53 protein-coding genes and 2 pseudogenes are annotated in these 57,116 nt (G+C 69.7%); 45 read left to right on the top strand and 10 right to left on the bottom strand.

Annotated elements, in window-relative coordinates:
• Positions 1-143 precede the first annotated feature (143 nt).
• The 14 genes from AC5JOC_RS12505 (at position 144) to dapF (ending at position 14,326) form a co-directional block, all read left to right on the top strand.
• Positions 144-1,136 carry an efflux RND transporter periplasmic adaptor subunit gene (locus tag AC5JOC_RS12505; RefSeq protein WP_124769515.1) on the top strand — a complete coding sequence of 331 codons (993 nt, stop codon included), beginning with the start codon at positions 144-146 and terminating at the stop codon, positions 1,134-1,136.
• Complete coding sequence (locus tag AC5JOC_RS12500; RefSeq protein WP_079707092.1) at positions 1,133-1,837, top strand: ABC transporter ATP-binding protein; 705 nt, start codon at positions 1,133-1,135, stop codon at positions 1,835-1,837. Before AC5JOC_RS12505 ends, AC5JOC_RS12500 begins: the two co-directional genes overlap by 4 nt.
• Entirely contained in the window at positions 1,830-3,068 is a 1,239-nt protein-coding gene (locus AC5JOC_RS12495; RefSeq protein WP_192006555.1) for an ABC transporter permease, read from the top strand. The genes AC5JOC_RS12500 and AC5JOC_RS12495 overlap by 8 nt, the downstream gene beginning before the upstream one ends.
• A 58-nt stretch (positions 3,069-3,126) precedes the next feature.
• Entirely contained in the window at positions 3,127-3,618 is a 492-nt protein-coding gene (locus AC5JOC_RS12490; protein WP_079707090.1) for a GNAT family N-acetyltransferase, read from the top strand.
• A 77-nt stretch (positions 3,619-3,695) separates the two neighbouring features.
• The gene (locus AC5JOC_RS12485) at positions 3,696-6,590 is read left to right on the top strand and encodes an FtsK/SpoIIIE family DNA translocase (protein WP_494246511.1); all 2,895 of its coding nucleotides are present in this window, start codon (positions 3,696-3,698) and stop codon (positions 6,588-6,590) included.
• Between the two features lie 2 nt (positions 6,591-6,592).
• Positions 6,593-7,201 carry a CDP-diacylglycerol--glycerol-3-phosphate 3-phosphatidyltransferase gene (gene pgsA, locus AC5JOC_RS12480; RefSeq protein WP_079707088.1) on the top strand — a complete coding sequence of 203 codons (609 nt, stop codon included), beginning with the start codon at positions 6,593-6,595 and terminating at the stop codon, positions 7,199-7,201.
• Positions 7,198-7,713 carry a CinA family protein gene (locus AC5JOC_RS12475; RefSeq protein WP_079707087.1) on the top strand — a complete coding sequence of 172 codons (516 nt, stop codon included), beginning with the start codon at positions 7,198-7,200 and terminating at the stop codon, positions 7,711-7,713. The genes pgsA and AC5JOC_RS12475 overlap by 4 nt, the downstream gene beginning before the upstream one ends.
• A gap of 219 nt (positions 7,714-7,932) precedes the next feature.
• Complete coding sequence (locus AC5JOC_RS12470; protein ID WP_056012120.1) at positions 7,933-8,241, top strand: helix-turn-helix domain-containing protein; 309 nt, start codon at positions 7,933-7,935, stop codon at positions 8,239-8,241.
• Between the two features lie 92 nt (positions 8,242-8,333).
• A complete protein-coding gene (locus AC5JOC_RS12465) occupies positions 8,334-8,558 on the top strand; it encodes a DUF3046 domain-containing protein (RefSeq protein WP_079707086.1) in 225 nt (74 codons plus the stop codon).
• 281 nt (positions 8,559-8,839) lie between these two features.
• Entirely contained in the window at positions 8,840-9,982 is a 1,143-nt protein-coding gene (gene recA / locus AC5JOC_RS12460) for a recombinase RecA (RefSeq protein ID WP_079707085.1), read from the top strand.
• 26 nt (positions 9,983-10,008) lie between these two features.
• Positions 10,009-10,887, top strand: coding sequence for a regulatory protein RecX (locus AC5JOC_RS12455; protein WP_411558496.1), 879 nt, complete (start codon positions 10,009-10,011; stop codon positions 10,885-10,887).
• Positions 10,888-10,922: 35 nt separating this feature from the next.
• Positions 10,923-12,524, top strand: a complete 1,602-nt coding sequence (miaB, locus tag AC5JOC_RS12450; RefSeq protein ID WP_159879055.1) for a tRNA (N6-isopentenyl adenosine(37)-C2)-methylthiotransferase MiaB — start codon at positions 10,923-10,925, stop codon at positions 12,522-12,524.
• Positions 12,521-13,435: a tRNA (adenosine(37)-N6)-dimethylallyltransferase MiaA gene (gene miaA, locus AC5JOC_RS12445; RefSeq protein WP_494246508.1), complete on the top strand. Its 915-nt coding sequence runs from the start codon at positions 12,521-12,523 to the stop codon at positions 13,433-13,435. The genes miaB and miaA overlap by 4 nt, the downstream gene beginning before the upstream one ends.
• 9 nt (positions 13,436-13,444) lie before the next feature.
• Positions 13,445-14,326 carry a diaminopimelate epimerase gene (dapF, locus tag AC5JOC_RS12440; RefSeq protein WP_159879051.1) on the top strand — a complete coding sequence of 294 codons (882 nt, stop codon included), beginning with the start codon at positions 13,445-13,447 and terminating at the stop codon, positions 14,324-14,326.
• Positions 14,327-14,331: 5 nt separating this feature from the next.
• On the opposite strand, the gene AC5JOC_RS12435 is transcribed toward dapF, so the two are convergent.
• Positions 14,332-14,955, bottom strand: a complete 624-nt coding sequence (locus AC5JOC_RS12435) for a class I SAM-dependent methyltransferase (protein WP_085513008.1) — start codon at positions 14,953-14,955, stop codon at positions 14,332-14,334.
• Between the two features lie 41 nt (positions 14,956-14,996).
• Between AC5JOC_RS12435 and hflX the strand changes: the two genes are divergently transcribed.
• A complete protein-coding gene (gene hflX, locus AC5JOC_RS12430; protein WP_228498742.1) occupies positions 14,997-16,601 on the top strand; it encodes a GTPase HflX in 1,605 nt (534 codons plus the stop codon).
• A gap of 9 nt (positions 16,602-16,610) precedes the next feature.
• Here the strand turns inward: hflX and AC5JOC_RS12425 are convergent, their stop codons facing one another.
• Positions 16,611-17,525 (bottom strand): hypothetical protein, encoded by a 915-nt coding sequence (locus AC5JOC_RS12425; protein ID WP_494246506.1) that lies wholly within the window; start codon positions 17,523-17,525, stop codon positions 16,611-16,613.
• Between the two features lie 236 nt (positions 17,526-17,761).
• Here AC5JOC_RS12425 and AC5JOC_RS12420 point away from each other — a divergent pair, with 236 nt between their 5' ends.
• On the top strand, positions 17,762-18,760 hold the full coding sequence (locus tag AC5JOC_RS12420) for a methylenetetrahydrofolate reductase (protein WP_494246504.1): 999 nt from the start codon (positions 17,762-17,764) through the stop codon (positions 18,758-18,760).
• Positions 18,757-21,084, top strand: coding sequence for a 5-methyltetrahydropteroyltriglutamate--homocysteine S-methyltransferase (gene metE, locus AC5JOC_RS12415; RefSeq protein ID WP_494246503.1), 2,328 nt, complete (start codon positions 18,757-18,759; stop codon positions 21,082-21,084). Before AC5JOC_RS12420 ends, metE begins: the two co-directional genes overlap by 4 nt.
• An 84-nt stretch (positions 21,085-21,168) precedes the next feature.
• Here metE and lexA read toward each other — a convergent pair whose 3' ends face one another.
• Positions 21,169-21,867, bottom strand: coding sequence for a transcriptional repressor LexA (gene lexA, locus AC5JOC_RS12410; RefSeq protein WP_071262299.1), 699 nt, complete (start codon positions 21,865-21,867; stop codon positions 21,169-21,171).
• A 755-nt stretch (positions 21,868-22,622) separates the two neighbouring features.
• Here lexA and AC5JOC_RS12405 point away from each other — a divergent pair.
• Positions 22,623-24,083, top strand: coding sequence for an amino acid permease (locus AC5JOC_RS12405; protein ID WP_079707074.1), 1,461 nt, complete (start codon positions 22,623-22,625; stop codon positions 24,081-24,083).
• 31 nt (positions 24,084-24,114) lie between these two features.
• Entirely contained in the window at positions 24,115-25,194 is a 1,080-nt protein-coding gene (locus AC5JOC_RS12400; protein ID WP_494246502.1) for a histidinol-phosphate transaminase, read from the top strand.
• Between the two features lie 34 nt (positions 25,195-25,228).
• On the opposite strand, the gene sufU is transcribed toward AC5JOC_RS12400, so the two are convergent.
• Both sufU and AC5JOC_RS12390 read right to left on the bottom strand, forming a co-directional pair.
• Entirely contained in the window at positions 25,229-25,666 is a 438-nt protein-coding gene (gene sufU, locus AC5JOC_RS12395) for a Fe-S cluster assembly sulfur transfer protein SufU (RefSeq protein WP_191941341.1), read from the bottom strand.
• Positions 25,663-26,972, bottom strand: a pseudogene (locus tag AC5JOC_RS12390) (SufS family cysteine desulfurase). Before AC5JOC_RS12390 ends, sufU begins: the two are co-directional and overlap by 4 nt.
• 110 nt (positions 26,973-27,082) lie before the next feature.
• Between AC5JOC_RS12390 and hisB the strand changes: the two are divergent.
• The 4 genes from hisB to AC5JOC_RS12370 all read left to right on the top strand — a co-directional run bounded on the left by hisB (position 27,083) and on the right by AC5JOC_RS12370 (position 29,966).
• The gene (hisB, locus tag AC5JOC_RS12385; protein WP_079707070.1) at positions 27,083-27,691 is read left to right on the top strand and encodes an imidazoleglycerol-phosphate dehydratase HisB; all 609 of its coding nucleotides are present in this window, start codon (positions 27,083-27,085) and stop codon (positions 27,689-27,691) included.
• Entirely contained in the window at positions 27,688-28,323 is a 636-nt protein-coding gene (gene hisH, locus AC5JOC_RS12380) for an imidazole glycerol phosphate synthase subunit HisH (RefSeq protein ID WP_159879037.1), read from the top strand. Before hisB ends, hisH begins: the two co-directional genes overlap by 4 nt.
• 85 nt (positions 28,324-28,408) lie before the next feature.
• A complete protein-coding gene (priA, locus tag AC5JOC_RS12375; RefSeq protein ID WP_079707068.1) occupies positions 28,409-29,155 on the top strand; it encodes a bifunctional 1-(5-phosphoribosyl)-5-((5-phosphoribosylamino)methylideneamino)imidazole-4-carboxamide isomerase/phosphoribosylanthranilate isomerase PriA in 747 nt (248 codons plus the stop codon).
• A 55-nt stretch (positions 29,156-29,210) separates the two neighbouring features.
• On the top strand, positions 29,211-29,966 hold the full coding sequence (locus AC5JOC_RS12370) for an SseB family protein (protein ID WP_079707381.1): 756 nt from the start codon (positions 29,211-29,213) through the stop codon (positions 29,964-29,966).
• Positions 29,967-29,993: 27 nt separating this feature from the next.
• Here AC5JOC_RS12370 and AC5JOC_RS12365 read toward each other — a convergent pair whose 3' ends face one another.
• Positions 29,994-30,365, bottom strand: coding sequence for a DUF1844 domain-containing protein (locus AC5JOC_RS12365; RefSeq protein WP_056012072.1), 372 nt, complete (start codon positions 30,363-30,365; stop codon positions 29,994-29,996).
• A gap of 230 nt (positions 30,366-30,595) precedes the next feature.
• On the opposite strand from AC5JOC_RS12365, the gene infC reads away from it, so the two are divergent.
• From infC to pheT, 10 genes and pseudogenes are all read left to right on the top strand, one after another.
• The gene (gene infC, locus AC5JOC_RS12360; protein WP_194719021.1) at positions 30,596-31,261 is read left to right on the top strand and encodes a translation initiation factor IF-3; all 666 of its coding nucleotides are present in this window, start codon (positions 30,596-30,598) and stop codon (positions 31,259-31,261) included.
• 15 nt (positions 31,262-31,276) lie between these two features.
• Entirely contained in the window at positions 31,277-31,471 is a 195-nt protein-coding gene (gene rpmI / locus AC5JOC_RS12355) for a 50S ribosomal protein L35 (RefSeq protein ID WP_056012069.1), read from the top strand.
• Positions 31,472-31,498: 27 nt separating this feature from the next.
• Positions 31,499-31,885, top strand: a complete 387-nt coding sequence (gene rplT / locus AC5JOC_RS12350) for a 50S ribosomal protein L20 (protein ID WP_064294422.1) — start codon at positions 31,499-31,501, stop codon at positions 31,883-31,885.
• Positions 31,886-31,987: 102 nt separating this feature from the next.
• Entirely contained in the window at positions 31,988-32,788 is an 801-nt protein-coding gene (locus tag AC5JOC_RS12345) for a TrmH family RNA methyltransferase (protein WP_071262293.1), read from the top strand.
• Positions 32,789-33,009: 221 nt separating this feature from the next.
• On the top strand, positions 33,010-33,729 hold the full coding sequence (locus AC5JOC_RS12340; protein WP_079707380.1) for an amino acid ABC transporter ATP-binding protein: 720 nt from the start codon (positions 33,010-33,012) through the stop codon (positions 33,727-33,729).
• A 91-nt stretch (positions 33,730-33,820) separates the two neighbouring features.
• Positions 33,821-34,717 carry a glutamate ABC transporter substrate-binding protein gene (locus tag AC5JOC_RS12335; protein WP_079707066.1) on the top strand — a complete coding sequence of 299 codons (897 nt, stop codon included), beginning with the start codon at positions 33,821-33,823 and terminating at the stop codon, positions 34,715-34,717.
• Positions 34,718-34,824: 107 nt separating this feature from the next.
• A complete protein-coding gene (locus tag AC5JOC_RS12330) occupies positions 34,825-35,472 on the top strand; it encodes an amino acid ABC transporter permease (RefSeq protein WP_124769498.1) in 648 nt (215 codons plus the stop codon).
• On the top strand, positions 35,469-36,368 hold the full coding sequence (locus AC5JOC_RS12325) for an amino acid ABC transporter permease (RefSeq protein WP_138944586.1): 900 nt from the start codon (positions 35,469-35,471) through the stop codon (positions 36,366-36,368). Before AC5JOC_RS12330 ends, AC5JOC_RS12325 begins: the two co-directional genes overlap by 4 nt.
• A 91-nt stretch (positions 36,369-36,459) precedes the next feature.
• Positions 36,460-37,500 (top strand): phenylalanine--tRNA ligase subunit alpha, encoded by a 1,041-nt coding sequence (pheS, locus tag AC5JOC_RS12320; RefSeq protein WP_064294511.1) that lies wholly within the window; start codon positions 36,460-36,462, stop codon positions 37,498-37,500.
• A gap of 2 nt (positions 37,501-37,502) precedes the next feature.
• A pseudogene (gene pheT / locus AC5JOC_RS12315) lies at positions 37,503-40,017 on the top strand (phenylalanine--tRNA ligase subunit beta).
• Positions 40,018-40,089: 72 nt separating this feature from the next.
• Here the strand turns inward: pheT and AC5JOC_RS12310 are convergent.
• Entirely contained in the window at positions 40,090-41,649 is a 1,560-nt protein-coding gene (locus AC5JOC_RS12310) for a helix-turn-helix domain-containing protein (RefSeq protein WP_124769494.1), read from the bottom strand.
• Positions 41,650-41,685: 36 nt separating this feature from the next.
• A complete protein-coding gene (locus tag AC5JOC_RS12305; protein WP_494246500.1) occupies positions 41,686-42,333 on the bottom strand; it encodes a hypothetical protein in 648 nt (215 codons plus the stop codon).
• 140 nt (positions 42,334-42,473) lie between these two features.
• Here AC5JOC_RS12305 and AC5JOC_RS12300 point away from each other — a divergent pair, with 140 nt between their 5' ends.
• From AC5JOC_RS12300 to AC5JOC_RS12260, 9 genes are all read left to right on the top strand, one after another.
• A complete protein-coding gene (locus tag AC5JOC_RS12300; protein WP_494246499.1) occupies positions 42,474-43,757 on the top strand; it encodes a sensor histidine kinase in 1,284 nt (427 codons plus the stop codon).
• Positions 43,754-44,443, top strand: a complete 690-nt coding sequence (locus AC5JOC_RS12295) for a response regulator (RefSeq protein ID WP_192006523.1) — start codon at positions 43,754-43,756, stop codon at positions 44,441-44,443. Before AC5JOC_RS12300 ends, AC5JOC_RS12295 begins: the two co-directional genes overlap by 4 nt.
• Before the next feature lie 201 nt (positions 44,444-44,644).
• Positions 44,645-45,688 (top strand): N-acetyl-gamma-glutamyl-phosphate reductase, encoded by a 1,044-nt coding sequence (gene argC / locus AC5JOC_RS12290; RefSeq protein ID WP_064294415.1) that lies wholly within the window; start codon positions 44,645-44,647, stop codon positions 45,686-45,688.
• Entirely contained in the window at positions 45,685-46,854 is a 1,170-nt protein-coding gene (argJ, locus tag AC5JOC_RS12285) for a bifunctional glutamate N-acetyltransferase/amino-acid acetyltransferase ArgJ (protein WP_086473853.1), read from the top strand. The genes argC and argJ overlap by 4 nt, the downstream gene beginning before the upstream one ends.
• Before the next feature lie 2 nt (positions 46,855-46,856).
• A complete protein-coding gene (gene argB / locus AC5JOC_RS12280) occupies positions 46,857-47,762 on the top strand; it encodes an acetylglutamate kinase (RefSeq protein WP_079707058.1) in 906 nt (301 codons plus the stop codon).
• Entirely contained in the window at positions 47,759-48,943 is a 1,185-nt protein-coding gene (locus AC5JOC_RS12275; RefSeq protein WP_079707057.1) for an acetylornithine transaminase, read from the top strand. Before argB ends, AC5JOC_RS12275 begins: the two co-directional genes overlap by 4 nt.
• Before the next feature lie 35 nt (positions 48,944-48,978).
• Positions 48,979-49,920, top strand: a complete 942-nt coding sequence (gene argF, locus AC5JOC_RS12270; protein ID WP_064294412.1) for an ornithine carbamoyltransferase — start codon at positions 48,979-48,981, stop codon at positions 49,918-49,920.
• A 69-nt stretch (positions 49,921-49,989) separates the two neighbouring features.
• A complete protein-coding gene (gene argH, locus AC5JOC_RS12265) occupies positions 49,990-51,420 on the top strand; it encodes an argininosuccinate lyase (RefSeq protein ID WP_137243205.1) in 1,431 nt (476 codons plus the stop codon).
• Between the two features lie 15 nt (positions 51,421-51,435).
• Positions 51,436-52,053, top strand: coding sequence for a DNA-3-methyladenine glycosylase (locus tag AC5JOC_RS12260; protein ID WP_494246498.1), 618 nt, complete (start codon positions 51,436-51,438; stop codon positions 52,051-52,053).
• A gap of 9 nt (positions 52,054-52,062) precedes the next feature.
• Here AC5JOC_RS12260 and AC5JOC_RS12255 read toward each other — a convergent pair whose 3' ends face one another.
• Entirely contained in the window at positions 52,063-52,662 is a 600-nt protein-coding gene (locus tag AC5JOC_RS12255) for a hypothetical protein (protein WP_159879019.1), read from the bottom strand.
• On the bottom strand, positions 52,659-53,291 hold the full coding sequence (locus AC5JOC_RS12250; RefSeq protein ID WP_494246497.1) for a DNA-binding protein: 633 nt from the start codon (positions 53,289-53,291) through the stop codon (positions 52,659-52,661). Before AC5JOC_RS12250 ends, AC5JOC_RS12255 begins: the two co-directional genes overlap by 4 nt.
• Positions 53,292-53,459: 168 nt before the next feature.
• On the opposite strand from AC5JOC_RS12250, the gene tyrS reads away from it, so the two are divergent.
• The 3 genes from tyrS to AC5JOC_RS12235 all read left to right on the top strand — a co-directional run bounded on the left by tyrS (position 53,460) and on the right by AC5JOC_RS12235 (position 56,725).
• Entirely contained in the window at positions 53,460-54,770 is a 1,311-nt protein-coding gene (gene tyrS / locus AC5JOC_RS12245; protein ID WP_121291724.1) for a tyrosine--tRNA ligase, read from the top strand.
• Positions 54,771-54,813: 43 nt separating this feature from the next.
• Entirely contained in the window at positions 54,814-55,200 is a 387-nt protein-coding gene (locus tag AC5JOC_RS12240; RefSeq protein WP_494246495.1) for a hypothetical protein, read from the top strand.
• A gap of 145 nt (positions 55,201-55,345) precedes the next feature.
• Positions 55,346-56,725 carry an outer membrane protein assembly factor BamB family protein gene (locus AC5JOC_RS12235; protein WP_494246493.1) on the top strand — a complete coding sequence of 460 codons (1,380 nt, stop codon included), beginning with the start codon at positions 55,346-55,348 and terminating at the stop codon, positions 56,723-56,725.
• Positions 56,726-57,116 lie beyond the last annotated feature (391 nt).

Genomic DNA, 57,116 nt, shown 5'->3' with positions numbered 1-57,116 from the left:
GGGTCGGGTCCGCTCGGTCCCACCCGCCAGGAGGCGGTCGAACATCATTCGCGAGGGTGATGTCCGGCCGCCTTCCGCGTTGCTACCTTGGAATCCCCTATGGCCGCTCGTCACTCCGACTGCGGTGGATTCCGGAGGTCGGCGTGGGCATTGTCCGCACCTGGGTGTTCCCCATTCTGAAACTGCTCGTCTTCGCCGCGATCGCGGTGGCGCTCGTGAAGGTCGCGTTCTTCCCGGACGCACCGCAGGAGGAGGGGCCGACGCAGCCGACCGGGAGCCTCGTGGAACCACAGGTCCAGGCGGCCCTCGGCACCGTGGTCAACACCGTCTCGGTGGAGGGCCAGGTCGTCGCCGACCCGGCCAGCACGGCGAAGTCGACCGTCGCCGGCACCGTCGACGAGGTGTTCGCGGCCAAGGGGGCCGTCCTCGCGGAGGGCGATCCCATCCTCGACGTCAAGACGATCGACGAGGAAGGCAAGGAGCGGTACGTGCAGGTGACCGCGCCGGTCGCGGGCACCCTCGGCAACGTCAAGCTCATCCACGGGCAGTCGGTGCAGATCGGCGACGCGGTGGCGCAGGTGTCACCGGCCACGTTCTCGATCACCGGGGCGTTGAGCGCCGACAAACAGTACCGTCTGCTCACCATCCCCGGCGAGGCGACGGTCACCATCAACGGCGGCCCGGCCCCGTTCGTCTGTCCGGCGGTGCGCGTCACGACGCCGTCGAGCGGTGGCGACGAGGAGGAGCCGACGACGGGTGGTGGATCCGGGCAGACACCCGGTGCCGGCGGAACCGCCGTCACCTGCGCGGTGCCCGGTGACGTCCGGGTCTTCGCCGGACTCGCCGCGACGATCGAACTCGCGGGCGGCGTCGCCGAGAACGTCCTCGTGCTCCCGACGACCGCGGTCAAGGGTTCGGCCGGGACCGGGACCGTCTGGGTCGTCGGCGCCGACGGTGCGCAGGAGGAACGGCCGGTCACGCTGGGACTGAACGACGGACAGCAGGTGCAGATCGTCGACGGTGTCGCCGAAGGCGACTCGGTGCTCCAGTTCGTCCCTGGAGCCGTCGCACCCGCGCCCGAAGGGTGCACCACGCTTCCGGACGGCAGCATGGCCTGCGACGGGTCGGTCGGGTGACGCTCCTCGAACTCCGCGGGGTCACCAGGGTCGTCCAGATCCCCGATGCGCCGCCGCTGACGATCCTCGACGGCGTCGACCTCGAGGTGCACGAGGGCGATCGCGTCTCCATCGTCGGTCGGTCGGGTTCGGGCAAGTCGACGCTCCTGAACCTGCTCGGCCTGCTCGACAAGCCGACCTCCGGATCGCTCGTCTTCGACGGCCGGCCGGCGGAGCGTCTCGGGTCCGGTGCGCGCGACCGCCTGCGCGGAGCCCAGATCGGTTTCGTCTTCCAACAGTTCAACCTCCTGCCGGGCCGGACCGCGCTCGAGAACGTCACGACGCCGCTCCTCTACGCGAGTGGACGCTCGTTCTGGCGTCGCCGCGAGATCGCCGCCGCGATGCTCGAACGCGTCGGACTCGGTGACCGCCTCGATGCGATGCCGACGAAACTGTCCGGCGGCGAGCAGCAGCGCGTCGCGATCGCGCGCTCACTCGTCCGCGGGCCACGGCTCATCCTCGCGGACGAGCCGACCGGCGCTCTCGACGTCGAGACCGGCACCTCCGTCATGTCCCTGCTCGACGAGGTGGCGACCTCCACGGGCGCCGCCCTCGTGACGATCACCCACGACCGGGCGATCGCCCGACTCGCGACGACCCACCACCGTCTCGACCACGGCGTGCTCACCCCCGATCACGAACTGGAGGCAGCGGATGTCTAGGATCCTGACCTCGATCGTCGGAGCGGTCGTCGAGGCCGCCCAGGAGCTGCGGATCCATCGTGGCCGGGTCATCCTCTCGCTCATCGGCGTCGGCGTCGCGGTGTGCGCCCTCACGAGCATGGTCGGCATGTCGTCGCTCGCGGCGCAGGCCCAGACCGAGTCGCAGGAACGCTACGGCGGCCGGCCCGCCACGCTCATGGCGTCGGCCTACGGCACCGGAACGGAGCAACCCGACCCGGAGACCTACATCACGGCGGTGCACGACCTCGCCGAGCGGTACGGCATCGGGTACGTCTCGCAATCCGGCAGCACCCAGTTGAACGTGCAGTTCGCCGACGGGACCGTGCCGGTGCAGTCCACCGTCGTCGACGTCCCATACGGCGAGATGCACCGCATCAGACTCGACGAGGGCGCCTGGTTCCAGGAGGACGACGGCGACCGCCTCGCACCCGCGATCGTCGTGAACCCGGCGTTCTGGCAGCGCCTGGGCTCACCACCCATCGAGACGCACCCCACGGTCACGGTCCACGGTGAGCACCCGGTCACGGCCGTGATCGTCGGGGTGTACGCGAGCAACGAGTGGGACACCGAACCGCAGCTGTCGATCCTGCCCGCGGGGACGGCGCTCATCGGTCCGGTGTCCGGCGCCGAGGAGGGCATGGGGCAGCCCGGTCAGCTGCCGCAGTTCGAGTTCTGGGTCCCGAACGCGGACGCCGAGGCCTTCACCCAGCGGATCCAGTCCGACCTGCGTGCCGAACTCGGTGACGCGTACAGCGTCGACGTGTTCCGCAACGACTTCGGCCAGACGGGGGAGGACCCGCTCCTGTCGTTGAAGCTCGTGGTCGGCGCGGTCGCCGGGCTCATCCTCCTGCTCGGAGCCCTCGGGCTGATCAACCTCTCGCTCGTCACCGTCCGCCAGCGGATCCGCGAGATCGGGATCCGACGCAGTTTCGGGGCGACCGCGCCGCGGGTGTTCTTCGCCGTGATGATGGAGAGTGTCGTCGCCACCTTCGTCGCCGGGGTCATCGGCGTCATGCTCGCCGTCGCCGTCGTGAAGAGTCCGATCGTCGAGCAGTTCATCGGTCAAGGGCTCGTGACGGACTTCCCGCCGTTCCCCATCGAGGCGGCGGTCCTCGGGCTGGTGAGTGCCACGGCCGTCGGGGCGATCGCCGGGCTCCTCCCGGCGCTCGTCGCCGTCCGCGTGAAGGTGATCGACGCCATCCGGTACTGACCGACGGCGACCCCTCGCGCGTCATCTGCTCGAAACACCGGTGGCGTACCATCCGTCCATGGCGGTCTACTCGATCCGCGACGCCGCGGTGGCTGATGTGCGCGTCCTCACCGACATGATGGTCGAGGCGGCGAACTGGAACGCCGTCGCGCCCCGTCCCCGGTCCGCCGTCCTCGCCGATGCGCAGCACACCCGGTATGTGCACGGCTGGCGTCGCCCCGGCGACGCCGGGGTCGTCGCCGTCGGGCAGGACGGTGCGCCCGTCGGGGCGTGCTGGTATCGACTCTTCCCGTCCGATGCACCCGGGTTCGGGTACGTGGCGGGCGGCGTCCCCGAACTCATCCTGGGGGTCAGTCCGATCCACCGCGCCCAGGGTGTCGGCCGGCAGTTGCTCCGCGCGACCGTGCAGCTCGCCAGAGCGGCCGGGTACCAGCGCATCAGCCTGAGCGTGGAGCGGGCGAACCACGCCGTCTCGCTGTACCGCACCGAGGGGTTCGCGACCGTGGACCGGCGGGGGACCCGTGACACGATGGTCCTGAATCTGCGCTGACCGCCCGGCGGATCGCGGATCGTGGACACCCCGCCAGCTTGCCGGGCTGCGTCGGTGGCGACGAGTACCGTGAACGCATGGCCGCACGTTCCAACTCGACCAGCCGTTCGCGCAGCGCTTCCTCGCCGAGCGGCGCTTCGTCGCGCACCACGAGCACGAAGACGAACACCAAGCCCGGCACCAAGGCGGGCGCGTCGACGACGAAGCAGCAGAAGACCGTCGCCTATCCGGCCGCCGAGGAGCAGCGCAGTGTGCTGACCTCGATGTGGCTCGGTCTCGCGCACGGCGTCGGTGGAGCGGTCAGAGCCCTCGGCCCCGAGCGAATCGCCAAGGAGGACCGTCGCGACGGCTTCCCCTTCCTGCTCTTCCTGCTGGCCGTCGTCGGTGCCGTCGTCGAGTGGTTCGGCGCGGCCGACCCGGTCGCCCAGACCTTCGACGCCTGGTCGTTCGGCGGCCTCTTCGGCCGACTCGCCTTCGTGCTCCCGGTCATCATGATCGTGTTCGCGGTCTGGCTGTTCCGGCACCCGGCCTCGGTCGACGACAACGGCCGCATCAGCATCGGCCTCGGTCTGCTTCTCATCAGCATCTCGGCGCTCTGCCACATCCACGGCGGCCAGCCGAACCCGAGTCAGGGCCTGCCTGCGCTGGCGCAGGCCGGCGGTCTCCTCGGTTGGATCCTCGGCGCTCCGCTCGCAGCGATCATCACCCCGATCGGCGCGACCGTCCTCATCTCGCTCCTGATCCTCCTCAGCCTCTTCATCGTGACCAAGACGCCCCCGAACCGCGTCGGTGCCCGCGTGCGGCAGTTCTCCACCTGGATGTTCGGCGAGCAGCCGGAGGCACCAGAAGGAGAGCCCGCGGAGCCGAAGAGCGCGCGGACGAAGCGACTCGACGACCTCGACGAGGAACCCGACGAGCCGGCGGCACTGCCGTGGTGGCGTCGCAACACGAGCCGTCGCGAGGACGACCCGACGTTCGAGGACCCGCTCATGGGCGACAACATGACCGAGCTCCTCGGCCTCGAGAAGCCGTCCGGCGGGTTCGACTCGCCGCTCGAACCGGTGGCCGTGCCTGCCGCGTCGCCAAAGGCCGCTCCGGTGCACGACGCCTTCGGCTCCGAGCTCCTCGGCGACCTCGAAGCGGCGGAGAGCGCCGTCAAGCGGTTCAACACGGGCGAGATCAAACCGCAGACGGGTCTGCACGACGACAGCATCCCCGGCGCGACCGAGGTCATCGAAGACCTCGACCCGGCGCTCCTCGGTGCACCCGACCAGATCGACTTCTCCGCGCGCCCGATGGCGCAGCAGGGCCAGGACGACACGCCGTATCGTCTCCCGTCCGCAGGGACCCTGGCGGCGGGTGAGCCAGCGAAGACGCACAGCGCGGCCAACGACGAAGCGGTCGCTGCGATCACGAGCGTCCTCGACCAGTTCGGCGTCGACGCGAAGGTCACGGGCTTCTCGCGCGGCCCGACCGTGACGCAGTACGAGATCGAGCTCGGCCCGGGCGTCAAGGTCGAGCGGGTGACGGCACTCAGCAAGAACCTCTCCTACGCCGTGGCGTCCAACGAGGTCCGCATCCTCTCGCCCATCCCGGGGAAGAGCGCCATCGGCATCGAGATCCCGAACACCGACCGCGAGATCGTCACCCTCGGCGACATCCTGCGCTCGACGGCGGCCACGAACAGCAACCACCCGATGACGATCGGCGTCGGCAAGGACGTCGGCGGCGGCTACGTCGTCGCGAACCTCGCGAAGATGCCGCACCTCCTGGTCGCCGGGTCGACCGGCTCCGGCAAGTCGGTCTTCGTGAACTCGATGATCACCTCGCTGCTCATGCGCGCCAAGCCGAGCGAGGTGCGCATGGTCCTCATCGACCCCAAGCGCGTCGAGCTCGCGCCGTACGCGGGCGTCCCGCACCTCATCACGCCCATCATCACGAACCCGAAGAAGGCGGCGGAAGCGCTGCAGTGGGTCGTGAAGGAGATGGACATGCGGTACGACGACCTCGCGAGCTTCGGCTACCGGCACATCGACGACTTCAACAAGGCCGTCGTGGCCAACGAGATCGTCCTCCCCTCGGGCAGCGAACGCGTCCTGAAGCCCTACCCCTACCTGTTGGTCGTCGTCGACGAGCTCGCCGACCTGATGATGGTCGCCCCCCGCGACGTCGAGGACTCCATCGTCCGCATCACGCAGTTGGCCCGCGCGTCCGGTATCCACCTCGTCCTCGCGACGCAGCGTCCGTCGGTCGACGTCGTCACCGGCCTCATCAAGGCGAACGTCCCCTCGCGCCTCGCCTTCGCCGTCACGAGCGTCACCGATTCCCGGGTCATCCTCGACCAGCCGGGCGCCGACAAGCTCATCGGTCAGGGCGACGCCCTGTTCCTGCCGATGGGTGCGAACAAGTCCATCCGTGTGCAGGGCGCATGGGTCGGCGAGAACGAGATCCAGCGGGTCGTCGAACACGTCACGAACCAGGCGCGGCCGGAGTACCGGAAGGACGTCCAGGCCGTCGCCGAGCGCAAGGAGATCGACGCGGACATCGGCGACGATCTCGAACTCCTGCTCGCCGCAGCGGAGCTCGTGGTGTCGACGCAGTTCGGATCGACCTCGATGCTGCAGCGGAAGCTGCGGGTCGGTTTCGCGAAGGCCGGCCGGCTCATGGACCTCATGGAGTCGCGCGAGATCGTCGGCCCGTCCGAGGGCTCGAAGGCCCGCGACGTCCTCGTCACCGCGGAGCAGCTGCCGGGTGTCCTGGCCCGTCTGCGCGGCGAGGACGACGGTTCGGCCGCTCCGGCCCCAGCGGCGGCGGCCTCGACAGCCGCCGCGGCAGCCCCGGTCGTCGGCGCTGCCGGCGGCGTCGAGCCCGACCCCTACGGTGCGGACCCGGTCGAGGCCCAGTTCCAGGACTATCCTGAGGTCGAGGGCGGTTCTGACGAAGACGCCTGGAGTCTCACCGGTCGGGAGTAGACATGACGGCATCGAACGCGTCGGCTGCTGAGCCACGCATCTCGAACTGGAACCTCCCGAACGCGATCACCGTCGCGAGGATCGTGCTCGCACCGGTGTTCATGTGGATGCTGTTGGCGGACGACGGTTCCGACGGCGCACTGCGGTGGTGGGCCGCCCTGCTCTTCGTCGTGGCGATCGCGAGCGACGGCATCGACGGACACATCGCCCGCAGTCGCAACCTCGTGACGGACCTCGGCAAGATCCTCGACCCGATCGCCGACAAGGTGCTGACGGGCGGAGCGCTCGTCGCGTTGTCGATCCTCGGCGAACTGCCGTGGTGGGTCACGATCGTCGTGCTCGTGCGCGAGATCGGCATCACCGTCCACCGCTTCATCGTGATCTCCGACCATGTCGTCGCCGCCGCGTGGATGGGGAAGCTCAAGACCCTGGCACAGGCCGTCGCGATCTCACTCGCCCTCGCGCCGTTCTGGGTGCTCCTCGGTGACTGGGTGCTCTGGGTGAACGGGGTCTTCATGACCATCGCCGTGCTCCTGACCATCGCCAGCGGCATCGACTACGTCGTCACCGCCGTCCGGGGGTCTCGCGCCGACCGGCAGGTCAAGCGATGACGTCCGACGCCGTCGAGTCGGCCGACGCCGGTGCCGCCTCGGCGGTCCACGCGCTCATCGACGCCCGGTTGACGATCGGTGTCGCGGAGTCCCTGACCGGCGGGCTGCTGGCCGCGGCGCTCATCAGCGTGCCCGGCGCGTCCGCGACGGTCCGAGGCGGTGTGGTCGCGTACGACACCCGCCTGAAGCACTCGTTGCTCGGAGTCGACGCCGGCCTCCTCGCGCTCCATGGCGCCGTGCACCCGGAGGTGGCCCTCCAGATGGCGGACGGCGTGCGCCGTGCCCTGGCGATCGACGGGCTTCCGGCAGACGTCGGTATCGCCACGACCGGCGTCGCAGGACCGGACCCGCAGGACGGCCAGGCCGTCGGGACGGTCTTCGTGGGCATCGTGACGCGAGCGGGTGGACGGGTGGTGCCGCTCACCCTGGACGGAGGCCGCCAGGAGATCCGACACCGGACCGTGGAGCTGGCGTTGGAAGCCCTCGTGCGCGAACTCGGCGCACTCCAGTGAACGCCGGCTCCGTTCGGCGGAATACCGTCCGTTTCCATCGCGTTACAGATGACGTATTCACAAGAAAAGCCCAGTGATCCTGGTTACTGTTCGGCATACGGTGGTTGTAATGTTGGCCATCCACGAACGAGACGGCGATCAGCTGGGACGACGTGAATCCGCGTTGGAGAAGCAGAGCGCTGTACGACACGAGGTCGTAGAGCACAGAGGGAGGGTCACGTGGTTCTAGTCCGTCAAGAGATCGGCGACGTGCTGAGGGACTTCCGGTTGCAGAAGGGTCGCACGTTGCGCCAGGTGGCGAGCAAGGCGAGCGTCGCACTCGGATACCTGAGCGAGGTCGAACGAGGCCAGAAGGAGGCGTCGAGCGAGATCCTCGCTTCGGTGGCCGACGCCCTCGACACCCCCATCTCCGTCATCATGCGAGAGGTCGGAGACCGCCTCGCGGTCATCGAGGGTCTCTCCCCGAACATCCCGGACACCGTTCCGGACGAACTGGTCAACGAGCTGGACGAACTCGTCTCCCGCTGATCGAGCGAGCACGGCAGCAGAACGCCCCGGGATCCCTCTCCCGGGGCGTTTCCGCGTCCGGACGGACGACGGAGGAAGGGACAGGAGCAGGAATGAAGCTGAGTGAGTTCAGGACGGCCGTCGCCGACGAGTTCGGCGCGGCGTACGGAGCGGTACTCACCGGTGACCTCGGACTCACCGAGTTCGGCTCGAAGACCGCCGAGGAGGCGTTGCGCGCCGGTGTCCCGCCCCGCGACGTCTGGATCGCGCTCTGTACCGCGACCGACGTGCCGGACGAGCGACGCCACGGCGTCGGACGGCTGCAGCCGGGCGCGTAGCGCGTCCAGCGCCACGGGCGAAGCGGTCTTCGACACGCCGCCCGATCGGTATCGAACATCCGTTCTAGTGGTGCTAGTGTCCTCCACAGGATCATTCGTGAGTGCGTTCTGCACGGATCGAGCCGTCCACCGGTGCATGTCGGTGGTGGCGCGTACCGTCGGAGACATCAGGAACGACCGACGCCTTGTCGCCCTCGGGCCCCGACCTTCAGCAGAAGCGGGTCCCGGAACACGCGGCGACAGCCTATAGGCACCCGACACCGAGCAGAGAGAAGCACACCATGCCAAGTCCAGCTGAACGCGAGAAGTCCCTCGAAACCGCACTCGCCCAGATCGACCGTCAGTTCGGCAAGGGCTCGGTGATGCGCCTCGGCAGCGACGAGCGCGCACCGGTCGAGGTCGTCTCCACCGGCTCGATCGCCCTCGACGTCGCGCTCGGCATCGGAGGGCTCCCGCGAGGCCGCATCGTCGAGATCTACGGGCCTGAGTCGTCAGGTAAGACGACGCTCACGCTGCACGCCATCGCGAACGCCCAGCGTGCCGGCGGCATCGCCGCCTTCATCGACGCGGAGCACGCACTCGACCCCGAGTACGCAAAGAAGCTCGGCGTCGACATCGACTCGCTGCTCGTCTCCCAGCCCGACACGGGTGAGCAGGCGCTCGAGATCGCCGACATGCTCGTGCGCTCGGGTTCCATCGACCTCATCGTGATCGACTCCGTCGCCGCGCTCGTGCCCCGTGCCGAGATCGAGGGCGACATGGGTGACTCGCACGTCGGTCTGCAGGCCCGCCTCATGTCGCAGGCCCTGCGCAAGCTGACCGGTGGCCTGAACCAGACGAACACGACGATGATCTTCATCAACCAGCTGCGCGAGAAGATCGGTGTGATGTTCGGCAGCCCCGAGACGACCGCCGGTGGTAAGGCCCTGAAGTTCTACGCCTCGGTCCGCCTCGACATCCGTCGCATCGAGACGCTGAAGGACGGCACGGAGGCCGTGGGCAACCGTACGCGCGTGAAGGTCGTCAAGAACAAGATGGCTCCGCCCTTCCGGCAGGCCGAGTTCGACATCCTGTACGGCGTGGGCATCTCCCGCGAAGGGTCGTTGATCGACTTCGGTGTCGAGCACGCCATCGTCAAGAAGGCCGGCGCCTGGTACACCTACGAGGGCGATCAGCTCGGTCAGGGCAAGGAGAACGCCCGGAACTTCCTGCTGAAGAACCCGGACATCGCCGCTGAGATCGAGCGCCGGATCCTCGGCAAGCTCGGTGTCGGTGCCGAGGGTGCCGCCACCAAGAAGGCCGCGGATGCCGCCGCAGCCGAGGTCGCTGCTGCCGAGGCCGCCGCGCTCGAGGCGGCGACCGGTGGAGCCCCGCAGCTCGCAGCCGCCGGCGCACCGAAGTCCGCCGCGAAGCGCAGCGCGTAACGCGCGCCCCGAACAGCGAGGTCACCATGGTCGTCTCCTTCCCTCCCGCCGGTCCGGCCGACGAGTCGTCGGAGCACGTGGCCCCCGTGACCTCGCTGTTCGGGCGCCGTCCGGCGCCCGATCCAGCTGCCGAGCCCGACGGCTGGTTCGTCGGGCAGACCGACGACGCTCCTGTCGTTGCCGCGCCCGTCGTGCGTCCCGTCGCTCCGTTGCGACGGACGTCCACCGAGCGCGACGAGACGGAGGCCACCCCGCCGGGCGACGCATCGAGCGATGCCCCCGCAGCGACGAGCCCGACGACACCACCCGAGCCCGCCCCGCGGACGCTCGCCTGGACCTCGGTCGTCGAGGCGCCGGAGGACGACGACGCAGACGACCGCGCCGAAGTCGATGAGGTCGAGGCTCCCGTCGATCCGGAGGTCCGGCTGGCCGAACTCGACCTGCTCGCGGTCCGACGACTCGCCCGCCGCGGGTGTTCCGAGTGGGAGATCGCGGAACTCCTCCGCGGCCACGACGCCGCACCCGACGAAGTCGAGCACGTCCTCGCCGAGCTCCGCCGACGCGGCTATCTCGACGACGCCGAACTCGCCCGGCAGCTCGTCGAGAGCCTGCACACCCGCAAGGGGCAGTCCCGTGCGGTGATCGGCCGCGAGCTCTCCTCGCGACGCATCGACGCCTCGATCGTCTCCGAGGCACTGGAGGCCATCGACGACGACGACGAGCTCCGACGAGCGCTGGTCGTCGCCGAGAAGCGTGCTGGTCAACTGCGCTCCCTCGATCAGGCGACGGCCGAGCGACGTCTGTCGGCCTATCTCGCGAGACGCGGATATGGCTCGGCGATCATCCGTGAGGCGTGCTCGCGTGCCCTGTCGGGGTCGAAGCGTTCCGGCGTGAGTTTCCGCTGACCGGAGGCGTCTCAGGCCGCGCGTAGACTGCCGGTATGAGCAGCATCGTCGAGACGCCCACGGTCATCAGCGCCTCACCCGCCGCGATCGACGAGTCAGGTCGGCAGCGGAGCTATGAGGTCCGCACCTACGGGTGCCAGATGAACGTGCACGACTCCGAGCGGCTCAGCGGGTCACTCGAGGCAGCCGGTTACGTCAAGGCGGACGGCGAGCAGGCCGACATCGTGGTCATCAACACCTGCGCGGTCCGCGAGAACGCCGACAACAAGCTGTACGGCAACCTCGGCCACCTGGCATCGATCAAGAAGCAGCGCAGCGGCATGCAGATCGCCGTCGGCGGTTGTCTGGCGCAGAAGGACAAAGAGGTCATCCTCCGGAAGGCCCCGTGGGTGGACGTCGTCTTCGGGACGCACAACATGGGCTCACTGCCGTCGCTGCTGGAGCGGGCTCGGCACAACGACGAGGCCCAGCTGGAGATCCTGGAGTCGCTCGACACCTTCCCCTCCACCCTCCCGACCAAACGCGATTCCAGCTACAGCGGCTGGGTCTCGATCTCCGTCGGGTGCAACAACACGTGCACCTTCTGCATCGTGCCGTCGCTCCGTGGCAAGGAGAAGGACCGTCGCCCGGGCGAGATCCTCGGTGAGCTGCGCGCGCTCGTCGAGGACGGCGCCATCGAGGTGACGCTGCTCGGGCAGAACGTGAACTCCTACGGTGTCGAGTTCGGGGATCGTCAGGCGTTCGGCAAGCTCCTGCGGGCGGCCGGCACGATCGAGGGCTTGGAGCGCGTCCGGTTCACGAGCCCGCACCCGGCCGCCTTCACCGACGACGTGATCGATGCGATGGCCGAGACGCCGAACGTGATGCCGCAACTGCACATGCCGCTGCAATCGGGTTCCGACCGCATCCTCAAGGCGATGCGTCGCTCCTACCGGTCCGAGCGCTTCCTCGGGATCCTCGACCGGGTCCGTGCCAGGATCCCGCATGCGGCCATCTCCACCGACATCATCGTCGGGTTCCCCGGCGAGACGGAGGAGGACTTCCAGGAGACGCTCCGCGTGGTCGAGGCCGCACGGTTCGCCAGCGCCTTCACCTTCCAGTACTCGATCCGTGCCGGCACACCGGCGGCCACCATGCCCGATCAGGTCCCGAAGGCCGTCGTGCAGGAGCGGTACGAGCGCCTCATCGCGTTGCAGGACCGCATCAGTCTCGAGGAGAACCAGCGCCAGGTGGGCCGGCAGGTCGAGTTGCTCGTCGCGGTCGGCGAGGGTCGCAAGAACGACGCCACGCATCGACTGAGCGGGCGGGCCGAGGACTCCCGGCTCGTCCACTTCGAGGTGCCGGCGGGCTCCGAGGTGCCGCGACCGGGCGACGTCGTGACGGTGACCATCACCGAGGCGGCGTCGTTCCACCTCATCGCCGATGCACCCGGCGGTGAACCCCTGCGGGTTCGTCGGACGCGTGCCGGAGACGCCTGGGATCGAGCTCAGGCCGACTCCTGCGGTGTTCCGACGACGGCCGCCGCGGCGGAGCCGGGCCGGGTCTCGCTCGGCTTGCCGGGCCTGCGCATCGGGGCGCCGACCGTCGGCGTGACCACGTCTCCCATCTACGACCCGAGCGACGGCGAACGTCGGTGACCGGCTTCCTCGCGGTCGTCGGAGCGACCGGGACGGGGAAGTCCGCACTGTCGCTCGAGCTGGCGACCGCTCTCCGCGAGGCGGGGCGTCCTGCCGAGATCGTCAACGCCGATGCCATGCAGTTCTATCGCGGCATGGACATCGGGACCGCGAAGCTGCCCATGGAGGAGCGGCGCGGGATCCCGCACCACCTCTTCGACGTCCTGGACGTCACGGAGGAGGCGTCCGTCGCCTGGTACCAGCCGACGGCTCGTGCGGTGATCGACGAGCTCACCGCGCGTGGGGTGACGCCGATCCTCGTCGGCGGTTCCGGGCTGTACGTCTCGAGCGTCATCCACGACTTCCGGTTCCCCCCGAGAGACCGCGCCCTGCGCGAGCGCCTGGAACGGGAACTCGAGGAGGAGGGGCTCCCGGCGCTCATCGAGCGGCTCCGCCTGGCCGATCCCGCGACCGCCGACCGCATCGATGCGGCGAACGCCCGCCGGGTCGTGCGCGCACTCGAAGTCCACGAGTTGGCCGAGCGCGGCCACGGTGCAGCGCTTCCGGAACGCCCCGTCCCATGGCGGCCGGTCGAGGTCATCGGGGTCTCGACGCCGCGAGAGGTCCTCGTCGAGCGCCTCGACCGGCGCGTCGAGATGATGTGGGACGCGGGACTCGTCGCGGAGACGGCCGAGCTGCTCGAGCACGGCCTCGAGCAGGGTGTCACCGCCGTCCGTGCGATCGGGTACGCGCAAGCGGTGGCGCAACTGCGGTCGGAGCTCACCGAAGCGGAGGCGATCGCCGAGACCCAGCGTCTGACGAGGCGGTACGCGCGCCGTCAGGTCAGCTGGTTCAAGCGCTATCCGGCGATCACCTGGGTGGAGGGCGGCAGCGCCGAGGCGAGTGAGCTGGCCCGCCGAGTGCGCCCGTAGACTGGTCGGATGGCGTCGACACTCTCCTTCACGAAGGGCCACGGCACGGGCAACGACTTCGTGCTCTTCTCCGATCCCGACGGCCAGGAGGCCCTCGATCCGGGCCAGATCGCGGCGCTCTGCGACCGGCACTTCGGGATCGGGGCCGACGGCGTCATCCGCGCCGTCCGGTCCGCGCACCTCGATGCCGGGGCGGCCGTGCTCGCTGAAGACCCTGCCGCGGAGTGGTTCATGGATTACCACAACGCCGACGGTTCGGTCGCGGAGATGTGCGGCAACGGCATCCGGGTGTTCCTGCACTACCTGCTCGAGAGCGGGCTCGTGGAGCTGGCCCCCGGCGAACAGCTCGCCATCGGCACCCGCGCCGGCGTCCGGATGGTCGGCTACGACCCGCTCGGCTACGCCGTCGACCTCGGCCGCTGGAGCCTCGACGAGCGGGAGACGCTCGTCCGGGTGAAGGGGCTGCCCGTGGCCCGCCCGGGGATCGGGATCGACGTCGGCAACCCGCACATCGTCGTCGCGGTCGCCGACGCCGCCGAACTCGACGGAGCGGAACTGGAGTACGTCCCACAGCTCGACCCCGTACCGCCGCACGGTGCCAACGTCGAGCTGGTCGTCCCGGGTGAGCCGCTCATCGCCGACGGCGTGGCCCGGATCCGCATGCGCGTCCACGAGCGCGGGAGCGGCGAGACCCTGAGCTGTGGCACCGGGACGGCTGCCGCGGCGCTCGCGTTCCGCCACTGGGCGGGCGCGGCGGCTCCGAACGACTGGCGCGTCGAGGTGCCGGGCGGAGTGCTCGGGGTGCGCATGGTTCCCGGCGCAGACGGCGAGCACGTGGTGCTGGCCGGTCCGGCGACGCTCGTCTACTCCGGGACGATCACCCTGGCCTGAGCCGGTCAGGCCGAACGGAGCTCCCGGCGCCGGGCGTGCAGGACGCGGAAGCCCTTGGCCATGGCCGCACGTCCGACGTGGAACGACGTCGGCAGCTGCTCCTGCAACCACTTCTGCAGTGAGTCCGAGCCGAGGTTCTTCTGCACGACGAGCCAGGCGTCACCCTCGTCCTCGAGCCGCGGCAACCAGTGCATGAGCATGCGGTGCAGTTCGTCCTTGCCGACGCGGATCGGCGGGTTCGACCAGATGGTCGCGAAGCGGACCGTGTCGGGGACGTCGTCGGGGAGGACGGCACGGATGTTGGCGAGCCCGAGGCGTTCCGCGTTGATCCGGGTCAGGTCGAGCGCGCGTTCGTTCACGTCGACCGCCCAGACGGTCGCGTCCGGCGACGCGAGCCCGAGCGACAGGGCGATCGGGCCCCAGCCGCAGCCGATGTCGAGGAGGTCGCCCGTCGGCGGGGGAGGAGGGGTGTTCGCGAGCAGCACCTGGGTGCCCTGATCGAGGTGGCCCGGGCTGAAGACGCCACCCGCCGAGACGAGCGAACGGTCGACGCCGCCGAGGCGTGCGGTGATCGGTTTGAGCTGCAACTCGCTCGCGGGTTCGGCGGTGAAGTAGTGCTCGTTCGACATACAGGAACGGTACCGGACCAGGAGGAAGTAGGGTTAACGCGATGCCTAGACCACCGATGGACGCACCCCAGGACCACGCAGACGACACCGATGTCGATGTCGAGGCGGTGGTGGACGACGCCTCGGTCACCGATCCCGACGACGTCGTCGCACGCGTGCTCACGAGCGCCGCGTCCCGATCGAGCGGGTACACCCTGTTCGGCAGCGGTGCCGCGGCGTTGCAGACCGGCGATGCATCGGGCGGCAGCTCCGACGACGGCGAGCAGTACGACCGCGAGGACCGACAGGCCCTCCGTCGCGTCGCCGGGCTCTCGACCGAGCTCGAGGACGTCACCGAGGTCGAGTACCGGCAGCTCCGGCTGGAGAACGTCGTCATCATCGGCGTCTACCCGCAGGGTGCGCTCCACGACGCGGAGAACTCCCTGCGCGAACTCGCAGCGCTCGCGGAGACCGCCGGCGCCGTCGTCCTCGACGGGCTCCTGCAGCGCAAACCGCACCCCGACCCGAGCACGTATCTCGGTCGAGGCAAGGCCCAGGAACTGAAGTCCATCGTCCAGGCGCTCGGCGCCGACACGGTGATCGCCGACACGGAACTCGCACCCAGCCAGCGTCGCGCGCTCGAGGACGCGGTCGGCGTGAAGGTGATCGACCGCACGGCGGTCATCCTCGACATCTTCAGCCAGCACGCGAAGAGCCGAGAGGGCAAGGCACAGGTCGAGCTCGCCCAACTCGAGTACCTCCTGCCCCGCCTCCGCGGCTGGGGTGAGTCCATGAGCCGTCAGGCCGGTGGTCAGGTCGGTGGTGCCGGGGCCGGCATGGGGTCGAGGGGCCCCGGTGAGACGAAGATCGAACTCGACCGACGCCGCATCCACACCCGGATGGCGAAACTGCGCAAGTCGATCACGGCGATGAAGCCGGCGCGCGAGGCCAAGCGGGCGAACCGTCGCCGCAACACGGTGCCGTCGGTCGCGATCGCGGGGTACACGAACGCCGGCAAGTCGAGCCTGCTGAACCGCATCACGAAGGCCGGCGTCCTGGTCGAGAACTCGCTCTTCGCGACGCTCGACGCGACGGTCCGCCGCAACGTGACCTCCGACGGACGCGAGTACACCCTGGCCGACACGGTCGGTTTCGTGCGCAACCTGCCGCACCAGCTGGTCGAGGCCTTCCGCTCGACGCTCGAGGAGGTCGCCGACAGCGACGTCATCGTGCACGTCGTCGACGCCGCGCACCCCGACCCGGCCGGCCAGATCGCCACCGTGCGAGATGTCATCGGTGAGGTCGGAGCTCGGCACATCCCCGAGCTGGTCGTGTTCAACAAGGCCGACCTCGTGGACGACGGCCAGCTGCTCGTGCTCCGCGGTCTCGTCCCGGACGCCGTCTTCGTATCGGCCCGCACCGGTCTCGGGATCGACGAGCTCATGGAGCGCATCGAGACGCTGATCCCGTCGCCGAGCAACGAGGTCCACGTCATCGTGCCCTTCGACCGCGGAGACCTGGTCACGCTGCTGCACGAACGCGGCAAGGTGCTGTCGACGGACTACGACGAGCGTGGCACGATCGTGCACGCCCTGGTCGGTGCCGAGCTCGCCGCCGCCCTCGCGCCGTTCGCCGAGGTCGTCCCGGCACCCGCCGTGGCCGGCTGACCCGACTCCTCACGCGCAGCGCGCGCGGACGGCATCCTTGAGCGCCTCCGCCGTGTCGGCGTCGAGCGGCAGGGTCATGACGGCCTCCGGGCCGTCGTCGATCCGCACGACGAGTGGGAACAGGGTCCCCACCTTGTCCTCCGCCAGGGCGTGCGGGTCGCACCGGGTCGGCACGATCCGCAGTTCGATGGACTGCGGACCGTCGGCGGCGTCGACGGTCAGGCTGAGCGGCCAGTCCTGGGGTGGGTCACCGCCGCCGTCCGTCGGCGCCGGTCGCAGCAGGACGGTCGAGCGCAGCGCGACGAGCTCCAGCCGACCCGGGGCGCCGGTCGGCACGGCAGTGATCGTCAGGACGGCGACCGTCGTGGCTCCGGCACCCTCGAGGCGGATCCCGGGAGCTGCTGCCACCTCGGCGATGCGCTGCACGGCCGCCACCGTGCACGTCGAGGCACGGATCCGCTGCAGCGCGTTCGTCGGATCGGGGAGGTCGGCGGCGGACAGGATCGAGTCGTCGTCGAGTCGGAGCAGGAGATCGACCTGCACGTCCCCGTCGCGTGCGTCGCAGTCGATCGGTGGCAGCTCGACGGCGAGGTCCGTGGTCTGTCCAGCGCGGACCGTCGAGGATCGGTCCCGGACGGTCGGCGCGGTGAACGCCGACCCCGCCAGCTCGAGTCCGACGATCGTGATGTCGTGGTCGCCGCCGTTGCCGACCCGGACGATCGCGGCGTCGCTCGCGTACTGGTCCCGGTTCTGACGGAACTCGACCACGAGGTCCTCGGCTGAGGCTGCGCGTGTCGCCCGCGGCACGGGCGAACCGGCGGTCGTGCACCCGGACAGGGCGATCACCACCGCCACGCAGGACGCGATGACGCGCGAACCGAGTACTCGGCGCTCGGCGCCCCGGTGCCTGGTGCCCATGGTCATGGCATCAGCGTAGGACCGGAGCGCCGCCGGGGGAATGTGTCGCAGGATGACGCTGTCGGACGGATGTCCGTCGCGCGGATCGTCGGGCGTTGCTATCGTCGTGCGCATCGTACCCGCCCTCACCGGCGGAATCGGAGCGACAGCCGAGCCCGGCACCCGCCCACGACACACCAGCGGAACCGCTGCGTGCTGCGTGGTCGCCGGCTCTCGATCCGCTGCCACCGAGACGAGACCTCATGACCACGACGGAGCCTGCCTGTCCCGGGCGCACCCCCTTCTCGTTCGAGCTGTACCCGCCCAAGACGCTCGACGGCGGCGTCGCGCTCGCACGGACGGTCGAGCACCTGGCCGCCGCCGGTCCGGAGTTCATCTCGGTCACCTTCGGCGCCGGTGGTTCCTCGCGAACGGCGAGCCTGGACGTGCTGCGGAGCATCCGGACGTCGACCTCGGTGGACCCGATGGCCCATCTCACCTGCGTCGGCTCGACGCACGCGCAGGCCAGCCGACTCATCAAGGACTTCCTCGATGCCGGGGTGCACAGTTTCCTCGCGCTCCGCGGCGACCCGCCCGCCGGAGCCGTCGAGGGGGACGCCTTCCTCGGTGATCTGGGGAGTGCTGCGGAACTCGTGCAGCTCATCGGCCGGGTCAGTGCCGAGCACGAGCCGTACGCCGAGGGGTCGCTGGCCGGACTCCCGGGCGCGGTGCAGCTCGGTCGACGCCGTCGGCCTCGGATCGCGGTCGCCGCGTTCCCCAACGGTCACCCGCGCTCCCGGTCGACGACGCAGGACCTCGACACCCTGTTGGCCAAGCAGGCGGCGGGGGCGACGCTCGCCATCACCCAGCTCTTCTTCCATGCCGACGACTACCTCGCCTTCGCCGAACGTGCGAGACGTCACGGCGTCACCATGCCCATCCTGCCGGGCGTGATGCCCATCACGAGTCCGGCGCGGCTGCGTCGGGTGCTCGAGCTCAGCGGCGAGGCGCTCCCGAGCGACCTGGCCATCGCACTCGAGGTCGAGCCGGACGAAGCGGGACGGATCGACATCGGCACGGAGTATTCCGCCCGACTCATCCGCGACGTCGTCGCGGGCGGTGCGCCGGGCGTCCACCTCTACGCCTTCAACCAGCATCGGACGGTGCTCGACGTGTTGCACCGTGCCGGCATCCCCATGCAAGGCGACCGACCGGTCCGCCATCCCATCCCCGATCCACTCACCAGCAAGGACGCACGATGATCCCCACCTCCGCATTCCCCGTCGGCACCATCCTCGGCTACCCGCGCATCGGGCCGAACCGGGAGTTGAAGCGCGCCGTCGAGTCCTTCTGGGCCGGCCGGATCGACGCCGACGCGCTCGAGCGGACGGCCTCCGAGCTGCGCGCCGCCACGCGTGCCCGCCTCGCGGGGCTCGGCCTCGATCCGACGAACGCCGCGATCCCCGAGAGCTTCTCGTTCTACGACCAGGTCCTGGACGCCGCGCTCACCGTCGGCGCCGTCCCGGACCGCTTCTCGACGCTCGTCGGGGCCGACGGTCGGGTCGACCTCGCCGGGGCGTTCACGATCGCTCGTGGCGCCGGCGACCTCGCCCCGCTCGAGATGACGAAGTGGTTCGACTCGAACTACCACTACCTCGTCCCGGAGATCGGTGAGTCGACGCCGTTCGCGCTCTCCGACGACCGGGTGGTCGAGCAGTTCCGCGAGGGCCTCGCCGAGGGGTACGTGACGCGGCCGGTGATCGTGGGCCCGGTGACGTTCCTGCTGCTGTCCAAGGCGGCCGAGGGGGCCTCAGCGGGATTCGCCCCGATCGATCGACTGGAGGCGTTGCTGCCCGTCTACGCGGAACTCCTCCAGCGCCTCGCCGCTGCCGGCGCGCCCTGGGTGCAGCTCGACGAACCCGCACTGGTGTCGGAGACGTTCGACGTGCCGAGGTCGACGGTCCTCGCGGCGCTCGAACGATCGACGGCCGTCCTGTCCGCCGTGTCCGACCGCCCGGCGATCTTCGTCGCGGCTCCCTACGGCGCCTTGGGCGACGCCCTCCCGGTGCTCGCCGCCTCGGGGGTCGAGGCTGTCGGTGTCGACCTCGTCCGAGGAGGCCTGCCGGACTCGTCTCCCGGACTCGCCACGAAGACCGTCGTCGCGGGAGTGATCGACGGCCACAACGTGTGGCGTGGCGACCTGGCGGCCGCGGCCGATCTCCTGGCGCGCGCGGCGGAGCGCTTCCCGCAGCTCGCGGTGTCCACCTCGACGTCCCTCCTGCACGTCCCGCACGACGTGTCGGTGGAGACGAAGCTCGACCCCCGTCTCCGGAGCTGGCTCGCCTTCGCCGACCAGAAGGTGGATCAGATCGCGGTCCTCGCACGCGGTCTCACCCGGGGACGTGCGTCCATCGCGGCCGAGCTCACCGCAGCGTCGGCCGCGCTCGACGATCGGCTCGCCGCGCCCGGGGTCGTCGATGCCGCCATCCGCGCACGGACGGCAGCGCTCGCACCAGCGGACTTCACCCGAGACGACTACCAGGAGCGCGCCACGGCGCAGGAGCAGGCGCTCGGCCTGCCGTTCCTCCCGACGACGACGATCGGTTCCTTCCCGCAGACCGGCGACATCCGTCGCGCCCGCGCGCAGCGGGTCGCCGGGACGCTCGACGAGGAGGCCTACGTCGAGACGATGCGCGCGGAGATCGGGCGCGTCGTGGCGCTGCAGGAGGACCTCGGGATCGACGTCGTCGTCCACGGTGAGCCCGAGCGCAACGACATGGTCCAGTACTTCGCCGAGCACCTCGACGGGTTCGCCGTGACGGAGCACGGGTGGGTGCAGTCCTACGGTTCGCGATGCACCCGTCCGTCGATCCTGTGGGGTGACGTCTCGCGGCCGGCGCCGATCACGGTCGAGTGGTCGGCCTACACGCAGTCGTTGACCACCAAGCCGGTGAAGGGCATGCTCACGGGCCCGGTGACGATCCTCGCCTGGTCGTTCGTGCGCGACGACCAACCGCTCGCCGAGACGGCGAACCAGGTCGCCCTCGCCCTGCGTGACGAGATCGCCGACCTGGAGCGGGCCGGCATCCGCATCATCCAGGTCGACGAACCCGCACTCCGCGAACTGCTCCCGCTCCGGCGGGCCGACCAGGGGCGGTACCTCGACTGGTCGGTGGGCTCCTTCCGGCTGGCGACCGCGGGCGTGCGCGCCGAGACGCAGATCCACACCCACCTCTGCTACTCCGAGTTCGGTGTGGTGATCGACGCGATCCGACGACTGGACGCCGACGTGACGAGCATCGAGGCGGCACGGTCTCGGATGGAGGTCGTGTCCGACATCCGGGCGAGTGGTTTCGACCACGGCATCGGCCCGGGCGTCTACGACATCCACTCGCCTCGGGTGCCGAGCGTCGCGGAGGTGACGGCGCTGCTCGAGATCGCGCTGGAGGGGATCCCGCAGCGCCAGGTCTGGGTGAACCCGGACTGCGGACTCAAGACGCGAGGCTACGAGGAGACGGTCGCCTCCCTCGCCAACATCGTCGAGGCCACGCGTGCGGTCCGCGCACGGGTCGGTGCGACCGGCTGACGTCGAGGGGCCTGCACGGACGAGGGCCGGGACGATCCACGGATCGTCCCGGCCCTCGTCGGTGTCGCGGAGTGGTCCGGTCGGTCAGACCGTCCGGAGCACGGCGACGACCTTGCCGAGGACCTCGGCGTGGTCGCCGAGGATCGGTTCGAAGGCCGAGTTCCGGGGGAGCAGCCAGGTGTGACCGTCGCGCTGGCGGAACACCTTCACGGTCGCCTCCTCGTCGAGCATCGCCGCGACGATCTCGCCGTTCTCGGCGGTCTTCTGCTCGCGGATGACGACCCAGTCGCCGTCGCAGATCGCGGCGTCGACCATCGAGTCGCCGACGACCTTCAGCATGAACAGACTGCCCTTGCCGACCAGCTGACGCGGCAGGGGGAAGATCTCCTCGACCTGCTGCTCGGCCGTGATCGGGATGCCGGCGGCGATGCGACCGACGAGCGGGACCATGGCGGCGTCGCCGACCGGGGGAGCGGAGTCGGGGTCGCTGCCCTCGACGGCGCTCGGCAGGTCGATGAGCACCTCGATGGCGCGGGGACGGTTGGGATCGCGTCGGAGGTATCCGCTGAGTTCGAGCTGTCCGAGTTGGTGCGTGACACTCGACAGGGAGGCGAGCCCGACGGCGTCGCCGATCTCGCGCATGCTCGGCGGATACCCGCGCTGTGAGACCGAACGCTGGATGACGTCGAGGATCGCCAGCTGCTTGTCGCTCAGGCTCTTCCGTCGCCGGGTGCCGCCGATCTGGCGCTCCCGGGCTCCGTCGCCCGCCGTGTTCGCTGCCATCTTCGCTCCTGCCCTGATCGGCTGTCGGTGACCGATGTCGGTGGGTGGTGGTGTACTGCTTCCAACACTCGAAACTGTATCCGCACCAGCTCGTCCAGACAAACATCTGTTCGAGCGTGTCGCCGATCCCGCGCGTCTCAGGTACGAAGACAGGGTTGAGTATTCGAACAATCGAAGATATATTCGGAACACAGGTTCGTATCCGGCACTCCTGGTCGAGTGTCGGGTACGAGTCCTCATCACACGATGAGCACACTCTTGGAGGGTTGACATGAGCGCAGCACTGATCGGGTCCCACCGGGCGCTTCCCGCACGGACGGCGCAGGCACCGACGCGTCAGACGCACCGTCCACACGCCGACTCCGCCTGACGAAGCGCGGTCGCGTCGTCTTCACCACGCTCGCCGCCATCCCGCTGGTCATCGGCGTCGCGGTCGTCGGACTCTCCGCAGGCGGTGCCGCGGCCAACACGGCGGCGGCGGGAGCCACGTTCACGTACATCACGGTCGACCCGGGCGAGTCGCTCTGGCAGCTGGCCGAGTCCATCGCACCCGACGCCGACCCGCGCGACGTCATCGCCGAGATCATGAACCTCAACCAGCTCAGCACCGCCGGTGTCGAGCCCGGGCAGCGCCTGGCGATCCCGCAGCGGTACGCGGCCGAGTAGGCCGACAATCGGCGGGTCACTCCGCGCTGGTTCTCAGCTATCGTCGATGGCGCGGTGCAACGACGCCCGCAGCATCGTCGGAGGCAAGCATGAGTACAGACGATCGGAGCCGCTCGCTGCTCCGGAAGAAGCCGATCGCGGAGATCGAGGATGAGACCTCCGGTTCGAAGCTGTTCAAGAGCCTCGGGCTCTGGCAACTCACGGCCATCGGGGTCGGTGGCATCATCGGGGTGGGGATCTTCTCCCTCGCCGGACTCGTCGCTCATGGGAGCGAGACCTCGCCCGCTGTCGGGCCGGCCGTCCTCTTCTCGTTCCTGATCGCGGGTCTCGCCTCCGCGGCCGCGGCGTTGTCGTACGCGGAGTTCGCCGGCATGATCCCGAGAGCCGGGTCCGCCTACACCTACGGGTATGTGGCGCTCGGCGAGATCATCGGCTGGTTCATCGGCTGGGACCTGTTGCTCGAGTACATCGCGATCGTCGCGGTGGTCGCGATCGGGATCTCCGGCTACTTCGACGCCTTCCTGTCCGGTATCGGGATCCACATGCCGGCCTGGATGACCTCGACCGCCGACGAGGGGAAGGGCGGCCTCGTCAATCTCCCCGCCATCTTCGTCTGTCTCCTCGTGACCTTCATCCTGAGCCGCGGGACGAAGGCCTTCGGTCGATTCGAGCTCGTCGCGGTCGGGATCAAGGTCCTGCTCATCCTGTTCATCATCGGCCTCGGGGTCTTCTACATCGACGGGGAGAACTACGATCCGTTCCTCCCCAGCGGTTTCGGGCCGGTGTTCGCCGGTGCCGCGACGGTCTTCTTCGCGGTCTTCGGATACGACGCGATGAGCACGGCGGCCGAGGAGGCGAAGGACGGCAAGAAGCACATGCCGAAGGCGATCATCCTCTCCCTCATCATCGCCATGCTCCTGTACGTCGCGGCCACCCTCGTCCTGACCGGCATGCAGAACTACACCGACATCGACCCCACCGCCGGGTTCGCATCGGCGTTCCAGAGCGTCGGCCTGCCCGTGGTGGCGACGATCATCTCCGTGTTCGCCGTCCTGTCGATCCTCACCGTGATGCTGACGTTCCTGTTGGGCGTCACCCGCGTCTGGTTCTCGATGAGTCGCGACGGTCTCCTTCCGCGGTGGTTCTCGCGCACGGACCGGCGAGGCGTGCCGCAGCGGGTGACCTGGATCGCCGGCGGCGCGGCAGCCGTCTTCGCCGGGGTGTTCCCGATCAAGCAGGTCGCCGACCTCACGAACATCGGCATCCTGGCCGCCTTCATCGTGGTCTGCGTGTCGGTGATCGTGTTCCGGTACACGAAGCCGGACGAGCCCCGCTCCTTCCGGTTGCCGTTGATGCCGTTCGTCCCGGCGTTCGGCGTCCTGGCGTCCGGCTTCCTGATCCTGCAGTTGCACTGGGAGACCTGGCTGCGGTTCGGGGTCTGGCTCGTGATCGGTCTCATCGTGTACTTCGCCTACGGGCGACGCCACTCGCTGTTGAACCCGGCGAGCCCCCGGCACGAGGTCCTTCGTCGGGAGCGTCAGGCGGAGTGAGCGCGCCGGTCGGAGTGGCTAGCATTGTGGAGTGACCGCTCTCGACGACCTCCCCATCCGCGACGACCTCCGAGGACAGCGCCCGTACGGCGCTCCCCAGGCCCTGGTGCCGGTGGCGCTCAACGTCAACGAGAACACGCACCCGATCCCCGAGGCGGTCGCGCACGACATCGTCGCCTCGCTCGCCTCGGCGGTCCTCACGGTGAACCGGTACCCCGATCGCGAGTTCACGGAACTCCGGGAGGCGCTGGCGGGATACCTGGGTCACGGGGTGGCCCCGGAGCAGATCTGGGCGGGGAACGGGTCGAACGAGGTGCTCCAGCACATCCTGCAGGCCTTCGGTGGTCCCGGGCGATCGCTCCTCGGGTTCACGCCGACGTACTCGATGTATCCGCTCCTGGCCGCCGGCGTCGGCACCAGGTGGATCCCCGCGACGCGCGACGCCGAGTTCGAGCTCTCGCCCGAGACCGCCGCGCGTCAGGTGGCCGAGGCGGATCCCGACCTCGTGTTCCTCTGCTCGCCCAACAACCCCACCGGAACACCGTTGTCGCTCGAGACCGTCACCGCGGTGTACGAGGCCTCGCGGGGCATGGTGATCGTCGACGAAGCGTATGCGGAGTTCGCTCCTGACGACGAGGCGAGCGCGCTCACGCTGTTGGAGGGGCGTCCGCGCCTGATCGTCTCCAGGACGATGAGCAAGGCCTTCGCCTTCGCCGGGGTCCGTCTCGGGTACCTCGCCGCCGACCCCGCGGTCGTCGACGCACTGAGACTCGTCCGGCTCCCGTACCACCTGAGCGCCCTGACGCAGGCGGCCGCGACCGCCGCGCTGCGGCACGCCGACGAGATGCTGGCGATGGTCGACGACATCCGGACGCAGCGCGATCGCCTCGTCGTCGAGCTCGGGCGTCTCGGCTACGACCCGAAGCGGAGCGGATCCAACTTCGTCCTGTTCGGCGGCGTCGCCGATCCGCACGCGGCGTTCGAGGCGCTCTTGGCGCGGGGGATCCTCATCCGTGACGTGGGCATCCCGAACCACCTGCGCGTGACCGCGGGCACCGAAGCGGAGACGACCGCGTTCCTCGAGGCCCTGGCGGCGATCAGCCCCGCCTGACCAGCCCTCGGCCGGGCGGAGGTGGGGCGCCTGCTCACGGCAGGCGGGAGATGGCCTCTTCGGCGGCGACCCAGGGGAGCATGGCGCACTTCACGCGGGCGATGTAGCGCGAGACGCCACTGAACGCCGCGGCGTCTCCGAACCGTTCCTCGTCGAACTCGAGCGTGCCCCGCGAGCGGATGACCGTGCGGAACTCGTCGACCAGGGCCTGGAGCTCGGCCGGCGTGAGGCCTGCCGCGAGGTCGCTCAGGCAGGAGCTCGACGCCTGCGAGATCGAGCAGCCGTGCCCCTCCCAGGCGATCGGTGCGAGACGACCGTCGGGCCCGGGATGGAGCTGCAGGGTGACCTCGTCGCCGCAGGTGGGGTTGAGCTGGTGCGACTCGGCGGCGGGCGCGTCCCGCAACCCGAAGCCGTGGCGCTGGCGGGCGTGGTCGAGGATGAGCTCCTGGTAGAGGCTCTCCAGGCCGCTCATCGGGACACCCCGAAGAACGGACCGACGAGGGTGGCCGCCTCGAGGAAGGCGTCGATCTCGGCCTCCGTCGTGTAGAGGTAGCTGCTGGCGCGGGTGGACGCGGTGAGGCCCAACCGGCGGTGGAGTGGTTGCGCGCAATGGTGACCGACGCGGACCGCGATGCCCCGGTCGTCGAAGAACTGACCCACGTCGTGGGCGTGCACACCGGCGAGGTCGAAGCTCGCCAGCCCGGCGCGAGGCGTCCCGGGCGGCGGCCCGATGAGCGTGACGCCGGGGATGGCGGCGAGTCCGGCCGCGAGACGCTGTCCGTAGGCCGCCTCGGTGGCGTGGACACGGTCCATGCCGACCGCTTGCAGGAACCGGACGGCGCTCGCGAGGGCGATCGCCTGCGACACCGGCTGGGTCCCGGCCTCGAACCGTTGCGGGGCGGGCAGGAACTCCGCGCCGTCGAGCGTGACGGTCGTGATCATCGACCCGCCGGTGAGGAAGGGGGGAAGGGCGTCGAGCAGCCGGCGGCGACCCCACAGGGCCCCGATGCCGTTCGGACCGAGCATCTTGTGGCCGGAGAACACGAGGAAGTCGACGCCGAGGGACGCGACGTCGACGGGCAGGTGCGGCACGGACTGGCAGGCGTCGAGCACGGTCAGCGCGCCGACGCGTTCGGCGAGGGCGACGAGCTCGGAGACCGGCGCGATCGCCCCGGTGACGTTGGACACGTGCGCGAAGGCGATGATGCGCGTGCGTTCGCCGATGATGTCGTCCTGCGGCGTCCAAGACGCAGCACGCCGTGGTCGTCGACCGGGAGGTGACGGAGGGTCGCACCGGTGCGTGCGGCGAGTTGCTGCCAGGGGATGAGGTTCGCGTGGTGTTCGAGTTCCGTGACGACGATCTCGTCGCCTGGACCGAGTCGGAACCGCTCGGCGGCAGCACCACCGAGGCCGGCGCTCGCATTCCCGATGGCCCCGGCGATGAGGTTGAGGGCTGCGGTCGCGCCGGAGGTCCAGACGAGTTCCCGCTCGTCGGCACCGATGAACGCGGCGACCGTGGCGCGAGCGTCCTCGAAGAGCTCCGTCGCCTCGGCGGCCAGGAGGTGGGCGCCACGGTGGACGGCGGCGTTCTGGTGCGTCGCGTAGTCACGCTCCGCGTCGATGACCTCGATCGGGCGTTGCGAAGTGGCTCCGGAGTCCAGATAGACGAGCGGGTGTCCGTTCATCTCCCGGGCGAGGATCGGGAACCGTTCACGGAGAGCGGCGATCTCCGTCGCGTCGAGTGGGACGGCCGGGGCGATGCTGGGTGTGGAAGTCATGACCTCTCAACGATAGGCGTCGGCACGGCCTGGTGCAGCCGCATGACGCGACGATGCCCACCCGTCGACACGCGGCGTGCAGCGGCGGTGCGCTCGATACACTGGATCCCATGACCACCCAGCAGCGCACGGCCCGGATCCAGCGCGCGACGAGCGAGTCCAGCATCGAGCTGGAGTTGAACCTCGACGGCACCGGCACGAGCAGCATCGAGACCTCCGTCCCGTTCTACAACCACCTGCTCACGGCCTTCGCGAAGCACTCGCTGACCGACCTGACCGTCCGTGCGACGGGCGATGTCGACATCGACGTCCACCACACGGTCGAGGACGTCGGTATCGTCCTGGGCCAGGCGATCCGTCAGGCGCTCGGCGACAAGGCCGGCATCTCGCGATACGGGGACGCGCTGGTCCCGCTCGACGAGGCCCTCGTGCAGGCCGTGGTCGACATCTCCGGTCGTCCGTACCTCGTGCACGGCGGGGAACCGGCCGGATTCGAGTTCCACCTCATCGGCGGGCACTTCACGGGTTCGATGGTGCGTCACGTCTTCGAGGCGATCACCTTCAACGCGGGCCTCACCGTGCACGTGAACGTCCTCGGCGGTCGCGATCCGCACCACATCGCCGAAGCGGAGTTCAAGGCGTTCGCGCGGGCCTTCCGGCAGGCGAAGGCGTTCGACCCCCTGGTCCAGGGCATCCCGTCGACGAAGGGCGCGCTGTGAGCGCACGCCCGTCGGTGGTCGTCCTCGACTACGGCTCCGGCAACGTGCACTCCGCGGTCAAGGCCCTCGAGCTCGCCGGCGCCGACGTCGTGCTGACGGGTGATCGCCAGGCCGCCCAGGCCGCCGACGGTCTCGTGGTGCCAGGGGTCGGCGCCTTCGACGCGGTGATCGGCGCCCTCCGTTCCTCGCACGGCGACGAGGTCATCGACCGCCGTCTCGCGGGAGGCCGTCCGGTCCTCGGCATCTGCGTGGGGATGCAGGTGATGTTCGAGCGCGGCTTGGAGCGCGGTTCCGAGGCCGACGGCCTGGGGGAGTGGCCGGGAGCGGTCACAGAACTCGAGGCGCCCGTCCTGCCGCACATGGGCTGGAACACGGTGTCGCCGGACGCGGGGTCCGTGCTCTTCGACGGCCTCGCCGACGAACGCTTCTACTTCGTCCACTCCTATGCCGCACAGCAGTGGACCCTCGAGGTCATGCCGCCGTTCCCAGAGCCGCGCCTCACCTGGGCGACCCACGGCGTGCCGTTCCTCGCGGCCGTCGAGAACGGTCCGTTGTCGGCGACGCAGTTCCACCCGGAGAAGTCGGGCGACGCCGGTATCCGCCTGCTGTCCAACTGGCTCGGCACCCTGTAGCCGACTAGGATCAGGTGCTTGTGCCACGAGGCATGCTGTGCGCCGGGAACCGAGGGGCTCGCAGCTCCCGAAGAGACGGTGGATCATGAACGAGTTCAACACGACGGCCGGACTGACGCTGCTCCCCGCGATCGACATCGTGGACGGCAAGGCCGTCCGGTTGACGCGCGGCGAGGCCGGTTCGGAGACGAACTACGGTGAGCCCGTCGACGCGGCCCTGGACTGGGCCCGTCAGGGGGCGGAGTGGATCCACCTCGTCGATCTCGACGCCGCGTTCGGCCGTGGCGACAACCGGTCGATCATCCGCAAGGTCATCTCGAAGGCGCGCGGCGTCAACATCGAGCTGTCGGGCGGCATCCGCGACGACGCCTCCCTCGAGCAGGCGCTCGAGACGGGCGTCGCACGCGTCAACCTCGGGACCGCGGCGCTCGAGAACCCCGAGTGGGCCGCGAGTGTCATCGCCCAGTACGGCGAGGCGATCGCGGTCGGCCTCGACGTCCGTGGCACGACGCTCGCCGCTCGCGGCTGGACGCAGGACGCCGGCGACCTGTGGACGGTCCTCGACCGTCTCGAGGAGGCGGGCTGCGCACGCTACGTCGTGACGGACGTCACGAAGGACGGCACGATGCAGGGGCCGAACATCGAACTGCTCCGACAGGTGCTCGAGCGCACGGAGCGGCCGGTGGTGGCCTCCGGCGGCATCTCGAGCCTCGACGACCTGGTCGCGCTGCGCGAGCTGGTCCCCCTGGGGCTCGAGGGCGCCATCATCGGGAAGGCGCTCTACAACGGCGCGTTCACCCTGGCCGAGGCGCTGGATGTCTCGGGCCGCTGACGAATCCTCCGCGCCCGACCGGCACGGTCCGTCGGGCGGGCATGCCCACCGTGCGATGGGTGGTGCCGATTCGGCCGGCCAGCCCTGGGCCGGTCGGAGCTTCCAGCCGAACGCGAGTTCCGGTGACGACGGCAGTGCGCCCGAGCGGCTGATCGAGTCCCTCCGACGCTTCCGGGCCGGCGAGGTCGGCGAGGCCGAGGTCGTCGACGCGTTCCGGGACTCCCGCCTGCTCATCCCGCTCGTGGCCCACCTCGGTGAGGCCGGCGAGAACGAGCACGGCCAGTTGGTCGACAAGTCGCAGGAGCTGTCCATCGTGACGGTGACCGGTCCGGACGGCCGCACCGTGCTCCCGGTGTTCAGCTCGGTGCAGGCGATGTCCGCGTGGAACCGGACGGCGAGGCCGATCCCGGCCGACGGCGTCCGGGTCGCACTGGCGGCCGCGAGCGAGCAGACGGACGTCGTGGTCCTCGATCCGACGTCGAGCACCGAGTTCGCCGTACGCCGCCCCGCGCTGTGGGCGATCGCGCAGTCGCAGCCGTGGACGCCCAGCTTCGCGGACCCGCTGGTGCGCGACGCGTTCGAGCGGTCGATCGAGCAGGAGCTCGCGGTCGTGAGTGTGCGCCTGCGAGCCGGAGATCCTGAGGCGAAGCTCGCCGGATCCGAGCTCGTGGTCGAGCTCGGCCTGCTGCAGGGACTGACCCAGCAGGAGCTCGACGCAGTGCTCGCGCGGCTGGCTCAGCGCTGGGCCGCGGACGAGGTCATCGCGACGCGCGTCGACTCGCTCGCGGTGTCGCTCCGCCCCGCCGACTGATCGGCGAGGCGGAGCGCCGCGCTGCGATCAGGTGACCGGGCCGGTCCACTTCTCGCCGGGACCCTTGCCGATGGGATCCTGGATGGTGGACGCCTCCCGGAAGGCGAGCTGCAGGGATCGCAGGCCGTCGCGCAGCGACCGGGCGTGCATGTCGCTGATCTCCGGGGCGCCCGCGGTGATGAGCCCGGCGAGGGCGTTGATGAGCTTGCGGGCTTCGTCGAGGTCCGTCTGGGCGTCGGGGGCGTCCGCGAGGCCGCACTTGACCGCTGCGGCGCTCATGAGGTGCACGGCGGCGGTGGTGATGACCTCGACGGCGGGGACGTCGGCGATGTCCCGGGTGGCCTGATCGGCCCCTCCCGACTCGTCGTCGTGGTCGTACGGGCTGGTGGTGTTGTTCACGTGGATCCTCTGTTAGACTCGTGCGGTGCTCCGAGACATGTCTCGGTACGAAAGAGGAGATTCTCCCACCCGCGCTTGACCGCTTCACAAGGTTACCGGGTTGTCACGCTCCGCCTGTCGCTTCACCGCTTCGGGTCGTCGGGCGTGGTGCCTTCCGACAGGTGTTCTGAACACCGGCGGAGGGTACGGGTGTGTGGTGAACCGATTTCGTCGCGTCGCAGGTATCGGACCTGGTCGCGTGGCATCCCACCCAGTCAGAGGAGCTCCGCATCAGCGATCCCCGTACCAATGACCGTATCCGCGTCCCGGAGGTCCGACTCGTCGGTCCCGGCGGAGAACAGGTCGGCGTCGTCAAAATCGAGGTCGCCCTTCGCCTCGCGCAGGAAGCGGATCTCGACCTCGTCGAGGTCGCACCCAACTCCAAGCCGCCCGTCGCGAAGATCATGGACTACGGCAAGTTCAAGTACGAGGCTGCGCAGAAGGCCAAAGAGGCCCGGCGCAACCAGGCGAACACGATCCTCAAAGAGGTCCGGTTCCGCCTCAAGATCGATCAGCACGACTACGAGACCAAGCGCAAGCGCGCCGAGGGCTTCCTCAAGGCCGGTGACAAGGTGAAAGCCATGATCCAGTTCCGCGGCCGCGAGCAGTCCCGCCCAGAGCAGGGCGTCCGCCTGCTCCAGAAGTTCGCCGAGGACGTGTCCGAGTGGGGCACCGTCGAGTCCACCCCCATGGTCGACGGTCGCAACATGGTGATGGTCGTCGGTCCACTCAAGAACAAGTCCGAGGCGAAAGCCGAAGCCAACGCACAACGTGCGGCATCCAAGGCACGTCCGGCTGAAGCCGACGAAGCCGACGAGGCTGCTCCGGTGGAGTCATCCACCGACGAGAACCGATAAGAAACGAGGAATCCCATGCCGAAGCAGAAGACCCACTCCGGGGCCAAGAAGCGATTCAAGGTCACCGGCAGCGGCAAGCTGATGAAGCAGCAGGCCGGTATGCGACACAACCTGGAGAGCAAGTCCAGCCGTCGCACCCGTCGCCTGAACCAGGACCAGGTGCTGGCGCCCGCCGACGCCAAGGTCATGAAGAAGCTGCTCGGTCGCTAGACCGTTTACCCGTAAGGAACTAGGAACATGGCAAGAGTCAAAAGGGCGGTCAACGCTCACAAGAAGCGTCGCGTCATCCTCGAGCGCGCCGCCGGTTACCGCGGTCAGCGTTCGCGTCTGTACCGCAAGGCCAAGGAGCAGGTCACTCACTCCCTCGTCTACTCGTACCGCGACCGTCGTGCGCGCAAGGGTGACTTCCGTCGCCTCTGGATCCAGCGCATCAACGCGGCTTCGCGTGCCAACGGCATGACGTACAACCGCTTCATCCAGGGTCTCGGCCTCGCCGGGATCGAGGTCGACCGCCGTATCCTCGCGGACCTCGCGGTGCACGAGCCCGCCACCTTCGCGGCCCTCGTCGCGTCGGCCAAGGCCGCGCTGCCCGCCGACACCTCGGCGCCCAAGGTCTCCGCGTAGTCGGAAGCCCTGCGTCCGACCGGACGACGTGTTCGAACGGCCCGATCCCACCAGGGATCGGGCCGTTTCGTCTGTCCGGAGTGCGACCCATAGGATGGGTGCGTGCTTGACAATCCGCGGTCACCGCGCGTCCGTTCCGTCGCCAAACTCGCCAAGCGTCCGGCGAGACAGGAGACCGGCCTGTTCCTCCTCGAAGGACCACAGGCGGTCTCGGAGGCCCTGCAGTTCCGGCCCGACCTGATCCTCGAGCTGTACGCGACGCCGACGGCCCTCGAGCGCTACACCGACATCGGGGCCGCGGCCACCGATGCGGGACTCGAGGTCGAGTTCGTCACCGAGCAGGTCCTCGAGTCGATGGCCGACACCGTCACCCCGCAGGGGTTCATCGCGGTCGCGCAGCAGTTCCCGACCTCGATCAAGGACATCTTCGCCGGAGAGCCGCAGCTCGTCGTCATCCTGGAGGAGGTCCGCGATCCGGGCAACCTCGGGACGATCATCCGAGCCGCCGACGCCGCCGGCGCGGACGCCGTCGTCCTGAGCGGACGGACCGTCGACCTCTACAACCCGAAGGTCGTGCGCTCCACGACCGGCTCGCTCTTCCACCTGCCCGTCGCGGTCGGTGTCGAGCTGCCCGCCGTGCTGGAACGGGCCCGTGCAGCGGGACTGCAGACGCTCGCGGCCGACATCAAGGGCGAGGACCTCCTCGTGGCCCGGTCGGAAGGTGTGCTCGCGCGGCCGACGGCATGGGTGTTCGGCAACGAGGCCAGGGGACTCACCGACGAGCACCTCGAGCTCGTCGACCGTGCGGTTACGGTACCGATCTACGGCCGTGCCGAGAGCATGAACCTGGCCACGGCGGCATCGGTGTGCGTCTTCGAGAGCGCGTTCGCGCAGCACGCCTGAGCGCCTGAGGCGTCGACCGTCGAGGTTACGAAACGGTAACCGTAGCGCTTCCGTCATGCGCACGAAACACACGGTCACCTAGTTTGGGTTACATGGAGCCAACAGTGTCCCCGAACTCCGGCCCGACGGAACCCGATGCAGCAGCCTCGCATGGTGCCGCCGGCGCATACGAGACCACGAGCAACCCGATCCAGGCAGGGCGCGGCGAGCCCCTCGTCGTCATGGAGAACGTCGAGAAGCACTACGGCGAGTTCCACGCCCTGAAGGACATCAACCTCACCGTCAACAAGGGTGAGGTCGTCGTCGTGATCGGACCGTCCGGGTCCGGCAAGTCGACCCTCTGCCGGACGATCAACCGGCTCGAGACGATCAGCTCGGGGGAGATCCGGATCGACGGCAAGAAACTGCCGGAGGAGGGCAAGCAGCTCGCCGAGCTGCGCGCCGACGTCGGCATGGTGTTCCAGTCGTTCAACCTGTTCGCGCACAAGACGATCCGCGAGAACGTCACCCTCGGCCCGATCAAGGTGCGCAAGCAGAAGAAGCGCGACGCCGACGATGCGGCGAAGGTGCTGCTCGAGCGCGTCGGCATCGGCGTGCAGGCGGACAAGCTGCCGGCACAGTTGTCCGGCGGGCAGCAGCAGCGCGTGGCGATCGCCCGCGCCCTCGCGATGAAGCCGAAGGTCATGCTGTTCGACGAGCCGACCTCGGCCCTCGACCCCGAGATGATCAACGAGGTCCTCGACGTCATGGTGCAGCTCGCCAGTGAGGGCATGACGATGATCGTCGTCACCCACGAGATGGGCTTCGCCAGGAAGGCCGCCGACCGCGTCGTGTTCATGGCCGACGGCGAGATCCTCGAGGACACCGACCCCGAGTCGTTCTTCACGAACCCGCAGTCCGAGCGGGCGAAGGACTTCCTGTCGAAGCTCCTCACCCACTGACCCATCCGACTCCGGATCGCGCGACCCGCGCGGCGACCCGGAACTGACCAACCGATCGGCCCGTCCCGGGCACCAAGGAAGGAAGGAAAACATGCGCAAGAGGCTCATGTTCATCACCGCGGGAGTCGCTGCAGCAGCGCTCGCGCTCAGCGGGTGCAGCGGCGGCGACGCCGGCACCGGATCGACCGACGGCGCGTCCGACGGCGGCGCACTCTTCGAGGTCGCCTCCGACGTCCAGCTCGAGGGCAGCCCCACGTACGACGCGATGGTGAAGGCCGACAAGGTCCGCATCGGCGTCAAGGAGGACCAGCCCGGTCTCGGATACCTCGACGCCGCCACCGGCGAGCGTTCCGGCTTCGACGTCGAGATGGCCACCTGGATCGCCGCGTCGCTCGGCTTCGACGCCGACAAGATCGAGTTCAAGGCGATCCCGAGCGCCAACCGCGAATCGGCCATCGTGAACGGTGACATCGACTACTACGTCGGCACCTACTCGATCACCGACAAGCGCAAGGAGCAGATCGACTTCGCCGGACCGTACTTCGAGACCGGCCAGGGCCTGCTCGTCGCCGCGGACAACGACGACATCAAGGGCGAGGACGACCTCGCCGGCAAGACCGTGTGTTCGGCGACGGGCTCCACGCCCATCCAGAACATCAAGGACAACTTCCCCGACACCAAGACGGAGGAGTTCGACACCTACTCGCAGTGTGTCGAGGCCCTGAACGACGGCAAGGTCGACGCGGTCACGACCGACCAGGCGATCCTGATCGGGTACGCGGCGCAGTTCCCCGACGACCTCAAGGTCGTGGGCGAGCCGTTCAGCACCGAGCTGTACGGCATCGGTCTGCCGAAGGGTGACGACGCCCTCCGCCACTTCATCAACACGATGTTCACCGATGGCGGCGACACCTGGACCAAGATCTACGACGCCACCCTCGGCGCCTCCGGCACCAAGGTGACCCAGCCGGCGGTCGACGACTACTAAGCAGCGCCCCGGGCGGCCGCCGACCAGCGGCCGTCCGGGGGAGCTGTCCCGTCGACTCCGCCCAGGCGCCCGCCAGGGGCGTCCCCCTCCCGAAAGGCGTGCGCGACATGAACGTCCTGCTCGACAACCTCGACCTCTTCGTCACGGGCTTCCGCAACACCCTGCTGCTCTTCGTGGTGTCGGGGTTCTTCGCGCTCATCCTCGGCACCATCGTCGGTGCCATGCGGGTCTCGCCGGTCCCGGCGATGCGCCTCTTCGGCACCGTGTACGTCAACACGGTGCGCAACACCCCGCTGACCCTCATCCTCTTCTTCTTCGCCTTCGGCTACCCGAAGCTCGGGCTCCCCGAAGTGAGCTACACGACGCTCGCGATCATCGGGCTGAGCCTCTACACCGCGACCTACGTCGCAGAGGTCCTGCGGTCCGGCGTCAACACGGTGCCGATCGGTCAGGCCGAGGCCGCACGCGCGATCGGGCTGCCGTTCGGACAGACCATGACGCTCGTCATCCTGCCGCAGGCGTTCCGTGCCGTGCTGCCTCCGCTGTTCAGCGTGCTCATCGCCCTACTCAAGAACACGACGGTCGCCGCCGGCTTCTCCGTCGCCGAAGCGGGCGCGATCCGCGCGAACCTGTCAGAGCGCGGTGAGCCGCTGCTCGTCGGTCTCCTGTGGGTCGCCCTCATCTTCGTGGCCCTCGTGTCCCTCCTGTCCCTCGCCCAACGGGCCTTCGAGAAGAAGTGGAGGATCGCGCGATGAGCTCCGTCCTGTTCGACACCCCCGGCCCGAAGGCCATCGTCCGCTATCGCTGGATCGGTGCGGCGACGGTGCTCGTCGTCGCCGGCATCCTCGCCTTCGTCGTCTTCCGCTTCATCGAGACCGGACAGTTCACCGCCTCGAAGTGGAAGCTCTTCACCTTCCCGCGCGTCTGGGAGCAGATCCTCCAGGCGACGGGTGCGACCCTGTCCGCGTTCGCGGTCGCCGCCGTCTGCAGCGTCGTCCTCGGACTGGTGCTGGCGATCGGCCGACTGTCCGACCACAAGATCATCAGCGTCCCCTTCACGATCTTCATCGAGTTCTTCCGGGCGGTCCCGGTCCTCATCCTGATGATGCTCATGTACTACGGGCTGCCGCCCCTCGGCTTCACCTTCGTGACGCCGTTCGTCGCCGTCGCCATCGCGCTGACGCTGTACAACGGCGCGGTGTTCTCCGAGATCTTCCGAGCGGGCATCGAGTCGCTGCCGAAGGGGCAGGGCGAGGCCGCCTACGCCATCGGCCTGCGGAAGTCCGCCGTCCTGCGCCTCATCCTGTTCCCGCAGGCGATCCGCGCGATGCTGCCGGTGATCATCGCCCAGCTCGTCGTCGCCCTCAAGGACACGGCACTCGGCTTCCTGATCACCTATCAGGAGCTCCTCTACCTCGCGAAGCAGTTCGGGTCGCAGGCGCTCTACGGCAGCCCGATCATCCCCTCGATCATCGTGATGGGCTCGATCTACATCGTGCTCTGCCTGATCCTCTCGGGCGTCGCGAAGATCGTCGAGGTGCGTACCCGACGGTCGCCGCGGACGCCGAAGGAACAGGCCGTGACGGAGGACACGACGACCAAGATCCTCGGCATCCAGGCGGGGAACCAGTCGTCCGGCGCGAGCATCTGACGTCGTCCCGACGGAGCCCAGGCGATCGGGCCGCCGTCGGGGCGAGGACGGTCGCCCATGTGGGCCGACCGCCTGGGTAGACTTGGCTCTCGTGTCCGACGCATCCCCAATCTCCGAACCAGCGGTGAACGCCGCGGTCGACGCCGCTCTCGAAGCGATCGCCGCAGCCACCGACTCGGCCGCCCTGAAAGCGGTCCGATCAGCCCACGCCGGCGAAGCGTCACCGCTCGCCGCCCTCAACGGGTCGCTCCGCAGCGTGCCGAACGACCAGAAGGCCGCGCTCGGCAAGCTGGTCGGTCAGGCCCGCGGGCGCGTCTCGAAGGCGTTGAGCGAGCGCGAGGGCGAGATCGTCGCCGCAGAGACGGAGGCACGACTCGCAGCCGAGGCGATCGACGTCACCGCCGTGCCGCTGCGTCGCGTGCCCGGTGCCCGGCACCCCCTCACGCTCCTCCAGGACCGCGTGTCCGACATCTTCGTCGGCATGGGGTGGGAGATCGCCGAGGGGCCCGAGGTCGAGAGCGAGTGGTTCAACTTCGACGCCCTGAACTTCGACGCCGACCACCCGGCCCGCGCGATGCAGGACACCTTCTTCGTGGAGCCGCTGGAGTCGCACCTCGTCCTGCGGACGCACACGTCGCCGGTCCAGGTGCGCTCGCTGCTCGAGCGCGAGCTCCCCGTGTACGTGCTCGCCCCCGGGCGCGTCTACCGCACGGACGAGCTCGACGCGACGCACACGCCCGTCTTCATGCAGTTCGAGGGTCTCGCCGTCGACAAGGGCCTGACGATGGCGCACCTGCGCGGAACGCTCGACCACTTCGTGAAGAGCGTCTTCGGTGACGACGCGAAGGTCCGCCTGCGTCCCAGCTACTTCCCCTTCACCGAGCCGAGCGCCGAGCTCGACTTCTGGCACCCGACCTTCAAGGACGGACCGCGCTGGATCGAGTGGGGTGGGTGCGGCATGATCAACCCGAACGTGCTCCGGTCCGCCGGTATCGACCCCGAGGTCTACTCGGGCTTCGCCTTCGGGATGGGCGTCGAGCGCGGTCTGATGCTGCGCGACGGCGTGCAGGACATGCGAGAGATGGTGGAGGGCGACGTCCGCTTCTCCCAGCAGTTCGGGATGGTGGTGTAGTCGTGCGTGTTCCATTGAGCTGGCTCGGGGAGTTCGTCGAACTCGCCCCGGGGACCACCCCCGAAGACGTCCACGCCGCGCTCGTGCGCGTCGGGCTCGAGGAGGAGGACGTCCACCGCTTCGAGCTGACCGGTCCCATCGTGGTCGGCGAGGTCCTCGAGTACGTCGAGGAGCCGCAGTCCAACGGCAAGACCATCCGCTGGTGCCAGGTCCGCGTCGCCGAGGGTGACGCCGAGGGCGCCGTGCGGGGCATCGTCTGCGGTGCCGGCAACTTCTTCGTCGGCGACCAGGTGGTCGTCACCCTGCCCGGCGCCGTGCTGCCCGGTCCGTTCCCGATCGCCGCTCGCAAGACCTACGGCCACGTGTCCGACGGCATGATCGCCTCGGCTCGCGAGCTCGGTCTCGGTGAGGACCACGACGGGATCCTGCGCCTCTCGACGATCGGGGTCGAGGCACCCGTCGGCACCGACGCGATCAGCCTGCTCGGTCTCGACGACGCTGCGGTCGAGCTCAACGTGACGCCCGATCGCGGCTACGCGTTCTCGATCCGAGGGGTCGCACGCGAGTACTCGCACGCGACCGGTGCGGCCTTCCGCGACCCGGCGGCGAGCGTCCCCGAGGCGTTCACCGGGCCACTCGACGGCTTCCCCGTCACGATCGAGGATGCGGCGCCGATCCGCGATCGCGTCGGGTCGAGCGTCTTCGTCACCCGCGTCGTGCGCGACGTCGACCCGACGAAGCCGACCCCGCCGTGGATGGTGGCGCGGTTGAAGCTCGCCGGCATCCGCTCGCTGTCGCTCGTCGTCGACATCACGAACTACGTCATGCTCGAGCTCGGACAGCCGATCCACGGGTACGACCTCGACAAGCTCACGGGCGGCATCGTCGTCCGGCGCGCGCGGTCCGGCGAGACCTTCGTCACGCTCGACGGCCAGGAGCGGAAGCTCCACGACGAGGACCTGCTGATCACCGACGACTCGGGCCCGATCGGGCTCGCGGGCGTGATGGGTGGCCTCGACACCGAGATCACCGATGCCACGCGCAACGTCCTCATCGAGGCCGCGAACTTCGACCAGGTGTCCATCGCGCGGAGCGCGCGCCGCCACAAGCTGCCGAGCGAGGCCTCGAAGCGGTTCGAGCGCGGTGTCGATCCGCAGATCGCCGTCGCGGCCGCCGGTCGCGTCGCGCAGTTGCTCGTCGACCTGGCCGGTGGCCGGACGGACGACCTCGGCTCCACCGTCACCACGGCGCCGGATCGCGAGCCGATCCTGCTCCCCGACGACTACATCAACGGCCTCATCGGCGTCACGTTCGGAGCGGACGAGACACGATCCGCGCTCGCCGAGATCGGCGCGGCCGTCGAGGCGACCGATGGCGGCCTGCTCGTGACGCCGCCGAGCTGGCGCCACGACATCACCGGCAAGGAGGACCTCGCCGAGGAGGTGGCGCGGATCCTCGGATACGACCGCATCCCGTCGGTGCTCCCCGTCGCGCCTCCGGGACGTGGGCTCTCGCGTTCGCAGCGGTTGCGCCGTGGGGTCGCCGATGCGCTCGCCTACGGCGGCGCGACCGAGGTGTTGGCCTATCCGTTCGTCTCCGCCGAGGAGAACGCGCGGTTCGGCGCTCCGCAGCCGGGTGCGTTCCCAGCCGTGAAGCTCGCGAACCCGCTCGACGCGAAGGCCCCCTTCCTCCGCGCGTCGATCCTGCCCGGTCTCCTCGCGGTGGCCCACCGGAACGTCTCGCGCGGTCTGACCGACCTCTCGATCTTCGAGGTCGGCGCGGTGTTCCGTCCGTCCCGTCACGGCGCGTTCGGCCAGGCCGAACTCCCGCAGGCGGCGGTCCGTCCGAGCGAGGCCCAGCTCGAGGAGCTCGAGGCGGGCGTCCCGGCCCAACCGCGTCATCTCGGATTCCTCGCGGTCGGCAACGCCGTCGCGAAGCAGCCGGGCCAGCCCGCCGTCGCGGCCGGTATCGCCGACGCGCTCGAGGCCGTCCAGGCCGTCGCGGTGGCGACCGGTGTCGACATCACCGTCTCGCAGGGCAGCCACCAGGCACTGCACCCCGGACGGACCGCGGCGCTTGCACGTCGGCGACGTCCTGGTGGGGTACGCGGGGGAGGTGCACCCGGCCGTCGCCGAGGAGGCGAACCTGCCGCGCGTCGTGGCGGTCGCGGAACTCGACCTGGATCGCATCATCGCGCTCGGCGACGCACTGCCCGAGGCCGTCGGCATCGGAACCCTTCCCGCTGCGACGCAGGACCTCTCGCTGCTCGTCCCCGCGACGGTCTCGGCCGGTGAGGTCCTCGACGCCGTCCGGGTCGGAGCCGGTTCGCTGCTCGAGCACATCCGCCTCGTCGACGACTATCGCGGTTCGGGCGTGCCCGAGGGTGGCAAGAGCCTGACCTTCGCGCTGCGGTTCCGCGCGCCGGACCGCACGCTCACCGCGGCGGAGGCGAGCGACGCGAAGCTCGCCGGCGCGGCAGTGGCGGCCGAGCGCTTCGGCGCGAGCATCCGGGACTGAGCCGGTCGTACCGGACGACAGCGGCCCCGCGGATCGACGATCTGCGGGGCCGCGTCCGTCGGACGGGACGACTCAGTCGCGGAAGGTCTCGATCGACGCACCCAGGGTGATGAGCCGCTCCTGCAGCTGCTCGTACCCGCGAGCGATGATGTCGACGTTCCGGAGCACGCTCGTGCCCTTCGCGGCGAGCATGGCGAGCAGGATGACGACGGCCGGTCGCAGCGCGGGAGGGCAGCTCACCTCGGCGCCGGACCAGTGCGTCGGCCCGGAGACGTCGATGCGGTGCGGGTCGCGCAGGCGGACGTTCGCGCCGAGTCGCGTCAGGTCGGTGAGGTGGATCGCCCTGCCCTCGTACACCCAGTCGTGGATGAGCGTGTCGCCCTCGGCGCAGGCCGCGATGACCGCGAAGAACGGGAGGTTGTCGATGTTGAGCCCCGGGAACGGCATGGGGTGGATCTTGTCGATCGGGGCGTGCAGCTTCGAGGGGTGCACGGTGACGTCGACGAGACGGGTGCGGCCGTTCGCGGCCGCGTACTCGGGGGAGCGGGTGTAGCGCAGTCCCATCTCGCCGAGCGTCGCGAGCTCGATCTCCATGAACTCGATCGGCACGCGCGTGACGGTGATCTCCGAGTCGGTGACGATCCCCGCGGTGAGCAGACTCATCGCCTCCACCGGGTCCTCACTCGGCCAGTAGTCCACGTCCTCGTTGATGACGCTGCGGCCGGTGATCCGGAGCGTCGTGCTCCCGATGCCCTCGATGGTGATGCCGAGGAGCTCCAGGTAGAAGCACAGGTCCTGCACCATGTAGTTCGGGCTGGCGTTGCGGATGGTCGTCACGCCGTCGCGCACCGCGGCGGCCATGATGGCGTTCTCGGTCACGGTGTCGCCGCGCTCGGTGAGCACGACGCTCAGCTCCTCGGGTACGTCGGGGGCGACGGTGGCCTGGTACCAGCCGGCGGTCGCCTCGATGGACAGGCCGAACGGCCGGAGCGCGATGAGGTGCGGTTCGACGGTGCGGGTCCCGAGGTCGCAACCACCGGCGTAGGGGAGGGCGAAGGTGTCGTAACGGCCGAGCAGCGGACCGAGGAACATGAGCACACTGCGGGTCCGGCGACCGGCGTCCTCGTCGATGCTCTCGAGTGAGAGGTCGTCCGGGACGTGGATCTCGACGTCCTGGCCGTCGGGCGACCAGACCACGGAGACGCCCAGGCTGCGCAGGACGTCGATGATGCGGTCGACCTCGACGATCCGGGCGATGCCGTGCAGCGTGGTGCGGCCGCGGTTCATGAGCGCGGCGCACAGGAGCGCGACCGAGGCGTTCTTGCTCGAACGCACCGCGATGGTCCCGTGCAGCTGTCGGCCGCCCTGGACGCGGAGGTGCGAGTTCTTCTTCTGTTCGCCGAAACTGACGATCTCACTCTCGAGCGCGGTGCTGATCCGGCTCAGGAGGTCGATGCTGATGTTCTGACTGCCCTGCTCGATCCGGTTGATCGCGCTCTGGCTCGTGCCGACGCGTTCCGCCAGCTGGGCCTGGGTGAGTTTGCGTCCCTGACGGGCGCCGCGGATGAGTGCTCCGACCTGCCGGAGCGGTGCCGCAGGGTCCGTTCGTTCAAACGTTGCCGTGTCTTCCATGTCGTCACTCTATCTCAGATATGAGATAGAGCGCCGTTAGGGACGCCCCTGAGATGTCGGAACGGAATCCGAAACCCGCTCCGTGGTGTCAGGCGCGGGCGCGGAGCTCCGGAAGAGGACGGCGTACACCGGGCCTGCGGCGAACCAGATGCCGGTGATCGCGACGAGCTTGATGATCATGCCCCAGATGACGTCCTCGTTCGCGAGGGCGAAGGACGCGGGGACGGTCCAGCCGACCATGGCCTGCATCGCGAGGAGCCCGGCGACCGCGATCGCGACGGCGAGGACCACCCGACGCCACTCCGACCAGGCGGCCCGGACGTACGCGGGCCCGGACTTCGGCTTCGGCCGCGGTGCTGGACCGCCGGCGAACCGGTGTGCGAACCAGACGTCCGCCTTCGTGATGAGCGCGTGGCCGAACGCCACCGTGAAGCCCAGGTAGATGGTCGCGAGGAGGTGCGTGACGTTGGGCTCCTCGCCGGACGCGAGGTCGGTCGCGGTCAGGACCAGGAGGACGAGGTCCACGACCGGTACACCGATCAACATGATCGCGCTGAGCCGGCGCCGCCGGAGGAGGTAGCGCACCGCGAGTCCGCCGAAGAGGAGGATCCAGAACGCGGCCTCCGCGCCGAGGATGGCCCAGATGAGTGGGCTCGTGCCGAAGAGTTCAGTGAAGCTGTCCATGTTCCGATGGTGTCGCGGGGTGATGCCGTGCCACATCGACCGTGCTGCTGATCCTCCGGCGACGGGGTCAGCGGAACTGCGTACGCGGGCTCGTCCCTCCGACGCTCGCGCCGCGCGGCGCGAGCTGGTGTGATGGAGGTATGGCTGCTCTCGAAGGACCGCGCGCATGGGTGGATCGACACCGCGAGCCGGTCATCACCACGGTGTGCGCGGCCATGGGACTCCTGTTCGCCCTCCTCGGGATCCATGTCCCCTGGGGGACGACCGTGTCGGAACCGCCGCTCCTCCTCACCCTCGTCTTCCTCGCGGCCATCCTGGCGGTGCACCTGCTCCGCCGTCGACGCCCGTTGACCACGCTGGCCGTCGGCGTCCTGATCGCCCTCGCCGAGGCGCTCACCACCGGAGGCAGCGGCCTCGGGATGCTCATCGTCGTGTCCGACCTCGCCTATGCGGCGGCGCTCTACTCGCGGTCCCGGGTCATGGACGTCGCCGCGTTCGCCTGCACCGCGCTCGCCGTCGTGTCCGTCGGTGTCTTCGCGGTGATCTGGTTCACCGACGACGTCGAGGCCGTCACCCGGCTCGGTCGCGGCGTGGTCCTCGGCTCGCTCATCATCGTCCCGGTCATCCTGGCGAGCTCGATCTGGTACGGCAGGATGGTCCGGTACCCCCGTCTCGAGGCCGAACGCCAGCGCGAGCGCGCGGACACGATCGCCCAGGCGGCGGCTGCGCTCCGGCAGGACGCCGTGACCCGTGAACGGCTCGAGCTCAGCCGGGAGCTGCACGACGTCATCGCCGGTCACCTCTCGGCGATCGCGATGCAGTCGGCGGCGGCCCTGGAACGACGCGACGGCACCGACCCGGTGGCGCTGCGGCGCAGCCTCGCACTCGTCCGGACGAGCAGTCTCGACGCGCTCGCCGACATGCGCACCATGATCGACGTGCTCCGCGGTGACCAGTCGGCCGACGACCCGACCCAGGCACCAGACCGACTCACGGCCGAGTCGGTCCGCCGCGCGGTCGAGGTCGCCCGTGCCAACGGACTGGAGGTGGAGGTACGGGCACCGGACGACGCGGCGCTCGCCGAGGTCCCCGCGCAGACCTCGATCGTCGGGCTCCGCACGCTCGTCGAAGGCCTGACGAACACCGCGAAGCACGCACCGGGTGCCTCCGTCCGGGTCGAGGTCTCGCTCCCGCCCGGTGCCCTGTCCGTCACGCTCAGCAACCCGCTGCCGACGGCGACCTCGTCTTCGGTGCTCGCCGGGTCCGGTGGGGTCGGCCTCGTCGGCCTGGCCGAGCGGGCACGTCTGATCGGAGGCGACCTCGTCGCGGGGCCGGACGGTCCGGACTGGCGGACGGCGCTCACCGTGCCGAGCCCCGTGTCACCGACCACCCCCGCGGTCGTCACCGCAGGAGGGGCGTCATGACCATCACGGTCCTCATCGCGGACGACCATGCCGCCGTCAGAGCGGGTCTGGGAGCGCTGCTCGACGAGCCGGACGACATCCTGGTCGTCGCCGAGGCGGCGGACGGGGAGGCCGTCGTCGCGCAAGCCGTGCGACACCGACCGGACGTCGTGCTGCTCGACGTCCAGATGCCGCGTGCCTCCGGGATCGACGCGATCCCGGCCATCCTCGCTGCGGCCACCCCGCCGCCGAGCATCATCATGCTCACGACCTTCGCGCTCGACCGGTACGTCGACGAGGCGCTGGCGGCCGGGGCGAACGCCTTCCTGGTGAAGACGGTCTCCGCTGCCGGCCTCGTCGACGCGATCCGACGAGTGCATGCGGGCGAGGCGGTGCTCGCCCCTGAGGTGACCCGCCGAGTCCTCGAACGTCTCGCCGCGGCCAGACCTCCGGTCGTGCCGGAGCCGGCGCTGCCGCACCCCGGTCTGGCCACGCTGACACCGCGGGAGCGTGAGGTCCTCGAGCAGCTGCGCGAGGGACTGAGCAACGCGGGGATCGCGACCGCGCTCGGGCTGTCGGAGGCGACGGCCCGGACGCACGTGTCCCGGATCCTCGTGAAGCTCGACGCACGGTCGCGGGTCCAGGCCGCGCTCATCGCGGAGCGGGCTGCGCCGGGCGCGGATTCGTCGGCATCCTCGTCGTCGTAGTACGCTCTCGACATGGCACGTTTCCAGGCACAGGGTTCTTCGCGGGCGATCACGCTCCGCGCCCTCCGCCGTCCCGTGTCCGCACGCGCTACCGCAGAGCGACGATAGGCGACCCCGGTGCTCGCACGGTCCAGGTGACCGTGCAGTCGTCCAGGAGTCGCCGCCTCCGCCCCTCGAGCGTCCACTCAATAAGGTAGAGCCATGTCCTTCTCTGTAGCGGTGGCCGGAGCATCCGGCTACGCAGGAGGCGAGCTGCTTCGGCTGCTCGCCGACCACCCCGACTTCGACGTCCGGACGGTGACCGCGCACGCGAACGCCGGTCAACCGCTCGTCGACCACCAGCCACACCTCCGCTCACTCCGGCATCTCGTCCTCGAGGCGACGACGCCGGAGGTGCTCGCGGGACACGACGTCGTCTTCCTCGCCCTGCCGCACGGCAAGTCGGGTGAGGTCACGGCATCGCTTCCACCGGAGACCCTCGTCGTCGACTGCGGAGCCGACCACCGGCTCGTCGACGAAGCCGACTGGGACGCCTTCTACGGCGGCGACTACTTCGGCGCCTGGGCCTACGGTGTGCCGGAGCTCCAGACGTCCACCGGTCGGGGGCGCGACGCTCTCGTGGGCGCCAAGCGGATCGCCGCTCCCGGATGCAACGCGAGCACCGTCGCCCTGTCCCTCGCGCCCGGCATCGCCGCGGGGGTGATCGAGCCGCTCGACCTCGTCTCCGTGCTCGCCGTCGGGCCGTCCGGCGCGGGGAAGAGCCTGAAGGTCAACCTGCTCGCGAGCGAGGTGCTCGGCACGGCCAACCCGTACGCCGTCGGCGGTACCCACCGGCACATCCCCGAGATCACGCAGAGCCTCCGGGCGGCCGGTGCCGATCGCGCGTCCATCTCGTTCACCCCGGTCATCGTCCCGATGTCGCGCGGCATCCTGGCCACCTCGACGGCACGCATCGTCCCGGGCACCACGGCGGCAGCGGTCCGCGAGGCCTGGGAGACGGCCTACGCCGACGAGCCGTTCGTCCAGGTGCTGCCCGAGGGCTCGTTCCCCCGGACGGCCGACGTCCTCGGCGCCAACACCGCGCTGATCGGACTCGCCGTCGACGAGACGGTGGGACGGGTCGTCGTCGTGACCGCCGTCGACAACCTCGTGAAGGGGACCGCCGGCGCGGCGATCCAATCGGCGAACATCGCGCTCGGGCTCCCCGAGACGACCGGCTTGAGTGTGAATGGAGTGGCACCGTGAGTGTGACAGCAGCAGCAGGGTTCCTCGCGGCGGGCGTCGCCTGCGGCCTCAAGACCTCCGGGGGCCTCGACCTCGCGGTGGTCCACAACGTCGGTCCGCTGCAGCACGCGGCGACGGTGTTCACGAGCAACCGGTGCAAGGCCAACCCGATCCTCTGGAGCGAGCAGGTCATGCAGGACGGCATCGTCTCGGCGATCGTCCTGAACTCCGGCGGCGCGAACTGCTACACGGGGACGCGCGGTTTCCAGACGACGCACGCGACCGCGGAGGCCGTCGCAGAGCGACTCGCGATCTCGGCCGGCGACGTCCTCGTCTGCTCCACGGGGCTCATCGGCGAACAGCTCGACCTCGACAAGCTGACCGCGGGCGTCTGGGACGCCACCCGCGCGGTCGCCGACGAGGACGGTGCGAGCGAAGCGGCCGGCCTCGCCGCGGCGACCGCGATCATGACGACCGACACGAAGCCGAAACAGGCCGTTCGGAGCGCGGACGGATGGACCGTCGGCGGCATGGCGAAGGGTGCGGGCATGCTCGCCCCCGGGCTCGCGACGATGCTCGTCGTCATCACGACCGACGCTGTGCTCGAGCCGGCGCAGCTCGACCAGGCGCTCCGCAGCGCGACCCGTGTCACCTTCGACCGCCTCGACTCCGACGGCTGCATGTCCACCAACGACACGGTGTCGCTCCTCGCGTCCGGGTCGAGCGGCGTCACCCCGGAGCTGTCCGCCTTCACCGAGGCGCTGACGGAGGTGTGCCGCGACCTCACCCTGCAATTGCAAGCCGATGCCGAGGGCGCGGCCCACGACGTCGCGATCGAGGTCGTCGGCGCGGTGTCCGAGGACGACGCGGTCGAGGTCGCCCGCGCGGTCTCCCGCAGCAACCTCTTCAAGGCGGCCATCTTCGGCAACGACCCGAACTGGGGCCGGGTGCTCGCGGCCGTCGGGACCACGGGCGCCGAGTTCGACCCGTACGGGATCGACGTGGCCATGAACGGCGTCCAGGTGTGCACCGCCGGCGAGCCGGATCAGTCGCGCGACCTCGTCGACCTCTCACCGCGCGCCGTGCACGTGCTCATCGACCTCCACGCCGGTGACACGGGAGCCACCATCTGGACGAACGACCTCACGCACGACTACGTGCACGAGAACAGCGCGTACGCGAGCTGATGATGACCCAGTATCGAGACAACTCTCCCGAGGAGGCGGCGATCAAGGCCGCCACCCTCATCGAGTCGCTTCCCTGGCTGAAGACCTTCCGCGACCAGACGATCGTCGTCAAGTTCGGCGGCAACGCGATGGTGAGCGACGAGCTCGCGCAGGCGTTCGCGGAGGACATGGTCTACCTGCGCTACGCGGGGCTCAAGCCCGTCGTCGTGCACGGTGGCGGCCCGCAGATCTCCGCGATGCTCGAGCGGCTCGACATCCACAGCGAGTTCCGCGGCGGGTACCGGGTCACGACGCCCGAGGCCATGGAGGTCGTCCGCATGGTCCTCACCGGTCAGGTCAACCCCGAGCTCGTGGGGCGGATCAACGAACACGGCCCGCTCGCCGCAGGACTGTCCGGCGAGGACGCGGGCCTGTTCGGCGGGCGTCGTCGCTCGATCGTCGTCGACGGCGAGACCGTGGACATCGGGCTCGTCGGCGACGTCGTCAGCGTCGACCCCACCTCGGTGCAGGCCTACCTCGACGCCGGCAACATCCCGGTGGTCTCCTCGATCGCCCCCGACCTCGACCAGCCCGGCCAGACGCTCAACGTGAACGCCGATGCGGCCGCCGCGGCGCTCGCCGTGGCACTCGGTGCCGCGAAGCTCGTCATCCTGACCGATGTCGCCGGGCTGTACAGCGACTGGCCCAACCGCGACTCGCTCGTCTCGCAGATCACGACGAGTGAGCTCCGAGCCATGCTGCCCACGCTCGAATCGGGCATGATCCCGAAGATGACCGCCTGCCTCGACGCCGTCGACGGCGGGGTCGCCAAGGCTGCCATCATCGACGGCCGCGTACCCCACTCCATCCTGCTCGAGGTGTTCACCCAGAACGGCTCCGGCACCGAGGTCGTCCCGGAGGACTCATGAGCGACTGGAAGAGCCGCGTCGACCGCGACATGATGCGCACGTTCAACACGCCGATCGCCATGCTGACGCGCGGTGAGGGATGCCATGTCTGGGACGCCGAGGGCAACCGCTACCTCGACTTCCTCGCGGGCATCGCGGTGAACGCACTGGGACATGCGCATCCGGCGTTCGTCGGTGCGATCACGCGACAGGCGAGCACGCTCGCGCACGTCTCCAACTACTTCTCGAGTCCGCCGCAGCTCGAGCTCGCGGCCCGACTGAAGCGTCTCGCCGGAGCGGACGAGGGCGGTCGGGTGTACTTCGCGAACTCCGGTGCCGAGGCGAACGAGGCGGCGTTCAAGCTCGCCCGACTCAACCACGGCGACGGATCGCGGACCCGGGTCCTCACCCTGGAGAACTCCTTCCACGGGCGGACCTTCGGCGCGCTCGCCCTGACCGGCAAGCCTGCCCTGCAGGAGGGGTTCCACCCGCTCCCGGGCGGCGTCGAGCACATCCCGACCACGATCGAGGCACTCGAGGCGGCGATCGACGACCGGGTCGCCGCGCTGATCCTCGAACCGATCAAGGGCGAAGCCGGCGTCATCGACCTGCCGGAGGGCTACCTCGCCCGTGCCAGGGCACTCACCGAGGCACACGGCGTGCTGCTCATCATCGACGAGATCCAGACCGGGGCCGGTCGGACGGGGGAGTGGTTCGCGTTCCAGCGGGACGGCATCGTCCCGGACGCGATCACCGTCGCCAAGGGGATCGGCGGTGGCATGCCGATCGGCGCCCTCGTCACCTTCGGCGCCGCCTCCGAGCTGTTCGGACCCGGCCAGCACGGCAGCACCTTCGGCGGCAACCCGCTCGCGACCGCGACGGCGAACGCGGTGCTCGAGGAGATCGAGCGCGCCGGTCTCGTGCAGAACGCCGCCGCGCGCGGTGAGCAGTTGCGGGCCGTCATCACCGCCATCGGTTCCCCGCTCGTCGAGGAGGTCCGCGGACACGGGCTGCTCATCGGCATCGGCTTGAGCGCCCCGGTGGCGGCCGAGCTGTCGGCCGCGGCGTTCGACCGAGGGCTCATCATCAACGCCCCGAACGCGACGAGCATCCGGATCGCGCCGCCGCTCATCATCGGCGACGCCGAGATCGACGAGTTCACCTCCCTCTTCCGCGCGGCGCTCGACGCCGTCCAGGCCTGACCGGCCATCGACCCACACGAACAGGACCACCAGCCATGACCCGTCACTTCCTCCGCGACGACGACCTCAGCCCGGCCGAGCAGGCCGAGATCCTCGACCTCGCCACCGAGCTGAAGCGCGACCGCTGGTCGCGCAAGCCGCTCGAAGGCCCGCAGACCGTCGCGGTCATCTTCGACAAGTCCTCGACGCGGACACGCGTCTCCTTCGCCGTGGGGATCGCCGACCTCGGCGGATCACCGCTCATCATCTCGACGGCCAACAGCCAGCTCGGCGGCAAGGAGACGGCCGCCGACACCGCTCGCGTCCTCGAACGTCAGGTCGCGGCGATCGTCTGGCGGACCTACGCCCAGTCCGGTCTCGAGGAGATCTCGGCCGGGACGACCGTGCCCGTCGTCAACGCGCTGTCCGACGACTTCCACCCGTGCCAGCTCCTCGCCGACCTCCTCACGATCCGCGAGCACAAGGGCGAGCTCGCCGGTCTGACGATGTCGTTCTTCGGCGACGGAGCGAGCAACATGGCCCACTCCTACCTGTTGGCCGGCGCGACGGCGGGGATGCACGTCCGCATCGCCGCCCCGGCCGAGTTCGCCCCGGCTGCGGACGTCGTCGCCGACGCGGAGCGCATCGCCGCGACGACGGGCGGCTCCGTGCTCGTGACCACCGACCCCGACACTGCGGCGGCGGATGCCGACGTGATGATCACCGACACCTGGGTGTCGATGGGCAAGGAGGACGAGAAGGCGCAACGCGTCGCCATCTTCGGCGGCTACCGGGTCGACCGCAGGCTCATGGGGCTCGCAGCGTCCGACGCCGTCTTCATGCACTGCCTGCCCGCCGATCGCGGCTTCGAGGTCGAGGCCGAGGTCATCGACGGGGCGCAGAGCATCATCTGGGACGAGGCGGAGAACCGCCTCCACGCGCAGAAGGCCCTGCTCGTGTGGCTGCTCGAGCAGCAGCACGCCGGCTCCGCGGCCTGACCCTTCCCCGGCTGCGGCCGACCGACCAGTCCGGAGCACTCCGGACGCCAGCAGTACAGGAGGCCCATCGTGGCAGATCAGCAGAACCGAGCAGGCGAATCCGGGGCCCTCTGGGGTGGACGCTTCGCGAGCGGACCGTCGCCGGAACTCGCCCGTCTGAGCAAGTCCACACAGTTCGACTGGGTCCTCGCCGCATACGACATCGCGGGCTCCCGTGCCCACGCCAAGGCGCTCGCGTCGGCGGGGTACCTCGACGAGGACGAGCTTCGCGGGATGCTCGCCGCCCTCGACGTCCTGGACGCCGACGTGGCCGACGGGACGTTCGTCGCGGCGGAGAGCGATGAGGACGTCCACTCGGCGCTGGAACGCGGGCTCGTCGAACGGGCCGGCAAGGAACTCGGTGGGAAGCTGCGCGCCGGACGGAGCCGGAACGACCAGATCGCGACGCTCGTGCGCCTCTACCTCATCGATCACGGACGGGTGATCGCCCGCGACGTCATCCACCTGATCGACGCGATCGTCTCCCAGGCCGAAGCACACCCGGACGCGGTGATGCCCGGCCGCACGCACCTGCAGCACGCCCAGCCGGTGTTGCTCGCCCACCAGCTGCTCGCGCACGCCTGGCCGCTCACCCGCGACCTGGAACGGCTCCGCGACTGGCTCGCCCGGGCGAGCGCCTCGCCGTACGGTTCCGGAGCGCTCGCCGGCAGTTCCCTCGGTCTCGACCCGGTGCTCGTCGCGCACGAGCTCGGGCTCGACCGGCCGACCGAGAACTCGATCGACGCCACCGCCAGCCGCGACGTGGTCGCCGAGTTCGCGTTCATCACCTCGCTGATCGGGATCAACCTGTCCCGGTTCGCCGAGGAGATCATCGTCTGGAACACCCGCGAGTTCGGGTTCGTGACCCTCGACGACGCCTACTCGACCGGCTCGAGCATCATGCCGCAGAAGAAGAACCCCGACATCGCCGAACTCGCCCGCGGGAAGTCCGGGCGACTCATCGGGAACCTGACCGGGTTGCTGGCGACGCTGAAGGCGCTGCCGCTCGCGTACAACCGCGACCTGCAGGAGGACAAGGAGCCGGTGTTCGACTCCGTGAACCAGCTCGAGGTGTTGCTGCCGGCGTTCACCGGGATGGTGGCGACGCTCCGCTTCGACACGGCACGGCTGCGCGAGCTCGCACCGGAGGGGTTCTCCCTCGCGACGGACGTCGCCGAGTGGCTCGTCAAGCAGGGTGTCGCCTTCCGCGACGCTCACGAGATCAGCGGCGAGCTCGTGCGGTACTGCGAGGAGCGCGGCCTTGCACTCGACGAACCCGACGACGCCGCACTGGCGGGTGTCTCGGAACATCTCACGCCGGCCGTGCGGAGCGTCCTGACCGTCGACGGCTCGATCGGTAGCCGACTCGGCGCCGGTGGGACTGCGCCGGAGCGGGTCCAGGACCAGCTCGTGACGCTCGTCGGGCGGGTGGGCGCGCTGTCGCAGGCCCTCTCGCTCTAGACGGGGCGGGGTCCGATGACGACGGCCGGTCCGCTGCGGGCGCTGACCTCGGGATCGGCCCTCGAGGTCGCGCCCGCGCTGCTCGGAGCGGTGCTGTCCCACACGACGCCCGAGGGCACCGTGTCGGTCCGTCTCACCGAGGTCGAGGCCTATCTCGGGGTCGGCGAGGATCCCGGATCCCATGCGCACCGTGGTCCGACCCCGCGCACGAGTCCGATGTTCGGTCCGCCCGGGCATCTGTACGCGTACTTCAGCTACGGCATGCACGTCTGCATCAACGTCGTGTGCTCACCGGTCGGCACGGCGTCGGCCGTCCTCCTGCGCGCCGGCGAGGTCGTCGCGGGCCTGGAGCTCGCGCGGCTGCGACGCGGTGAACGGGTGCCGGATCGCGACCTGGCCAGAGGACCGGCGCGGCTCACCGTGGCGCTCGGGATCGCGCTCGACCAGTCGGGTGACGACCTCGCCGAGCCGCCCTTCGACCTGCTCCTGCCCGAGCGCCCGCTCGCCTCGGCGGCCGGTCCGCGGACGGGCGTCAGCGGGGTCGGTGGGGGAGCCGCCTACCCGTGGCGGTTCGTGCTCCCGGGGGAGACGACCGTCTCGCCCTACCGCCGGTCGCCCAGGGCCGTGGACTGACCCGCCGGCTCAGCCTCGCGCGAGCAGCAGGATCGACGCCACCCCGGCAGCCCAGAGGAGGCTGGCGAGCGAGCCGATGATGAACCGCTCGCGCGCCTCGGCCGAGTCGAGTTCGGTGAAGCGTCCGACACCCTTCACCGCGACGATGACCGCGATCGCCTCCGGATAGCCGGAGAACAACGCGGCGACGAGGGCGAGCCGTTCGAGGATCCCGATCGCGGTCCCGCCGCGCAGCACTTCGATCGGACGTCCGACGACCTGCGAGGCGCTCGGGTTCCGGTGCTCCACGAGGATGCCGCCGTGGATCCCGGGGGCGACGCTGCCCTTCGTCGCGAGGGCGAGGACGAAGGAGGCGACCGGACCACCGCCGGCGACCGCGACGGCGAGGACGAAGACGCCGAGGAGCACGAGTGCCGGACCGGTCGGCGGAACCGAGGGGACGAGCGCGACCAGGAGGGCCCCGATCACCATGAGGGCCGCCGCCACGACCATGAGACGATCCGCGAGACGCGCGCTCAGCACCCGGGCCAGCAGGAGGAAGACGAGCGCGCTTCCGAGGAGGCCGATGACGGTCGGCCAGGTGATGGGCGTGAGCGTGACGAGGTTCATCGCTCGTCCTTTCGGTCGTCGGGGTGGTGCACGGAGGCGTCCTGGTCGAGCTTCGCCAGGAGGCGGATGAGCGCGGTGGTCGCCGCGGCTTCGGCTCGGACTCCGGCGGCCGCGACCCGGCGACTGACCGAACTCTCGGTGATGCCGAGTCGTGCCGCGGCCTCGGACTGGGTCACGCCGGCCGCGAGCAGGTCGGCGACCTCCCATCCGCCGGCGGTCCGCCGGTCGCGGAGGTGGAGGAGGAGCACGATGAGCGCTTCGACGTCGGCGCCGCCCTGCTGGTCGGCCGCCTCGAGCGCGAACCGGAAGGGCGCCCGCTTGGCCCGCGTGACGGCCTCCCGCGCGGCGTAGAAGGCCTGACCGGTCGCGGCTCGGGTTGAATCGGGGAGCGGACGCCGGACGTCGCCTTGTCCGATGCCCACGCTCCAGCCGCGATCCCGGAGGAGGTCGAGGGCGATGGCGAGCGCGACCTCGGCGTCCTCGGTGGCGAGCTGGAACTCGTCGCCCGCCGTGCGTTCGGCCTGGAGGAGCAGGCTCTCCGAGAACCGGTCGTTGATCGACTCGATGACACCGGCGGCGCGATCAGGGCCGGTCCGGCTCGCGATCTGATCGACGGTCAGCACGTACACGGCTCTCCTCTCGGCGGTGGGTCGGCTCGATCACCCTAGTCGCAACGTGCAGGTATTTCCACAACTCTGACGAATGAGAGGAATTCCTGCACGTCACGGTCGCCGCGATCGCGCCGGTGCCGATGCGCCCGATCCAGCAGCCGATGCCGCGCTGATAGCCTTGCAAGCGTGTCGAACCTCGCTCTTCCTGACCAGCGCAACGATCCGACCTTCGAGGACGTCTGGGACGAACTCGTCTGGCGCGGGCTCGTCCACGTGTCGACGGATCAGCAGGAGCTGAAGCGTCTGCTCGGTGGAGCGCCGATCACCTACTACTGCGGGTTCGACCCGACGGCTGCGAGCCTCCACCTGGGCAACCTGGTCCAGCTGCTCGTCATGCGTCGGCTGCAGCTGGCCGGACACCGCCCGCTCGGGCTCGTCGGTGGTTCGACCGGCCTCATCGGCGACCCACGACCGACCGCCGAGCGCACGCTGAACACGCCGGACACCGTCGCCGAGTGGGTGCAGTCGCTCCGCGCGCAGATCGAACGCTTCCTCAGCTTCGAGGGCGACAACGCCGCGCGCATGGTCAACAACCTCGACTGGACCGCACCGCTCTCGGCGATCGACTTCCTGCGGGAGATCGGCAAGCACTACCGTGTCGGCACGATGCTGAAGAAGGACGCGGTCAGTGCCCGCCTCAACTCGGAGGCGGGGATCAGCTACACCGAGTTCAGTTACCAGATCCTCCAGGGGATGGACTACCTCGAGCTGTACCGCGAATACGGCTGCGTCCTGCAGACCGGCGGGAGCGACCAGTGGGGCAACCTCACGAGCGGCACCGACCTCATCCACCGGGTCGAGCGGGCCACCGTCCACGCGATCGGGACCCCGCTGATCACGAACTCGGACGGCACGAAGTTCGGGAAGAGCGAAGGCAACGCGGTCTGGCTCGACCCGAGCATGACGAGCCCGTACGCGTTCTACCAGTTCTGGGTCAACACCGACGATGCGGACGTCATCGCCCGGCTGAAGGTGTTCACGTTCCTCGATCGGGTGGAGATCGAGCGACTGGCGGCCGCGACCGAGTCGGAACCGTTCAAGCGGGAGGCGCAGAAGACCCTCGCCTACGCCGTCACCGCGCTCGTCCACGGGGTCGCCGCGACGGATGCGGCCATCGCCGCGTCGGCCGCGCTCTTCGGTCAGGGCGATCTGGACGCACTCGACGCGGACACGCTGCGGTCGGCCGTCACGGAGTTGCCGAACGCGCGGGTGGCCGCGGAGACGCTCGTCATCCAGGCGCTCGTCGACACGGAGCTGTGCTCGAGCCTCGGTGAGGCTCGACGCGCGGTCGCCCAGGGAGGCGTCTCGGTGAACAACCGCAAGATCGACGACGTCGACGCGACCCTGGACGACCGGTTCCTCACGGGCGGGGTGGCCGTGCTGCGCCGCGGCAAGCGCACCCTCGCCGGGCTGTTCCTCGACGGAGCGCCCGCCTGATCCGCCGACGACGGCATCGTCGTCGTCATCGAACCTGAAGGGGATGCTCCGAGTGCAGCTCTGCGAGGCGTGCGGGACCGAGATCGTCGACCGTCGCGACGGTGTGTGCCCGAGTTGTGGGGCCATGCTGCCGCTGCGCACGGGCGAGCTGTCGACGGTGGAGACCCTGGCCGAGGCCGAGGCGGCAGAGCCGGAGCCGGTGGACGAATCGGCGGACGAGCCCGAGTCGGAGTCGACGGACGACCGGCCCACGCCGGCCGACGACGGCGACCTCGTCGAGACCGATGCACCCCACGTCGAGACCGATGCCCCCGCGGGTGAAGCCGATCGGCTGCCGTCGCCGGACGTCGACACCACTGAGCCCACGCCCGCCAAGTACCGCGACGTCGATCCCGGCGATCGCCGTGCCGACACCGGTTCCAGATGCTGAGTCCACCAACCCGGCCCCGGCGTCGGCTCTGCATGCGGCGACAGCCGTTGCGGCCGGGCCGGCTTCGGCAAGCGCCGCGGGGGAGGCACCGGGGGAACAGACCGCGACCGCGACCGCGCCCCGCGCCCTCTGGCACCCTGATTCGTTGCCCACCACGGCCAAGCGGACCCCCTCGCGCCGACGATGGTTCCTCCTCGGCGGACTCGCACTCGCCGTGGTCGCTGCGATCGTCGCGGTCGTGCTCATCGTGGTCGCGGCCGTTCCCCACCGCGTCGAGGGGCTCGCGCTCCTCCGCGACCTCCCGACGAAGCCGACCGTCGGAACATGGGAACTCGCGCATCCGCTGGACGACGAGGTGGCCGCGGGCGACGAGCTCTACCTCAACGGGTACACCGCGAGCCCCAACACTGCGCTGCTCGTGTGGTCGACCGACCGGCCACTGGATCAGACGGCCCTCGACGACGCTCCGGGCGAGACGGTGGTCTCCCTGGTGAACACGGCGAACGGCCACACCCTCTGGGACCGTCGCGTCACCGAGCTCTCTCCGGAGTTCGACCGCTTCGACGCACCGGTGGTCGTCTCCCCACCCGATGCGGCCGCGATCGTGCTGAGTCAGGGCGACCTCATGGTGGCCGTGAGCCGTCGCGACGGGCACGTGGTGTCCACCTCGCAAGAGCACTCGAGTGTCGAGGGGATCGGCTTCGCCGACTTCGCCGCGCCGGCGGCGTTCGTCCCGGGTCTCGAGGGTGACCTGCTCATCTCGTCGACCACGGCCGACGGCACCGGGACGGTCGGCCGCTACCGGTCGACGGACCTGACCGACCCGGTCTGGGAGGTCAGCGGTGACGCCGGCGAGCGGGCGACCACCGCGGGCGACAAGCTCTTCTACGACGGTGCGGTCTACTCGCTCGACGACGGATCGACCATCGACTGGCAGGGCGACCTCTCCTGGTACTACCAGCAGGTGGGCGGCGATCTCGTCGCGATCGACTACTCCGGCAACGACACCACGATCCGCGGGGTGGACGACCGCACCGGCGCCGAGCGCTGGAAGGCGACCGGGGCGCTGCCGGTGGTGCTCGACGCGAGCGGGCTGTTGGTCGTCGCCGACCAGTCGGGGGAGCGGGTCCGCCGCCTCGACCCGCGATCCGGCGAGGTCGAGTGGCGCAGCGGACTGACGAGCACCTGGGACGGCGCCTACACCGTGGGCGACACGATCATGCTCGGTGACGGCGAAGGCGGATACACCGGGGTCGGCGCTCGCGACGGTGAGATCCGATACGAGGAGCAGGACGCCGAGGGCAGCCTCGTCGGATACAGCGATCGGACCCTCCTGCTCACGCTCGACGGCACGCTCGTCGGGATCGACGCGACCACGGGCGAGCGCAGTTGGTCGGTCGACTCCGCCGGAGACGAGTACTCGTTCACCGCCTGGGGCGGAAGCCCACTCGCCGTCGCGACGGTCGTCGCGGCCGGTTCCGGCTCAGCGGCCGTCCTCGGCATCGGTGACGCTGATCGGGACTGAAGCGCGTGGATCCGGGCGACACGCCCGGGATGCAGCGATGATTTGCCAGCCCCTGGCGGTCTGCGTAAAGTAATCACTCGTCACCCCAAAGGTGCGGGAAGCGGAAGAGCTTCCCGGCCTCAAGTGGGACTGATACCCAGCCAAAAGCCGAGCATCTCCACGTGAGTCAAACTCACACTTGAGATCGTCTCACTTCAAGACTAGGTTGGAACTTCCCAGCTCTCGGGTCATCGAAGCGGTGAGGATCAGACGGACTCCGGTCCACTCAGATCAGCTCCTGGTTCGACTTGACAAGAACCGAAGAAGTGGTAAGTTAGAGAAGTTGCCCTGCAGGGCGGTCGTGATGGCCAAAGGCAGGAGCATCCGATCCTTGAGAACTCAACAGCGTGCA

Source organism: Plantibacter sp., from assembly GCF_059073635.1.
This window is presented reverse-complemented; position numbering and strand designations above follow the sequence as displayed.

Coding starts and splice junctions, on each gene's coding strand:
- AC5JOC_RS12495 (WP_192006555.1), top strand. CDS start 1,830: ATGTCTAGGATCCTGACCTCGATCGTCGGAGCGGTCGTCGAGGCCGCC.
- AC5JOC_RS12490 (WP_079707090.1), top strand. CDS start 3,127: ATGGCGGTCTACTCGATCCGCGACGCCGCGGTGGCTGATGTGCGCGTC.
- AC5JOC_RS12485 (WP_494246511.1), top strand. CDS start 3,696: ATGGCCGCACGTTCCAACTCGACCAGCCGTTCGCGCAGCGCTTCCTCG.
- pgsA (WP_079707088.1), top strand. CDS start 6,593: ATGACGGCATCGAACGCGTCGGCTGCTGAGCCACGCATCTCGAACTGG.
- AC5JOC_RS12475 (WP_079707087.1), top strand. CDS start 7,198: ATGACGTCCGACGCCGTCGAGTCGGCCGACGCCGGTGCCGCCTCGGCG.
- AC5JOC_RS12465 (WP_079707086.1), top strand. CDS start 8,334: ATGAAGCTGAGTGAGTTCAGGACGGCCGTCGCCGACGAGTTCGGCGCG.
- recA (WP_079707085.1), top strand. CDS start 8,840: ATGCCAAGTCCAGCTGAACGCGAGAAGTCCCTCGAAACCGCACTCGCC.
- AC5JOC_RS12455 (WP_411558496.1), top strand. CDS start 10,009: ATGGTCGTCTCCTTCCCTCCCGCCGGTCCGGCCGACGAGTCGTCGGAG.
- miaB (WP_159879055.1), top strand. CDS start 10,923: ATGAGCAGCATCGTCGAGACGCCCACGGTCATCAGCGCCTCACCCGCC.
- dapF (WP_159879051.1), top strand. CDS start 13,445: ATGGCGTCGACACTCTCCTTCACGAAGGGCCACGGCACGGGCAACGAC.
- AC5JOC_RS12435 (WP_085513008.1), bottom strand. CDS start 14,955: ATGTCGAACGAGCACTACTTCACCGCCGAACCCGCGAGCGAGTTGCAG.
- hflX (WP_228498742.1), top strand. CDS start 14,997: ATGCCTAGACCACCGATGGACGCACCCCAGGACCACGCAGACGACACC.
- AC5JOC_RS12425 (WP_494246506.1), bottom strand. CDS start 17,525: ATGACCATGGGCACCAGGCACCGGGGCGCCGAGCGCCGAGTACTCGGT.
- AC5JOC_RS12420 (WP_494246504.1), top strand. CDS start 17,762: ATGACCACGACGGAGCCTGCCTGTCCCGGGCGCACCCCCTTCTCGTTC.
- metE (WP_494246503.1), top strand. CDS start 18,757: ATGATCCCCACCTCCGCATTCCCCGTCGGCACCATCCTCGGCTACCCG.
- lexA (WP_071262299.1), bottom strand. CDS start 21,867: ATGGCAGCGAACACGGCGGGCGACGGAGCCCGGGAGCGCCAGATCGGC.
- AC5JOC_RS12405 (WP_079707074.1), top strand. CDS start 22,623: ATGAGTACAGACGATCGGAGCCGCTCGCTGCTCCGGAAGAAGCCGATC.
- sufU (WP_191941341.1), bottom strand. CDS start 25,666: ATGAGCGGCCTGGAGAGCCTCTACCAGGAGCTCATCCTCGACCACGCC.
- hisB (WP_079707070.1), top strand. CDS start 27,083: ATGACCACCCAGCAGCGCACGGCCCGGATCCAGCGCGCGACGAGCGAG.
- priA (WP_079707068.1), top strand. CDS start 28,409: ATGAACGAGTTCAACACGACGGCCGGACTGACGCTGCTCCCCGCGATC.
- AC5JOC_RS12370 (WP_079707381.1), top strand. CDS start 29,211: ATGGGTGGTGCCGATTCGGCCGGCCAGCCCTGGGCCGGTCGGAGCTTC.
- rpmI (WP_056012069.1), top strand. CDS start 31,277: ATGCCGAAGCAGAAGACCCACTCCGGGGCCAAGAAGCGATTCAAGGTC.
- rplT (WP_064294422.1), top strand. CDS start 31,499: ATGGCAAGAGTCAAAAGGGCGGTCAACGCTCACAAGAAGCGTCGCGTC.
- AC5JOC_RS12340 (WP_079707380.1), top strand. CDS start 33,010: ATGGAGAACGTCGAGAAGCACTACGGCGAGTTCCACGCCCTGAAGGAC.
- AC5JOC_RS12335 (WP_079707066.1), top strand. CDS start 33,821: ATGCGCAAGAGGCTCATGTTCATCACCGCGGGAGTCGCTGCAGCAGCG.
- AC5JOC_RS12330 (WP_124769498.1), top strand. CDS start 34,825: ATGAACGTCCTGCTCGACAACCTCGACCTCTTCGTCACGGGCTTCCGC.
- AC5JOC_RS12325 (WP_138944586.1), top strand. CDS start 35,469: ATGAGCTCCGTCCTGTTCGACACCCCCGGCCCGAAGGCCATCGTCCGC.
- AC5JOC_RS12310 (WP_124769494.1), bottom strand. CDS start 41,649: ATGGAAGACACGGCAACGTTTGAACGAACGGACCCTGCGGCACCGCTC.
- AC5JOC_RS12305 (WP_494246500.1), bottom strand. CDS start 42,333: ATGGACAGCTTCACTGAACTCTTCGGCACGAGCCCACTCATCTGGGCC.
- AC5JOC_RS12300 (WP_494246499.1), top strand. CDS start 42,474: ATGGCTGCTCTCGAAGGACCGCGCGCATGGGTGGATCGACACCGCGAG.
- AC5JOC_RS12295 (WP_192006523.1), top strand. CDS start 43,754: ATGACCATCACGGTCCTCATCGCGGACGACCATGCCGCCGTCAGAGCG.
- argC (WP_064294415.1), top strand. CDS start 44,645: ATGTCCTTCTCTGTAGCGGTGGCCGGAGCATCCGGCTACGCAGGAGGC.
- argB (WP_079707058.1), top strand. CDS start 46,857: ATGACCCAGTATCGAGACAACTCTCCCGAGGAGGCGGCGATCAAGGCC.
- AC5JOC_RS12275 (WP_079707057.1), top strand. CDS start 47,759: ATGAGCGACTGGAAGAGCCGCGTCGACCGCGACATGATGCGCACGTTC.
- argF (WP_064294412.1), top strand. CDS start 48,979: ATGACCCGTCACTTCCTCCGCGACGACGACCTCAGCCCGGCCGAGCAG.
- AC5JOC_RS12260 (WP_494246498.1), top strand. CDS start 51,436: ATGACGACGGCCGGTCCGCTGCGGGCGCTGACCTCGGGATCGGCCCTC.
- AC5JOC_RS12255 (WP_159879019.1), bottom strand. CDS start 52,662: ATGAACCTCGTCACGCTCACGCCCATCACCTGGCCGACCGTCATCGGC.
- AC5JOC_RS12240 (WP_494246495.1), top strand. CDS start 54,814: ATGCTCCGAGTGCAGCTCTGCGAGGCGTGCGGGACCGAGATCGTCGAC.